Origin of the sequence: Bacteroides sp. Phil13 (genome assembly GCF_001940965.1) — a bacterium.
Lineage (GTDB): Bacteria > Bacteroidota > Bacteroidia > Bacteroidales > Bacteroidaceae > Bacteroides > Bacteroides intestinalis.
In genome coordinates, this window is the sequence record NZ_MSHA01000056.1 from 1 (window position 1) to 57,671 (window position 57,671).

At 42.3% G+C, this 57,671-nt stretch carries 52 protein-coding genes (1 of these 52 running past the window's edge); 17 read left to right on the plus strand and 35 right to left on the minus strand.

Annotation, left to right across the window (positions count from 1 at the left end; translation table 11 throughout):
• The coding region (locus tag BWI44_RS10765) for a peroxiredoxin family protein (RefSeq protein WP_286813342.1) at positions 1-409 on the minus strand (409 nt) is incomplete at its 3' end.
• On the minus strand, positions 391-942 hold the full coding sequence (locus BWI44_RS10770) for a hypothetical protein (RefSeq protein ID WP_229036172.1): 552 nt from the start codon (positions 940-942) through the stop codon (positions 391-393). The genes BWI44_RS10765 and BWI44_RS10770, both read right to left, overlap by 19 nt.
• 142 nt (positions 943-1,084) lie before the next feature.
• Between BWI44_RS10770 and BWI44_RS10775 the strand changes: the two genes are divergently transcribed.
• Positions 1,085-2,332 carry a carcinine hydrolase/isopenicillin-N N-acyltransferase family protein gene (locus BWI44_RS10775; RefSeq protein ID WP_007666792.1) on the plus strand — a complete coding sequence of 416 codons (1,248 nt, stop codon included), beginning with the start codon at positions 1,085-1,087 and terminating at the stop codon, positions 2,330-2,332.
• Positions 2,333-2,335: 3 nt separating this feature from the next.
• Here BWI44_RS10775 and miaA read toward each other — a convergent pair whose 3' ends face one another.
• The 12 genes from miaA to BWI44_RS10835 all read right to left on the minus strand — a co-directional run bounded on the left by miaA (position 2,336) and on the right by BWI44_RS10835 (position 14,018).
• Positions 2,336-3,232 (minus strand): tRNA (adenosine(37)-N6)-dimethylallyltransferase MiaA, encoded by an 897-nt coding sequence (miaA, locus tag BWI44_RS10780; RefSeq protein ID WP_007666786.1) that lies wholly within the window; start codon positions 3,230-3,232, stop codon positions 2,336-2,338.
• Between the two features lie 166 nt (positions 3,233-3,398).
• Positions 3,399-3,956 (minus strand): IS1096 element passenger TnpR family protein, encoded by a 558-nt coding sequence (locus BWI44_RS10785; protein ID WP_115502625.1) that lies wholly within the window; start codon positions 3,954-3,956, stop codon positions 3,399-3,401.
• Between the two features lie 23 nt (positions 3,957-3,979).
• Positions 3,980-4,747, minus strand: coding sequence for an acyl-ACP--UDP-N-acetylglucosamine O-acyltransferase (lpxA, locus tag BWI44_RS10790; protein ID WP_007212551.1), 768 nt, complete (start codon positions 4,745-4,747; stop codon positions 3,980-3,982).
• Positions 4,748-4,755: 8 nt separating this feature from the next.
• Positions 4,756-6,141, minus strand: a complete 1,386-nt coding sequence (locus tag BWI44_RS10795) for a bifunctional UDP-3-O-[3-hydroxymyristoyl] N-acetylglucosamine deacetylase/3-hydroxyacyl-ACP dehydratase (RefSeq protein ID WP_007666781.1) — start codon at positions 6,139-6,141, stop codon at positions 4,756-4,758.
• A gap of 3 nt (positions 6,142-6,144) precedes the next feature.
• Positions 6,145-7,185 (minus strand): UDP-3-O-(3-hydroxymyristoyl)glucosamine N-acyltransferase, encoded by a 1,041-nt coding sequence (gene lpxD / locus BWI44_RS10800; RefSeq protein ID WP_118424311.1) that lies wholly within the window; start codon positions 7,183-7,185, stop codon positions 6,145-6,147.
• Positions 7,186-7,270: 85 nt separating this feature from the next.
• Positions 7,271-8,497, minus strand: a complete 1,227-nt coding sequence (locus BWI44_RS10805) for an HD domain-containing protein (RefSeq protein WP_195209207.1) — start codon at positions 8,495-8,497, stop codon at positions 7,271-7,273.
• 32 nt (positions 8,498-8,529) lie between these two features.
• Positions 8,530-9,360 (minus strand): orotidine-5'-phosphate decarboxylase, encoded by an 831-nt coding sequence (gene pyrF / locus BWI44_RS10810; RefSeq protein WP_118295419.1) that lies wholly within the window; start codon positions 9,358-9,360, stop codon positions 8,530-8,532.
• 35 nt (positions 9,361-9,395) lie between these two features.
• Positions 9,396-11,165 (minus strand): DUF4153 domain-containing protein, encoded by a 1,770-nt coding sequence (locus tag BWI44_RS10815; protein WP_286813360.1) that lies wholly within the window; start codon positions 11,163-11,165, stop codon positions 9,396-9,398.
• Between the two features lie 45 nt (positions 11,166-11,210).
• The gene (gene prfA, locus BWI44_RS10820; RefSeq protein ID WP_118308026.1) at positions 11,211-12,323 is read right to left on the minus strand and encodes a peptide chain release factor 1; all 1,113 of its coding nucleotides are present in this window, start codon (positions 12,321-12,323) and stop codon (positions 11,211-11,213) included.
• A gap of 5 nt (positions 12,324-12,328) precedes the next feature.
• Positions 12,329-12,532 (minus strand): hypothetical protein, encoded by a 204-nt coding sequence (locus tag BWI44_RS10825; RefSeq protein WP_195209209.1) that lies wholly within the window; start codon positions 12,530-12,532, stop codon positions 12,329-12,331.
• A 4-nt stretch (positions 12,533-12,536) separates the two neighbouring features.
• Positions 12,537-13,706, minus strand: a complete 1,170-nt coding sequence (locus BWI44_RS10830; protein WP_118308025.1) for an AIR synthase-related protein — start codon at positions 13,704-13,706, stop codon at positions 12,537-12,539.
• Between the two features lie 87 nt (positions 13,707-13,793).
• The gene (locus tag BWI44_RS10835; protein ID WP_195209210.1) at positions 13,794-14,018 is read right to left on the minus strand and encodes a hypothetical protein; all 225 of its coding nucleotides are present in this window, start codon (positions 14,016-14,018) and stop codon (positions 13,794-13,796) included.
• 664 nt (positions 14,019-14,682) lie between these two features.
• On the opposite strand from BWI44_RS10835, the gene BWI44_RS10840 reads away from it, so the two are divergent.
• Both BWI44_RS10840 and BWI44_RS10845 read left to right on the plus strand, forming a co-directional pair.
• Positions 14,683-15,171, plus strand: coding sequence for an RNA polymerase sigma factor (locus tag BWI44_RS10840; protein WP_195209211.1), 489 nt, complete (start codon positions 14,683-14,685; stop codon positions 15,169-15,171).
• 13 nt (positions 15,172-15,184) lie between these two features.
• Complete coding sequence (locus tag BWI44_RS10845) at positions 15,185-15,745, plus strand: hypothetical protein (protein ID WP_195209212.1); 561 nt, start codon at positions 15,185-15,187, stop codon at positions 15,743-15,745.
• A 122-nt stretch (positions 15,746-15,867) separates the two neighbouring features.
• Here BWI44_RS10845 and BWI44_RS10850 read toward each other — a convergent pair whose 3' ends face one another.
• The 15 genes from BWI44_RS10850 to BWI44_RS10920 form a co-directional block, all read right to left on the minus strand.
• On the minus strand, positions 15,868-16,449 hold the full coding sequence (locus BWI44_RS10850; RefSeq protein ID WP_007212564.1) for a LemA family protein: 582 nt from the start codon (positions 16,447-16,449) through the stop codon (positions 15,868-15,870).
• A 134-nt stretch (positions 16,450-16,583) separates the two neighbouring features.
• The gene (locus BWI44_RS10855) at positions 16,584-17,489 is read right to left on the minus strand and encodes a TPM domain-containing protein (protein ID WP_195209213.1); all 906 of its coding nucleotides are present in this window, start codon (positions 17,487-17,489) and stop codon (positions 16,584-16,586) included.
• A gap of 38 nt (positions 17,490-17,527) precedes the next feature.
• Positions 17,528-18,478, minus strand: a complete 951-nt coding sequence (locus tag BWI44_RS10860) for an alpha/beta hydrolase (protein WP_195209214.1) — start codon at positions 18,476-18,478, stop codon at positions 17,528-17,530.
• A 17-nt stretch (positions 18,479-18,495) separates the two neighbouring features.
• Positions 18,496-19,242, minus strand: coding sequence for a shikimate dehydrogenase family protein (locus BWI44_RS10865; RefSeq protein WP_115502613.1), 747 nt, complete (start codon positions 19,240-19,242; stop codon positions 18,496-18,498).
• 106 nt (positions 19,243-19,348) lie between these two features.
• Positions 19,349-20,086 (minus strand): bifunctional demethylmenaquinone methyltransferase/2-methoxy-6-polyprenyl-1,4-benzoquinol methylase UbiE, encoded by a 738-nt coding sequence (gene ubiE, locus BWI44_RS10870; protein WP_044532585.1) that lies wholly within the window; start codon positions 20,084-20,086, stop codon positions 19,349-19,351.
• 70 nt (positions 20,087-20,156) lie between these two features.
• Positions 20,157-21,101: a phosphoribosylaminoimidazolesuccinocarboxamide synthase gene (locus BWI44_RS10875; protein WP_195209215.1), complete on the minus strand. Its 945-nt coding sequence runs from the start codon at positions 21,099-21,101 to the stop codon at positions 20,157-20,159.
• 96 nt (positions 21,102-21,197) lie between these two features.
• Positions 21,198-22,175, minus strand: coding sequence for a PhoH family protein (locus tag BWI44_RS10880; protein ID WP_026367772.1), 978 nt, complete (start codon positions 22,173-22,175; stop codon positions 21,198-21,200).
• A 69-nt stretch (positions 22,176-22,244) separates the two neighbouring features.
• Positions 22,245-22,874: a M23 family metallopeptidase gene (locus tag BWI44_RS10885; RefSeq protein ID WP_370807825.1), complete on the minus strand. Its 630-nt coding sequence runs from the start codon at positions 22,872-22,874 to the stop codon at positions 22,245-22,247.
• Positions 22,875-22,888: 14 nt separating this feature from the next.
• On the minus strand, positions 22,889-23,554 hold the full coding sequence (locus BWI44_RS10890) for a B3/B4 domain-containing protein (protein ID WP_007212572.1): 666 nt from the start codon (positions 23,552-23,554) through the stop codon (positions 22,889-22,891).
• Positions 23,524-24,168 (minus strand): lipoprotein signal peptidase, encoded by a 645-nt coding sequence (locus tag BWI44_RS10895; protein ID WP_117693888.1) that lies wholly within the window; start codon positions 24,166-24,168, stop codon positions 23,524-23,526. The genes BWI44_RS10890 and BWI44_RS10895 overlap by 31 nt, the downstream gene beginning before the upstream one ends.
• 10 nt (positions 24,169-24,178) lie before the next feature.
• Positions 24,179-25,000, minus strand: coding sequence for a peptidoglycan editing factor PgeF (gene pgeF, locus BWI44_RS10900; protein ID WP_117693886.1), 822 nt, complete (start codon positions 24,998-25,000; stop codon positions 24,179-24,181).
• Positions 24,997-26,169 carry a GTPase ObgE gene (gene obgE, locus BWI44_RS10905; RefSeq protein ID WP_007666710.1) on the minus strand — a complete coding sequence of 391 codons (1,173 nt, stop codon included), beginning with the start codon at positions 26,167-26,169 and terminating at the stop codon, positions 24,997-24,999. The genes pgeF and obgE overlap by 4 nt, the downstream gene beginning before the upstream one ends.
• A 314-nt stretch (positions 26,170-26,483) precedes the next feature.
• Entirely contained in the window at positions 26,484-27,056 is a 573-nt protein-coding gene (locus BWI44_RS10910; protein WP_029427120.1) for an adenylate kinase, read from the minus strand.
• Positions 27,057-27,109: 53 nt separating this feature from the next.
• Complete coding sequence (gene hpt / locus BWI44_RS10915) at positions 27,110-27,646, minus strand: hypoxanthine phosphoribosyltransferase (RefSeq protein ID WP_022209252.1); 537 nt, start codon at positions 27,644-27,646, stop codon at positions 27,110-27,112.
• A gap of 39 nt (positions 27,647-27,685) precedes the next feature.
• Positions 27,686-29,224 carry a peptide MFS transporter gene (locus BWI44_RS10920; RefSeq protein ID WP_138293285.1) on the minus strand — a complete coding sequence of 513 codons (1,539 nt, stop codon included), beginning with the start codon at positions 29,222-29,224 and terminating at the stop codon, positions 27,686-27,688.
• A gap of 271 nt (positions 29,225-29,495) precedes the next feature.
• On the opposite strand from BWI44_RS10920, the gene BWI44_RS10925 reads away from it, so the two are divergent.
• Positions 29,496-30,617 (plus strand): retron St85 family RNA-directed DNA polymerase, encoded by a 1,122-nt coding sequence (locus BWI44_RS10925; protein ID WP_195209216.1) that lies wholly within the window; start codon positions 29,496-29,498, stop codon positions 30,615-30,617.
• Here BWI44_RS10925 and BWI44_RS10930 read toward each other — a convergent pair.
• Entirely contained in the window at positions 30,611-31,438 is an 828-nt protein-coding gene (locus BWI44_RS10930) for a SecDF P1 head subdomain-containing protein (RefSeq protein ID WP_195209217.1), read from the minus strand. The genes BWI44_RS10925 and BWI44_RS10930 overlap by 7 nt on opposite strands.
• Positions 31,439-31,714: 276 nt before the next feature.
• Positions 31,715-32,269 carry a peptide deformylase gene (gene def / locus BWI44_RS10935; RefSeq protein ID WP_195209218.1) on the minus strand — a complete coding sequence of 185 codons (555 nt, stop codon included), beginning with the start codon at positions 32,267-32,269 and terminating at the stop codon, positions 31,715-31,717.
• Positions 32,270-32,557: 288 nt separating this feature from the next.
• Here def and BWI44_RS10940 point away from each other — a divergent pair, with 288 nt between their 5' ends.
• The 6 genes from BWI44_RS10940 (at position 32,558) to BWI44_RS10965 (ending at position 43,343) form a co-directional block, all read left to right on the plus strand.
• Entirely contained in the window at positions 32,558-35,494 is a 2,937-nt protein-coding gene (locus BWI44_RS10940; RefSeq protein WP_007666692.1) for a TonB-dependent receptor, read from the plus strand.
• A 27-nt stretch (positions 35,495-35,521) separates the two neighbouring features.
• A complete protein-coding gene (locus tag BWI44_RS10945; RefSeq protein WP_286813399.1) occupies positions 35,522-36,793 on the plus strand; it encodes a DUF4957 domain-containing protein in 1,272 nt (423 codons plus the stop codon).
• Positions 36,794-36,805: 12 nt separating this feature from the next.
• Entirely contained in the window at positions 36,806-38,680 is a 1,875-nt protein-coding gene (locus BWI44_RS10950; protein ID WP_195209220.1) for a heparinase II/III domain-containing protein, read from the plus strand.
• 12 nt (positions 38,681-38,692) lie between these two features.
• A complete protein-coding gene (locus BWI44_RS10955; protein WP_195209221.1) occupies positions 38,693-39,892 on the plus strand; it encodes a glycoside hydrolase family 88 protein in 1,200 nt (399 codons plus the stop codon).
• A 90-nt stretch (positions 39,893-39,982) separates the two neighbouring features.
• Positions 39,983-41,776, plus strand: a complete 1,794-nt coding sequence (locus BWI44_RS10960; protein WP_195209222.1) for a glycoside hydrolase family 2 protein — start codon at positions 39,983-39,985, stop codon at positions 41,774-41,776.
• A gap of 10 nt (positions 41,777-41,786) precedes the next feature.
• Complete coding sequence (locus BWI44_RS10965; protein ID WP_138293292.1) at positions 41,787-43,343, plus strand: sulfatase family protein; 1,557 nt, start codon at positions 41,787-41,789, stop codon at positions 43,341-43,343.
• 127 nt (positions 43,344-43,470) lie between these two features.
• Here the strand turns inward: BWI44_RS10965 and BWI44_RS10970 are convergent, their stop codons facing one another.
• Positions 43,471-47,412: a helix-turn-helix domain-containing protein gene (locus BWI44_RS10970; RefSeq protein WP_195209223.1), complete on the minus strand. Its 3,942-nt coding sequence runs from the start codon at positions 47,410-47,412 to the stop codon at positions 43,471-43,473.
• 542 nt (positions 47,413-47,954) lie between these two features.
• On the opposite strand from BWI44_RS10970, the gene BWI44_RS10975 reads away from it, so the two are divergent.
• Genes BWI44_RS10975 through BWI44_RS10985 form a run of 3 tightly spaced genes read left to right on the plus strand, consistent with a single transcriptional unit; the run spans position 47,955 to position 50,545 of the window.
• Entirely contained in the window at positions 47,955-48,437 is a 483-nt protein-coding gene (locus BWI44_RS10975) for an HU family DNA-binding protein (protein ID WP_117707317.1), read from the plus strand.
• A gap of 21 nt (positions 48,438-48,458) precedes the next feature.
• Positions 48,459-49,970, plus strand: coding sequence for an NAD(P)H-hydrate dehydratase (locus tag BWI44_RS10980; protein WP_195209224.1), 1,512 nt, complete (start codon positions 48,459-48,461; stop codon positions 49,968-49,970).
• An 11-nt stretch (positions 49,971-49,981) separates the two neighbouring features.
• Complete coding sequence (locus BWI44_RS10985) at positions 49,982-50,545, plus strand: YdeI/OmpD-associated family protein (protein ID WP_044155394.1); 564 nt, start codon at positions 49,982-49,984, stop codon at positions 50,543-50,545.
• A gap of 4 nt (positions 50,546-50,549) precedes the next feature.
• Here the strand turns inward: BWI44_RS10985 and BWI44_RS10990 are convergent, their stop codons facing one another.
• The gene (locus BWI44_RS10990) at positions 50,550-51,236 is read right to left on the minus strand and encodes a DUF5715 family protein (protein WP_007666661.1); all 687 of its coding nucleotides are present in this window, start codon (positions 51,234-51,236) and stop codon (positions 50,550-50,552) included.
• A gap of 207 nt (positions 51,237-51,443) precedes the next feature.
• On the opposite strand from BWI44_RS10990, the gene truA reads away from it, so the two are divergent.
• Positions 51,444-52,205 (plus strand): tRNA pseudouridine(38-40) synthase TruA, encoded by a 762-nt coding sequence (gene truA / locus BWI44_RS10995; RefSeq protein ID WP_007666657.1) that lies wholly within the window; start codon positions 51,444-51,446, stop codon positions 52,203-52,205.
• 28 nt (positions 52,206-52,233) lie between these two features.
• Positions 52,234-53,130: a DMT family transporter gene (locus BWI44_RS11000; RefSeq protein WP_007666654.1), complete on the plus strand. Its 897-nt coding sequence runs from the start codon at positions 52,234-52,236 to the stop codon at positions 53,128-53,130.
• Positions 53,131-53,198: 68 nt separating this feature from the next.
• On the opposite strand, the gene BWI44_RS11005 is transcribed toward BWI44_RS11000, so the two are convergent.
• Together BWI44_RS11005 and BWI44_RS11010 are read right to left on the minus strand one after the other, a co-directional pair.
• Positions 53,199-54,317 carry a helix-turn-helix domain-containing protein gene (locus tag BWI44_RS11005; protein WP_195209225.1) on the minus strand — a complete coding sequence of 373 codons (1,119 nt, stop codon included), beginning with the start codon at positions 54,315-54,317 and terminating at the stop codon, positions 53,199-53,201.
• Between the two features lie 13 nt (positions 54,318-54,330).
• Complete coding sequence (locus BWI44_RS11010) at positions 54,331-55,503, minus strand: helix-turn-helix domain-containing protein (protein ID WP_195209226.1); 1,173 nt, start codon at positions 55,501-55,503, stop codon at positions 54,331-54,333.
• Between the two features lie 408 nt (positions 55,504-55,911).
• Between BWI44_RS11010 and BWI44_RS11015 the strand changes: the two genes are divergently transcribed.
• Both BWI44_RS11015 and BWI44_RS11020 read left to right on the plus strand, forming a co-directional pair.
• Positions 55,912-56,511, plus strand: coding sequence for a DUF3575 domain-containing protein (locus BWI44_RS11015; protein WP_007666647.1), 600 nt, complete (start codon positions 55,912-55,914; stop codon positions 56,509-56,511).
• A gap of 11 nt (positions 56,512-56,522) precedes the next feature.
• Positions 56,523-57,671: the 5' portion of a DUF3868 domain-containing protein gene (locus tag BWI44_RS11020; RefSeq protein WP_181982212.1), read on the plus strand. 288 nt of this gene lie beyond the right edge of the window; the window shows 1,149 of its 1,437 coding nt (coding positions 1-1,149); it begins with the start codon at positions 56,523-56,525; the stop codon falls past the right edge of the window.

Here is a 57,671-nt window from a genome sequence, read left to right on the forward strand (position 1 = left end):
CACAAAATATTTTATAGTGCCCAAAACCTTTATCGTGGTATTCCTCGTAGAGTTTCAATAAGCGCGGATGTACCCAGGTAGTTCCAGGACATCCATATCCCCAATGATAAATAAGTAAATATTTACCACGGTAGTCCGACAAAGAAATACGGGCACTATCAGAAGTGATTACGGTAAACTCGCTTGGGGTGTTTCCCGGTTCTATATTTTTCATGACCTTGAGCAACTGTTCCAGTTTTCTCCCGATAGTCGATGATTTAATTTCGGGAGTAAAACGAGTGAATCTTTCTGCAGCTTCCGAATAAGAGACTCTGTTTACGGCTTGCAGATATTCCCAAGCGGCATATTCACTGTCATCTGCCGTATTGCGGAATTCTTTCAGAGCTTCACTTAGTTCGCTGGAACGCATTGACTGTATGCTTGGTTATAATACATCATAGAGTCGGGATTGGCCTGTGGGGTGCCTCGCAGGTTTGCAAAATAGTATAGTTTGCGATATATTTTGTTTTGTTCCACTGTTATACTATCTTCCAGGGTTAGGATGCGTTGTAAACGCGGATCATCATACATTCCGCCCTCTTTGTGCATGGCAGGAAAGAACTCTACATTCCCCTTTACTTTCAGATGATCGCCCGGACGGGCATAGAATACAAAGCCACGATTGCAATATCTTAAAGGTTCCGTTTGAGAAGGATGGTAGGTTATGATGTAAAGCTTTGTCTCATCCGTCTGTTTGCAGAAAGAAAATTTTCCTTCTTTTGTTGCTATGAAAGTATCACGGTCGCCTTCTTTCCAGTCCGGTAGTAGATGGTGGGTAAGAATAAGTGTGTCTCCGATTTGTATTCCCTGCGTTGTAGCATCTATTCGGAAATTAGGTGCCGTAGTGCAAGAACTGACTGTGAGAATGAATATAAATATTGCCAGTGGAATAAGTGGTTTCATAGTACTGTACTTTTTAGTTGCGTTCAAAAGTAATTAATCCTATTGAGATATTCAACCGGAACTAAATAATTCTGATCTTTTTGAATACTTCTTTAGTAGAAAATCTTATTTTTGTATCAGCTTCCCAAATACCTGATGACTTATGTTGAAACAAATATCCTTATTAATCCTGTGTGCGGTAGCAATCGTTTTGTTCGCTACTCCTGTGCATGCTTGTACTTCTGCTGTTGTATCGGGTAAAGTGACACTCGATGGGCGCCCTCTGCTTTGGAAAAACCGTGATACGGACTTTATGCGAAATCATGTTGACTATGTGAAAGGCGAGAGGTATGACTTTATTGCTGTAGTGAATAGTGCCAATGCATATCTGAAAGAGGCATGGATGGGAACTAACTCTGCAGGATTCGCTTTGATGAATACACAATCGTATAACTTGGTGGATGTAAAAGGTGATGAAGAACGGGGAGCAGCCAATGGGCGTGTTATTTATCGTGCACTTGAAGTTTGTGCTACGGTAGAGGACTTCTGTCATTTTCTGGATACCATTTCCAAGCCCAGTGATATCGAAGCTAATTTTGGTGTAATCGATGCACAAGGTGGTGCAGCTATGTTTGAAGTAGATTATTATAAATATGTGATGTATGATGCCAATAACCCGAAGGATGCTCCTTATGGTTATATTGCCCGTACTAACTTCTCTTTTGCAGGTAAGGTGAACGAGGGGGCCGGCTATGTGCGCTATATGGAAGCAGACCAGGTGCTGATGAAAGCTTCGGCTACAGGTAACATTACCCCACAGTTTATTTTCAATGATTTATCCCGTTCGTTCCGTAACCGTATGCTGGATATTGATTTGCGTAGCGGGGGGTATAATCGTCCTCAGGCATCGGGCTGGTTTATAGATCAGGACTTCATTCCGCGTAGCAGTACATCGTGTTCGGTGGTGGTACAGGGGGTAAAACCGGGTGTGAAGGCCGAACTGACTACCATGTGGACCCTGTTAGGGTATCCTCCTACCGGTATAGCTGTCCCGCTGTGGGTGAAAGATGCCGGTAAACTTCTTCCCGGAATGGTACGTTTTAACAGAGAACATGAGGCAGCTCTGCTCAGTGATTGGTCACTTCGCTTGGCAGACAGAGTTTTCAGCTATAAGCAGGGAATGGGCACCGGACGTTATCTGAATTGGGAGAGGTTGTATAGTCCTGGGAAAGGTGACGGTTATATGACAGTGATTACTGAAGTGGAAGATGAAGTATTCCGTACGACGAAGCCATTGCTGGAAGAGTGGTACAAAAAAGGAAGCCTCGATACCCAAGCAATACCGAAGCTGTATGACGAACTGGAGTCATCCATTAGAATGATTTATCAGAGTTTACTGGAATCAGAATAGAACTTACATTACCGAACGGAGGTACGCTAGTATCTCCGTTTCTTGTTCCGGATGGAACCAACGGATTTCTTCATCTTTCCTGAACCATGTCATTTGCTTGCGCGAATAGATGCGGGAGTTCTGTTGGATTTTCTCTATGGCAAAAGGCAAGGTCCATTCTCCGTCCAGATATTTGAACATTTCTTTATAACCTACCGTATTCAATGAATTAAGTGCCCGGTAAGGATATACCTTTCTGGCTTCTTCTTCCAGGCCATCCTCTATCATAATCTCTACCCGTCGGTTTATGCGTTCGTAAAGTTCTTCCCGATCGCGCGTCAATCCTATTTTGATGATGCGGAAGGGGCGCTCTTTTTTCTGTTGGGTGCGGAATGAAGTGTAAGTTTTTCCAGTCATATAGCATATCTCCAGTGCATGGATTACACGTTTAGGATTCTTCAGATCCACTATTCTGTAGTATTCCGGGTCGAGTAACTTTAGCTCTGCGCACAATCTTTCCAGACCTTCCGTTTCATACTTATGCAGCATCACTTGGCGTGTTTCAGCATCTACGGTCGGAATATCATCAATGCCTTTGCAAACGGCATCTACATACATCATAGAACCGCCAGTAAGCAATACTATATCCTGTTCGGTAAATAAGATTTCCAGAAGCTTCAGTACCTCCGTTTCATATTGGGCGGCACTGTAATAATCGGTGAGTTGCAAGGTTCCTACGAGGTAATGTTTCACGCGTTGCAGTTGCTCGGGGGTAGGGGCTGCCGTTCCTATTTTCAAGTCGGCATAGAGTTGCCGGGAGTCTGCGGAAACGATGCAAGTTTGGTAATGCTCGGCCAGCCGCAGGCTGAGTTCGGTCTTTCCGACTCCGGTCGGTCCAATAAGCACTATCAGGGTTTTCATACAGATATTATGTAAAATGGTTTCAAAGATAAAATGGAGATTATCTTTTAGACACAAATTACGCGGATAACACGGATTCTAAACTAAAAAAATCTGTGTAATCCGCGTAATCTGCGTCTAAAAATATACTATAAAGAGTATGGTTCCTCTTTTGGTATATTCAAATTTAGAATTTTTCTTCCTCGAACGGTGTGCCACCTTCGCCTCCGCCTATGTCAAAACCTTCCTGGTCGAAATCTTCCAAATCAAAGTCCTGGTCTCCATAGAAGTTTTCATCCAGATCGAGTGATCCGCTGTTGGCTGCCATTTCTTCGAAGTCAATAGTCTGTTTCGGGGCATCGCCTTCCTTTTTGGTACACTTGGCACCTTTCATTTCCTTTCCGGTAATGATCTCGGAAAGTTCGATGAAGAAACAGCGTTCTGTCATGTAGTCGAACACATAGAGTAACTTCTGCTTTTCATCTTCTATCAGTTCGCTGATAGTGGTGTCTTTCATTACCCAACTGTCCATTTCCGGATTGTCATCCATCTCTTCCAGTGTGATTTCCTTTTCTTTTTCCCAATCATCATCACAGATGAAGAAAGAAGTCATCTGGTCGTTAGTATAGCCTACTGACTTCACTATAGCCTCATGGAAGTCGTAGAATGTAGCTTCCGGGTCAATTTGTATTTCTCTTACGAAGTCGTCCACTTCATCGGAGATAAGTGTAAATCTGTATATCATATTCTAATTACTTTATCGTTTTATCACCTAATAATACCACGTTCGGAGTCACGGATGAAGCTGACAATGTATTCTATTTCCGGGCTCGTCGGAATTTCTTCTTCTATTTTCTTTAATGCATCTGAAGTGTTCAAGCCACTTTGGTAAATGATACGGTATGCATTGTGTATGTTCTCAATGGTTTCATTGGAGAACCCGCGACGACGCAACCCGATAATGTTGATACCACTGTAAGCAATCGGTTCCCGACCTGCAATGATGTATGGCGGAATATCCTTACTGAAACGGCACCCGCCTTGTATCATGCCATATCCACCTACACGGCAGAATTGATGCATCAATACATTAGCGCTGATAATGGAGAAATCGTCTATAACTATCTCACCTGCCATTTTGGTAGAGTTACCTATGATACAGTAATTACCGACAAGAGCGTCATGAGCTACATGCACACCTTCCATCAACAGGTTGTTGTTACCGATAATGGTTCTGCCTTTGGCAGCCGTACCGCGATTGATGGTGACATTTTCACGAATGGTATTGTTGTCACCGATTTCAGCGGTACTCTCTTCTCCCTGAAATTTCAGATCCTGAGGGATAGCACCGATAACAGCTCCCGGAAAAATAGTATTTCCATTGCCGATACGTGAACCGTACAGAATGTTGGCATTTGCCATAATCTTGTTGTTATCGCCGATTACCACATTCTTGTCGATGAATACAAAAGGAGCAATCTCTACGTTTTCCCCGATTTTTGCCTCGGGATGAATATACGCTAAGGGACTTATCATGCTTTGAATTATTTGTTCTTAACTATTTGTGCCATAAACTCTGCCTCGCAAACCACTTTCTCGCCTACGAACGCATAACCTTTCATCGTGGAAATGCCACGGCGGATAGGTGCAAGTAGTTCCACACGGAAGATAAGGGTATCACCCGGCACTACCTTCTGACGGAACTTCACACCATCTATCTTCATGAAATAGGTAGAATAGCGTTCGGGTTCGTCTACGGAGTTCAATACAAGCAGGCCGCCTACCTGTGCCATAGCTTCAACCTGTAATACACCCGGCATTACCGGTTCCTGTGGGAAGTGTCCTTGGAAGAAAGGCTCGTTGGCGGTGATATTCTTCACGCCTACAATATAATTGGCACCTATTTCAATCACCTTGTCCACTAATTGGAATGGGTAACGGTGCGGCAACAGTTCGCGGATACGGTTTACATCCATGATGGGTTCTCGGTTACAGTCGTAAGTCGGAGCCTGTATATCGTGCAGGCGGATTTCCTTACGCATCTGGCGGGCGAACTTGTTATTAATGGTATGTCCCGGACGGGTAGCGATGATACGTCCCTTGATGGGTTTGCCTATCAAAGCCAAGTCACCGATTACGTCGAGCAGTTTGTGACGGGCACATTCATTGGCCCATACCAGTGGTTTGTGGTTGATGTAACCCAATTGTTTGGCATCCATGTGGGGAACCCCCATTACGTCGGCCAGTTTATCGAAGTCTTCCTGAGACATTTCACGTTCGTAGATTACGATAGCATTGTCCAGATCCCCCCCTTTGATAAGGCCGGCTTGCAATAATGGCTCTATTTCGCGTACAAATACGAATGTGCGGCTGGCAGCTACTTCGTCTTTGAACTTTGACATATCCTCCAGAGTTGCAAACTGGTTGGGAATGATGGTCGAGTCGTAAGATACCAGCACATTCAGACTGAAGTTCTCGTCGGGCAACACGATGATGGAAGAACCAGTCTTTTCATCGCGGAACTCGATCTTTGACTTGATAATATAGAAATCTTTAACGGCGTTTTGTTCTTCTGTACCGACGCGCTCTATCTCTTTTGCATAGTATTGGGCGCTACCGTCCAGAATGGGAAACTCGGGACCGTTGACTTGTATCAGGCAGTTATCGATGCCTAAGGCATAGAGGGCTGCCATGCCGTGCTCTACAGTACTAACCTTCACGCCATTCTTGGAAAGAACAGTGCCGCGAGTGGTTTCAGTCACGTTGTCCGCAACCGCATCAATGATAGGTTGTCCCTCCACGTCGGTGCGCTGGATTTTATATCCGTGGTTGTCCGGAGCCGGATTGAAAGTAACGGTCAGGTCAAGTCCCGTGTGAAGACCTTTACCACTGAGGGAAAAACTGTCTTTCAGAGTCTTTTGTTTCAACATTTGTTACTTATTTATTTGTTGTTTTAATTCATTCAGTTCTTTACGGAGCTGGCGGAGTTCTGTTAGCATATCCGGCAGGTTCCGTTGGGCAACAGAGGCTCTAAAGTATTGTTTCGGGTCCATGGGAGGAGTACCGATTAACTGGCTGCCATCCTTAATATTACTGGGAACACCGGACTGTGCTCCGAGGTTCACTTTATTTCCGATATGGATATGTCCTGCAATGCCTACCTGACCGCCGAACATACACCATTCGCCTATTTTGGTAGATCCTGCAATGCCCACTTGCGCTGCCATAACGGTGTTTGCACCGATTTCGTCATTGTGGGCTACCTGTATCAGGTTGTCCAGTTTCACACCTTTGTGTACGATGGTTGCACCCATTGTAGCACGGTCCACGCAAGTGTTTGCGCCTATCTCTACATTGTCTTCCAGTATTACGATACCGATTTGAGGTATTTTTTCGTAACCTTCGGGAGTTGGAGCGAAACCAAAACCATCCGCACCGATCACACTGCCGGAATGCAGGATGCAATGATTGCCTATCCGACAGTCATGATAAATGGTTGTATTGGCATATAAGATACAATCGCTGCCTACTTTGGCACCACTGCCTACAGTGGCATGCGGATGTATCATTGTATTGTCTCCTACTTCTGCATACTCACCAATGCAAGCAAAGGGCGCAATGTAAACATCCTTTCCGATTTTAGCAGTTTCTGCAACGAAAGCTAACGGGTCAATACCAACACGTTTAGGCTTACTTTGTTCGTAAAGGTTGAGCAATTTAGCCAAACTTTCGTAGGCATTATCCACCTTAATTAAAGTGGCTTTTATTTCTTGTTCAGGAACGAAGTCTTTGTTTACCAGTACAATACTGGATTTTGTTTCGTAGATGTAAGATGTATATTTGGGGTTGGACAGAAACGATATAGCACCGGGGATGCCTTCTTCTATCTTGGCAAAAGTATGTACAGTTGCATTCTCGTCTCCAACGATTTCTCCTTGGATAAATGTTGCAATTTGTTTAGCAGAGAACTCCATTGTCTTATTCTTGTTAGATGGTTTCAAATCACAAATAACGGACTTTTTTTTTATATTTCCTTGTCCTTGGGTGAATATTTTATACTTACCTATGCAAACGTTGGTAGCAAAGATAGTATTTTTTTACCTTTTTAGAAAGTAGGGAAATGTTGAGCATGTCCGATGCTTCAGCAATATTCTTGATACTTCCGTCTTTATAAAGGATATCAATGCTATCGTCTGCCGGGTCGTACATATTCTTCTCGATGCTGGGGGTAGAGACGAAATAGCTCGCTTCAGAGAGGGGTATGTCCAGTTGCTGACTGATTTGCAAAGTTAACTCTTTTTTCCTTTCTTCACATATTGGTTCGGTAGAAATTTCCACTTTAAAGATATTACGGTTGATCATACCGAAGCTCAGTGTGGATAAAACCTTGTCACTGTGGGTGCTCCAGACCTTTAATGCGGTCCATATATCATTGTCGTCCAGTTGGATAAAATTCTCTAGGCACTCCGGATTGTTATAGAAAGTTTCCTTGTTGATGTCATTGTAAAGGAAAAAACGCAATGCCGGTGAAGCAAATAATTCTACACCTTTGCTTGCTAATTCTTTAGCACGGAGCAGGGCGCTAATGAGCATTTTCTCGTATGCCACGGATGTTTTGTGCAGATATACCTGCCAGTACATCAAGCGGCGGGCTGTGAGGAAGTTCTCAATGGAATAGATACCTTTGGATTCTACTACGAGATGGTCTTCTTTCACATCGAGCATCTTGATGATGCGTGCCGAACCGATGTTACCTTCCGTTACGCCGGTGTAGAAACTGTCGCGGCGAAGGTAGTCCATGCGGTCCATGTCGAGTTGTCCGCTGACTAGCTGGTGCAGGAACTTTTTGGGGTATTCGTCCTTGAATATCTGGATGGCAAGTGTGAGTTGCCCGTTCATTTCTTTGTTGATACGTTCCATCAGCATGAGAGAGATATCTTCGTGGGATATGCCCTGTACGATGGTATTTTCCAGTACATGAGAAAAAGGACCGTGTCCGATATCATGCATCAGAATGGCCGCCTGCACGGCTTCGGCTTCACTGTCGAAAATGAAGTTCCCTTTGCTGGTGAGGTGCTGGATAGCTTCGCTCGTCAAATGGAAAGCCCCCAACGAATGTTGAAAGCGCGTGTGCTGTGCACCGGGATAAACCACAGACGACAAACCCAGTTGCTTAATGCGGGTTAAACGCTGCAAGAGAGGATGCCGCACGATGTCGTACAGCAACCCCTTCGGAATATTGATGAACCCGAATACCGGGTCGTTAATGATCTTTCGTTCGAACACGTTGTTAGTGATTAAGGGTAGGTGATAAGTGATTAGGCGTTAATCACTCCTTTCAACTGTTCCGCCATTTGCTGTTGCACTTCCTTTGCGGCATTACGTGCAGCTTCTGCAAATTTCTCAGTCTTATCCACATAAATGATGCCACGGCTGGAGTTCACAATCAGTCCACAAGTGGAGTTCATGCCATACTTACAGACTTCTTCCAGTGAGCCACCCTGTGCACCTACACCCGGCACAAGCAGGAAATGGTTAGGAACAATCTTGCGGATATCTTCGAAAGCACGGCCTTGTGTAGCACCTACCACATACATCATCTGTCCATCGTTAGCCCATTCCTGAGACTTGCGCAGTACTCTTTCGAAAAGGCGTTCACCGTTGGGGTCTTCTGTTAACTGGAAGTCGTGTGAGCCTTTGTTGCTTGTTAGTGCTAGGAGGATTACCCATTTGCCTTCGTAAGTCAGGAACGGGGTAACACTGTCCTCACCCATGTAAGGGGCTACGGTTACAGAGTCGATGTCCAGTTCTTCAAAGAAAGTGCGGGCATACATGGCAGAGGTATTTCCAATGTCACCACGCTTTGCATCGGCAATGATGAATTGGTCGGGATAGTTCTCCTTGATATACTTCACGGTCTTCTCAAAGGCGATCCAGCCTTTCACACCCATACTTTCGTAGAAAGCGAGATTGGGTTTGTAGGCGATGCAAAGGTCGGCTGTTGCATCGATGATGGCTTTATTGAAGGCGAAGATCGGGTCTTCTTCTTTCAACAAGTGTTCCGGGATTTTCTTGATGTCTGTATCCAGACCTACGCAAAGGAATGATTTCTTACGCTTGATATTTTCAAAAAGTTGTTGTTTGTTCATATTGGATATATTTAGTCTGTTTATGATTCGTTTTACTATTTCTTGAATAGATAGCCGTTTATATTCAGTAAAAGAGCCTCGTCTCCTTCTTCTTGATAATCTAAAGAGAAACCTGTCAGTATGAAGAGGCACTTATCAGAGTTACATTTGAATTGTGCAGGAGGCATTTCACCATATTTATAACGTTGAAGTGCTTCAATGTTTTTAAGGTCAATGTATGCCGTATCGTTCATTTCATCTGTCCGCGTACCGAGAGAGGCGAGCAATACTCCTGTTTCTATATACTTATGTGGAATTTTGAGTTGCCTGCTTGATTCCGGTATGATTACGAAATGGCTGTATCCCTTAGGAATCTCGATGCTTGTCTGTGAGGATGCCTGACCATTGTATGATACAGCCCGGTTACCGTCTGCAGCTTTATCGTTATCGGCCGCTTTATTACTGTTCTGACCGAAACGGTTTTGGGCATAATAGAATGATGCGTCTTTGTCTACAAGGTCGGCTATGCTTTTCCGTCCGAACCAGTAGTGCAGATAACGGAGTCGGTCGTTCACTTGCAATGCGGTCTTTGCCGGAAGTGAATCCAGCCAGTTGTCGTACTGGTTGCGTGAGAGGGGCAAGTCTGTTTTACCGCTTCGTGCCAGTTCCTTCTCTACGCTATGGCGCATGACGTTCCGGGTGATGCTTGCATAGTTCACCGGCAATACGGAAGTCAGCAGGAAGATGATGGAAAATGAGATAGGAATCCAACTGATGCGGCGTGCCTGGGTGAAGACCAATCCGAAGCAAACGATATAACACCAGATATTAAGTGTAATCAGATAAAGTCGGTTGATTGTGACACCATAATCGTTGAAGCGGCGGATGATACCGACTGTCATTAATATCAGTAATGGGAGTACCAGGGCAGGCAGCCAGCGTGCAATCCATTCATTTATGCGCTTTGATTCACTGACCCGTGCCGGATACAGTCCGAATTCAATGGCGATACATCCCGCCATGAGTGCCACTACGAGCCAAGATACCCAGCCTGTAGGTAGTTCCCAATTGATAAGGATGCGGGTGGCATAGATATAGAGTACAAGCAGATACCCTGCCATGAGCGGGAGAAAAAGGAAATGTATCGTTCCGTTCAGGAACTCTGATGGTTGCGGTTCTTGGTTGTGTTTTAATTCGTCTTTGGGCAACATGCCGAGAAAGAGTAGCATCGGGAGCAATACACTACATATAGTAAGGATATACAGGTAGCATTTCCAACTCACATCCACATCGAAGAGCTGGTGGAGTGAAAAGACGAGCAGGCTTATTCCACCACTCATAATCAGTCCCACCACGTTTGCCGTGACAAAAGCCCCTACAGTGTAGGAAGCAAAGTTCCAGCTCGGAATGTCATTCTTTTCTTTGGTGAATGAGAGGAAGAAGACTGAAAGCCACAAGGCGAGGATAGCCGCTCCGTGAGCTATGCTTATTTCTGTGAGCGACCGCTCCGGAGAGAGGCTGTAGAGATACACTGCGTCGGCAATAAGCAACACATGCATCATAATATGCACACTGATCCCTTTTACCCGGTTCTTTATTTCTTCGCTCCACAGATGGAGAGTGAGTGAGAGCAGGGTGCCGACAGAAAAGTAATAACCCAGAACCAGCGTAAGTTTTCTTTCATCCTCCATTTCGGTAGATACCAGATAAGCCAGATAGGCGGTAAGTGCAAAGACAAAACATACTGTAGTTGGCAAACGTTTCAGGCAATTCTGAAATGCTTCCGTCAGAGTATGAAATGCTTTATTTAAAAACTGTCCTTTCATTTGTTCTGCCGTTGAAGTTTCCGGGGCTACGTCTTTCCTTTGGGGTTACAGTTCACTTTCTTTCAGCCGTTCTGCATTTTCCGCTACAATCAAGTGGTCTATACAATCTTGAATATCGCCATCCATGAAGGCGGCAAGGTTATAAATGGTATAGTTGATACGATGATCGGTGATACGTCCTTGCGGATAATTGTAGGTACGGATTTTAGCGGAACGGTCTCCGGTAGATACCATTGTCTTTCGTTTGGAAGCAATATCGTCCAGATATTTCTGATGTTCCTTGTCGTAAATGAAGGTACGCAGACGTGAGAGGGCGCGTTCCTTATTCTTCGGTTGGTCGCGCGTTTCGGTACATTCTATCAGGATTTCCTCAGAAACACCCGTGTTTGGGTTCTTCCAGACATAGCGTAGACGTACACCGGATTCCACCTTATTTACGTTCTGTCCACCGGCACCGCCACTTCGGAAAGTATCCCATTTGATTTCGCCTTCATTAATTACTACATCGAACTCTTCTGCTTCGGGTAGCACGGCTACAGATGCGGCGGAAGTATGTACACGCCCCTGAGTTTCAGTAGCCGGAACACGCTGTACGCGGTGTACACCCGATTCATATTTCAGCGTTCCGTATACATTATCGCCCGTAACGCTGCAAATAATTTCCTTGAATCCGCCTGCTGCGCCTTCGTTGACGCTGGATATTTCCATCTTCCAACCTTTCGTTTCGCAGAATTTGGTATACATGCGGAAGAGGTCTCCGGCAAAGATTGCGGCTTCGTCGCCACCTGTACCCCCGCGGATTTCGAGAATGGCGTTCTTACTGTCCTGTGGGTCGGCAGGCACGAGGAGGAGCTTGATATGTTCTTCCAGTTCCGGCTGGCGTGCCTGACAGGCATCCAATTCTTCGCGAGCCATTTCCCGCATTTCCGGATCAGCTTCGTTAGTGATGATCTCTTTGGCTTCCTCGATGCCGTTCAGCACCTGGATATATTCTTTGCGGGCATCCATCAGGTCACCCAGTTCTTTGTATTCTTTGGTGAGTTTTACATAACGCTTCTGGTCGGCAATCACTGCCGGGTCTGTAATCAGCGTCGATACTTCTTCGAAGCGGGCAACAAGCCCTTCGAGTTTCTCTAATATGGTATTGTTGTCTGCCATTTATTTTATTTGCAAAGTTTTTGTACCCATCCATATCTCCGGGTGGCGACGCCATAAGTTATGGCACACCAACCCAACAATGCAAGTATACGCATGAACAGCCTGAAAGAAAATGATTTTACTGATAACTGTTCCCACGTATCATACCCCATATCTGCAGTGATAAAAAGGCAGAAGAGGCAGCATAAGATATAAATCAGTTTCTTCATTGAATTAGTATTTGAATTCTCCGAATTCGCTCTTGATAATCAGTTCTTTCTGATTGCTTTCTTCAATATGTCCCACAATCTGAGCATCGATACCGAAACTCTTGCTGATGGCGATTACCTTTTCGGCATGTTCGGGTGACAAGTATACTTCCAGTCTGTGTCCCATATTGAATACCTTGTACATCTCTGCCCAGTCCGTATTGCTCTGCTCTTTAATTGTTTTGAACAAAGGAGGAACGGGGAACAGATTATCTTTAATCACGCGGCAATTATCACCAATGAAATGCAGTACTTTCGTTTGTGCGCCACCAGAGCAGTGTACCATACCGTGAATTTCAGGGCGAAGTGCATCCAGTAATTTCTTCACTACCGGAGCATACGTGCGGGTAGGGGAGAGTACCAGCTTGCCTGCATCCAGCGGACTACCTTCTACGGTATCCGTCAGTTTCAGACCACCGGAGTAGACTAGTTCTTCAGGTACTGCCTTGTCATAACTTTCTGGATATTTCTCTGCCAGATATTTGGAGAATACATCATGACGGGCACTGGTCAGTCCGTTGCTACCCATGCCACCGTTATATTCTTTTTCGTAAGTAGCCTGTCCGTAAGAAGCCAAGCCTACAATTACATCACCCGGACGGATATTGGCATTATCAATCACATCGCTACGCTTCATGCGGCAAGTTACAGTACTATCTACGATGATGGTACGTACCAGGTCGCCTACATCGGCAGTTTCACCACCTGTGGCATATACGCCTACACCCATCTCGCGGAGCTCGGCGAGCAATTCGTCCGTACCGTTGATGATGGCGGATATTACTTCGCCCGGAATCAGCAATTTGTTTCGTCCGATGGTAGAGGAAACCAGGATGTTATCTACTGCACCTACGCAAAGCAGGTCGTCGATATTCATAATCAGTGCATCCTGTGCAATACCTTTCCAAACAGAAAGATCACCTGTTTCTTTCCAGTACATATAAGCCAATGAGGACTTTGTGCCTGCACCGTCGGCGTGCATGATGTTGCAATATTCCGGGTCACCGCCCAAAATGTCGGGGATAATTTTACAGAAAGCTTGCGGGAAAATACCTTTGTCAATGTTCTTGATGGCATTGTGCACATCTTCTTTAGACGCGCTGACACCACGCATCATGTATCTTTGGTTACTCATGAGTTGATATGTTTTTTCAATTGAATGTGCAAAAGTAGCGATTATTTTGCTTATAGCCTTGAGTTTGCATAAGAAATTAACCGAACCCTACTTCTTTACTTTCAATCGCTCCCAAATTGTTTTTTTTCGGGACATTCCCATTAAGACAGTTCCCATCAGGCAACAAGCGCAGCGCAGTTCTTGTTTGGACAGTGCATTCAGATTATTCGTAATACAGGATAAGGGGTAGTTCTCTTTGAAAAAGGAAAATGCATCGGCTGAGTTTTCTAAGTCGGTTTTCATCTGGCAGGAGCAGGTAAGAAGTTCATCCATCGTGTTATAAGTTTTAAAGGGTTAGTCGTGTGTTCCTACTTCTCTAATGTAAAAAAAGAGACGTGGGAACTATTGACATTATTATTCAACTCCAAGGCTCTGGTAAACCCGTCAAGAAAACAATAAGCAATAGCCCCACGTCAGAGTGTATATAACAAAGTTATACGCAACCCGGACGTGGAGACTTCCACTTATTATTCGCTCTTGCAAAAATTTACCAGACTTTAGAAGTTACGAATAATAAAATGATATCTCCAAATCGGAAAATATATTTCTTTTCTAACGAAAGAAATACGCAGCAAAGATACAAGTTTTTATTAAAAAGTATGCATAGAGTGGAATAGAAATGAACTATAAATCTTTATAGTTAACCTTACTGAATAGTGATCTCTAAGTGAAGCATTTGTTGCTATTATATTGAGAATATTTTGCCATCGTATTGGCAATCTTTTGCCAACACGATAGCACAACTTTGCCAACATGATGGCACAACTTTGCCAACACAGTGGCACGGCTTTGCTGGCATGGTGGCACAACTTTGCCAATGCGGTGGCAAAAAATGGCAAATTCTGGGCGTGAAAACAGCCTTGACTTTTCCTTTTTTTCTTCTCTCTTGCAACTAATATCCAAAACCGGCGTCTTATGTACAAAAGACTATCTTAAGATGGAACAGAATATGAAAGAAAAACAGTTCACTTCCCTCATTGAGGAATACAAGCGAGTGATCTATAAAATCTGCTACATGTACGCTACGGATGGGGATAATTTTAAAGATCTCTATCAGGATGTCGTGATAAACCTTTGGAAAGGCTTTGAGGGTTATGAAGGAAAGGGTAAACCTTCTTCGTGGATTTACCGCGTGGGATTGAACACCTGTATCTCCTTCTACCGCCAGCAGCAACGCCGGGGCGAACATACTTCCTTGGATTCCCTCTACGGGCTGGAAGCAGAAGATAGTGAGACGACCAAACGCTTGAAAGAGATGTATCGCCTCATTGCGGGACTGGACAAGTTTGAACGTGCCGTCATCTTGCTGTGGCTGGATGAAAATTCTTATGAGGAGATTGCGGAAATTGTCGGCGTGCCGCGCAACACCGTAGCTTCAAGATTGAAACGAATCAAGGATAAACTTACAAAACAAGCGAATAGCTAAAATAAAACAGATTATGGAACTGGAAGAATTGAAACAAAATTGGAATATAATGGAAGAAAGGCTCGGGCGTCTGGAAATGGAGCAGCGCCAGCAACTAAATAGTAAGGTGGTCAGCAAAGTAAAGCAGGTACAGGATCGTGTGTTGCGGCGATTTACGGTTTTAGTGCTTTGTCTGCCTCTTATGTCTTGGTTTTTGGTGCGCAATCAAGTATATGATTTCAGCGTACTGACGTGGATATTGTTGTTTTTGTTTGTAGTTGTGATACTCGCCCGGCAACTTACGTGGATGTTGCTGCTAAGGAAGATTGATTGCCTGAAGATGAGTGTGCGTGAAGTGTGTCTTGCGGAGAGTCGTTTCCGGATGTCTTTCAAAGTGGGGATAGCTGTGAGTGTGTTGTGTGGCGTACCGTTGCTGGCAAGCATGATATGGGATATGTCCCAAATGGGGGATCGTTATATATTGATAGGTGCTTGGACTGGTCTTGTCATAGGGTTGCTGATAGGAATTCGTTTGTTCCTCAAAGCATGGAGCGGGATAAAGGAATTGAAGGAGGCAATAACGGATTTGCAGTAGTCATCCTAAAAAAAAGCAAGTCCCCTTTCCACCCATCGGAAACTTCGATCTATTCAAGTTTCCAGGGTAGAAGGGGGACTTGTTTTTTATAGAACCGTTTGTTACGGTAGGAATATACTTATTTAGAACTGTACCTGAGGTGCTGTTTCTGCTCCTTCGGAAGCTTCAAAGTAAGCGCGCTTTTCGAAACCGAACAGACTTGCAAGAATATTCTTCGGGAAGCGGCGGATGGCAGTATTGAAGTTCTTTGCTGCATTGTTGAAGTTGGTACGTGCCACGTTGATACGGTTTTCAGTACCTTCCAATTGAGCTTGCAGTTCCAGGAAATTCTGGTTTGCTTTCAAATCGGGGTAATTCTCAGTAATGGCAAGCAACTTACCCAATGCAGAAGTTACCGCACCTTGAGCTTTCTGATATTCGGCCAATTTTTCCGGAGTCAGATCATTAGCATCTACTTTAATTTGAGTAGCCTGGCTACGAGCTTCTACCACACCCTCCAGAGTTTCTTTTTCATGAGAAGCGTATCCTTTTACTGTACTGACCAGATTCGGAATCAAGTCGGCACGGCGCTGATATTGTGTTTCAACGTTTGACCATTGTCCGCTTACGTTTTCATCCATAGTTACTAGTCCGTTATAACCAGTAACACCCCAAATGACGAGGAGAGCTAAAACAACAAGAATGATAATAGTTGATTTCTTCATACTTTTCTTTTATTAAATGATTATTATTAATTAGCTGCAAGTTACGAGCTACAAGCTACGAGTTGCTGCGCTGTGATACCGAAAGGCACTTGTAGCTTGTAACCCGTATCTTGTCACTCTGAGAGTTTCAACTCTCAGAATCGGGAACCGGCACCTCCGCCACCTCCCATACCTCCACCGAAGCTGCCTCCGCTGAAGCCACCGCCTCCGCCGCCGAAGCCTCCGCCACCACCGAAGATAACCGGACCTCCTCCGCCACCTCCGCGATAGTTTTCATCATACGACTGTTTGCGGCGTACTATCTTGTGTCCGCAGTTGCGGCAAGTGTAGGTAACATCTTCCGTTTTTACTCCGTTGATTCGGGAAACCACTTTACTGCTGGTGCGTTGCAATTTGTGCTGTCCGCAGTTGGGGCATTTGCTTGCGGCACGTGCCGCCATCCAACCGATTCCTCCGGCAACAACAAAGAATCCGATAACTGCTGCCAGAATGCCGAAGAAAGAAATGTCTTCTTCATCATCTGTATCATTCACCATGCTGCCGTCCAGTCTACCGCATACGGCACGCACACCGGCAACCATACCCGCATCCCAGTTACCATCTTTCAGATAAGGAATCATGTCGCGCGTCTGGATACGTTTACAGATGGCATCGGGTAGGTCTCCTTCCAGTCCATAACCTGTATAGAACTGGATGCAGCGCTGATCGGTTACTAAAAGAATGACCAGGCCGTTATTCTTTCCTTTCTTTCCCACGCCCCATTCATTGAGCAAGCGGTGCGCAAAGTCAAAGCAATCATCATTGCCGATAGACGGAACTACGGCAACTACTGTCTCAATGCCCGTCTGTTGCTCCAATGCATACAGCATACGGTCGATGCTGTCGCAGGCAGCCTGAGAGAGGATGCCGTCCGGATTGCAGACATAGCGCATTTTGTTCTGAAGATGTACTTTGGGGATATTGTCTGTAGTATAGACCTTCTGTGCCTGCATGGATAGCAGCAGGCATAGGAATAAACTTATGGAGATTAATCTTTTCATACTAATGTATTTGTGGGACGAATATAGGAAAAATCACATCAATAGATGTATTTTCCTACAAAATTCTTCACACGTTCGGTGTATTCCTCCGGATGATCCTTGTAGGACATGGCGTGTGTGGCACCGGGGGCAAGCCACAATTCTTTAGGTTCCGATTTTGCCTCGTAGAGAGGATATACCATCCAGGTGGGTACGTATGTATCTGCATCGCCATGAATGAAGAACATCGGCAGTTTGCATTTCTTGACCTGATTCAGCGAAGAAGCTTCCTTGAAGTTCCAACCGTATTTCGCGTTGCACAGCCAGCTGGTGGTGTACATCAACGGGAACGGAGGCAGTCCAAACTGTCCCTTCAATTCGTAGGAGAATTCGTCCCATACGCTGGTATAACCGCAATCTTCCACAAAACATTTCACAAAAGGTTGTTGAGGCTCACCGGATACCATCATAGTGGTGGCGGCACCCATAGAGATGCCATGTACTACCATCTGGGTATTTCCGCCGTAAATATCGTTGGCAATGTCCATCCAGCGCAAAACGTCCAGCCGGTCTTTCCAACCCATTTGAATGGCAGGGCCTCCGCTTAATCCCTGATTCTGCAGGTCGGGCAACAGAATGTTATACTTTAAATCTTTGTTGTAAAGGTAACCTATCATCAGCATGCGGATGCAATCGTCCGTATAACCATGCACGATGACGGCTGTTTTGTGAGTAGGTTCGGGAGCGGCTGCGTAAATGGCATGCAGTTGCACCCCGTCAGGGTTGATAATAAAGGTATCCCGTAAAGCACCGACAGTTTGCAAACTATCTATCCAAGGCTTGATTTGCGGATACTCGCTGAGCATATACTCGTAGGAGCCGGGAATATCTTTCCCTTTGTTGTGCTCTGGTCTCAGCGAGTAGCCGAGCATGTAGAAACTCGCACCCGTGAGGGCAATAACGATAACTGCTAACAGTCCGAGTAGACTGTACTTGATACCTTTCTTCATCTTTCCTTCCTTTCACTCTATTTGTTCCATATTTCCCATGCGGCAAATGCTTGCAATAACAGCATTTCCAGTCCGTTTTTAGTAACGGCGCCGTGAGCCTCTCCCTTTTTCATGAAAAGGGTTTCATTGGGATTATATAACAAATCGTAGAGTAAATGGTTGGGAGTTAATTGATCATAAGGAATATCCGGACAGAAATCCACCTTAGGGTACATGCCTACGGGTGTACAGTTTACGATAATAGTATATTCCTGCATAATCTCCGGTGTCAGTTCGTCATAAGTGAGGTGAGACGATTCCTTTTTCGTACGCGATACGAATACGCTTTCGATGCCCAGATTGGCCAGTCCGCGATAGACGGCTTTGGATGCACCGCCTGTACCCAGAATCAGCGCCTTCTTGTGATGGGGTTGCAGTAAAGGTTCAATGGACTGTGTAAATCCTATGATATCCGAGTTATAGCCGACAAGTTTTACTTTTCCCTTCGGCTGGCGGATGATTTTGATGACGTTCACTGCGCCGATCTTTGCGGTATCTTTGTCCAGTTCGTCAAGAAAGGGGATGACCTGTTCTTTGTACGGAATGGTCACATTAAGTCCGCAGAGGTTGGGATTTTCCTCTATGACTTCCATAAAGTCATTGATGTTGGGTATCTCAAAGTTTACATATTCGGCGTCGATATTCTCCGATTTGAACTTTTCATTGAAATATCCGATGGAAAACGAATGTCTCAGCGGATAGCCTATTAAACCGTATTTCTGCATAATTCTCTTAGTGTGCTATGTCAATAATATAGTAATGGTAAAATGGTGGGATGGTAGGATGATAACATTGAATCTTAACATGTTATCATCTTACCATCCTATCATTCTATTTAGTCGCAGTATAAAGAGTGCATATACCGAATGTCAGTCTGCGGAAATTAACCTGACTGAAACCTGCTTTGCGGATAACTTCCTGCATTACTTCGCCTTGCGGGAAAGCACGGATGCTTTGGGGCAGGTAGGTGTAAGCACTATTGTCTTTTGACAAGCATTTGCCGAGCAGGGGGATGACTACTTTGGAGTAGATGGTGAAAAGTTGTTTCATCGGCAAACGGTCCGGTGTGGAGAGTTCCAGAATGACGAGATGTCCTCCGGTTTTCAGCACGCGGCACATTTCCGACAACCCTTTGTCCAACCCTTCGAAGTTGCGGATACCGAACGCTACGGTTACAGCATCGAACGTGTCATCGGCAAATGAGAGAGAGGTGCAGTCCTCCCGGGCAAAGGATATTTTGTCCGAGAGGTGCGCCTGTTTTACTTTATTACGTCCCACGTCCATCATTCCCTCTGAGATGTCGGTGCCTATCAGTTCGTCAGGCTGCAACTCGCGGCAGGCAAGAATGGCAAAGTCACCTGTACCGGTGGCTACGTCCATGATGCGCTTCGGTTGGAAAGGCTTTAACCAATGGATCGCTTTCCGGCGCCAACTGCGGTCGATGCCTAATGAAAGGGTATGGTTCAGCTTATCATAAGCAGGAGCAATGTTGTCGAACATTTCTTCTACCTGTTCACTCTTCTTTCCGTCCTCACCGTAAGGTTTGATATGTTCCTGGGGATAATCCATGTTGATAGTGTTTAGTGGTTAGTGATAAGTGATTAATAAATCTACTAATCACTTATTACTAAACCGTTTATCACTTATTTAAGTATTCTGTTATGTTTTTCTCGATACGTGAAGCAATGTTGCTGGTATCTTCTTTCACGAATTGCTCTCCGGTGATATGCTCGTACAGTTCAATGTAACGCTCACTGATGGATGCTACGATTTCGTCTGTCATTTCCGGAACTTGTTGTCCTTCCTTGCCCTGGAAACCATTGCCCATCAACCATTCGCGAACGAATTCTTTAGAAAGTTGTTTCTGTGCTTCGCCTTTTTCAAAGCGTTCCTGATAACCTTCAGAGTAGAAGTAGCGGCTGGAGTCCGGTGTATGAATTTCATCCATCAGGTAAATAGTACCGTTGTGCTTACCGAATTCATACTTCGTATCTACTAGAATCAGACCACGTTCTGCCGCGATTTCGGTTCCTCTGTTGAAGAGTGCCATGGTATATTTCTCTAATACGGCATATTCTTCGGGAGTAGCCAGACCTTTAGCAAGGATTTCCTCTTTTGAAATGTCTGCGTCGTGTTCACCGATTTCAGCTTTCGTAGTTGGGGTGATGATGGGTTCGGGGAATTTTTGGTTTTCCTTCATTCCTTCGGGCAACTTTACACCACAGATTTCGCGTACACCGCTTTTGTAAGTACGCCATGCGCTACCGCAAAGATAGCCGCGTACAATCATTTCGATGGGGAAACCTTCGCACATCACACCTACCGTTACCATCGGGTCGGGTGTAGCTGTCTTCCAGTTGGGACAGATATCAGTAGTCGCATCCAGGAACTTGGCTGCAATCTGATTCAGCATTTGTCCTTTGAAAGGAATGCCTTTCGGCAAAACAACGTCGAATGCAGAGATACGGTCAGTTGCTACCATGACCAGTTTTTCACCATTGATGTTATAAACATCACGTACTTTTCCGTGGTATACACTTTTCTGTCCCGGAAAATTAAAATCTGTTTTTGTTAATGCTTGCATCATTATAATATTTATGATTTGGATATTTTCTATGGTTTTCGCCACAGAGTGACACAGAGTCTCACAGAGCAGAAAAAAACTCTGTGAGACTCTGTGTTACCCCGTGGTGAGTTTCCTTTTTTCCCGTTCGGCCTTGGTTTCCTTATCAAATTTCTCGTAGGCATCTACAATGCGGGTTACCAACTGGTGACGCACAATATCTTTCTTGTTCAGTTCCACGAAGCTGATGCCTTTCACACCTTTCAGGATGCGGAGTGCCTGTACCAGTCCCGAAGTCTGGGAAGAGGGCAGGTCGATCTGTGTCATATCTCCCGTTACGATCATCTTGGTGTTCATACCCATGCGGGTGAGGAACATCTTGATCTGCTGGGTAGTGGTGTTCTGCGCTTCATCCAGAATTACGACTGCATCATTCAACGTCCTTCCGCGCATAAAGGCGAGGGGAGCAATCTGAATGACGTTCAGTTCCATGTATTCTTTCAGCTTGGCAGCCGGAATCATATCCTGCAAGGCATCATACAACGGTTGCAGATACGGGTCTATCTTATCCTTCATGTCACCGGGCAGGAATCCAAGCTTCTCACCGGCTTCCACGGCGGGGCGACTGAGGATGATTTTCTTGATCTCTTTATTTTTGAGGGCACGTACGGCAAGGGCAATGGCAGTATACGTCTTTCCCGAACCGGCAGGACCTATGGCAAATACCATGTCGTTCTTGGCGAAACCTTCTACCAGTTTAAGCTGATTTTCACTGCGGGGGATGATCGGTTTGCCTGTCACGCTGAATACGATGACGTTACCCGACTTTTCTGCTTGCGGTGCATTTCCTTTGATGATATCGATGATCACCTCTTCTTTCAATGAGTTGTATTCGGCGCAGTATTTTTCCAGTTTGGTAATGTTTTCTTCGAATGCGCACATCTCTTCTTCATCTCCCAACACTTTGATGACATTGCCGCGTGCAACAATGCGCAGTTTGGGGTACAAAGCTTTTATCAACTGCATATTGGCGTTATTCACACCGTAAAAGATAACCGGGTCGATATCCTCAAGAACAATCAGTTTTTCTATCATTGAATTGTTTATAAGTTCATGTCGTTTTATAGGTAAAACAGTTGCAAATTTAGTGAAACGTTTGGATACTTAGCTGGTTCCGGCTGTTTTTTTTGTTGCAGGCTTCACGATGACGTCTTTTCCATTCTTGGTGCAGTGAATACACTCTTTGCGGAGTGTCCTTTCTTTGAAATCGAAAATGAGATTGGGGTTGAAATGCTGTCCGTTGATGCGGGTTTCAAAATGAAGGTGTTCGGTGCTGGCCCGTCCGGTACGTCCGGTCAGTGCAATGGGTTGTCCGGCCTTAACGGCGTCACCGCTCTGAACAAGATTCTTAAAATTATGGCTGTATATCGTTTCCAATCCCGAAGAATGGCGCACAACGATTACGTTGCCGTAAGCACTGTAAGGCTTCGACATACGTACAATGCCATCGAAAGCACTGCGTATCGTGTCTTTGGCGCAAGTTTTGATATCAATACCCGAGTGACGGCCACCACCACGTCCGTAAGGAGAAATCACTTTTCCTCCGGGAAGCGGAAAGCAATAAGCGGTGTCAGGTATTTGCTCCAGATGCAATTCTAACAATTTTTCGTTATCGAAAAGCCCCGGTGTAGTAACCCGGATATGATTGATTTCCATTTGCGAGAAGCTAGGTTTCTTTTCAGGCGGAGTATAAGCCAGTGCGAATGACAGCAGCAGAAAGAATATGTTCATGATTAAAGGCCTTCTCGTTATTCAAAATAGATAATTTCTCCTCCATTCGAGGAAGTGTATTTTTTCAGTAATTCCTGTATCATCTCGGCAGCTTCCCGCAGACCTTCCTGTCCGCTGTAACCATTGACGATGGCAAGGATATGCTGGGTGCCTAAATCCATTTTAGTACGTTCGTTGTCGCTGGTAGGAGTACCGATACCGCCTACGGCATCGCGATAGACCGGAAGTCCTTCGATGTTCAGCACACCCCGTCCGATACCTTCGAATGGTTCTTCGGCGCGTCCAACTCCCAGTTTGAGGTCAGTGCCCTGTATCTTGTCCGCATCGAAACCACCGATGGAATAACCAGTGCGTAGGGATACCAGATTAATCAGGTCAACCAGTGTATCTATTTGGTAAAGGGCAATTCCGCGCATCAGACGGCGGCGCAAGGCTTCGGCAGAAGGACGGTAACGGCTTGGGTCTTTGCCGCAGCGTTTATAAGCTTCGCGGGTAGCTGCAATGGCGGGTTGCAGTTTGATGTCCTCCGGCTGGGTAGTGGAAGTCAGTTCCCGGGTGAAAGTATTGATCTCTTCCCAAAGCCCTTCGCAAAAGGCTGTATTGGTAACTTCTGCATAGACGGCTGCACCTTTGAAGATGGGGCAGGCATTCTTTATTTCTTCTGATACGGTGATCTGGTACATAAACTAAAACTACTATTTAAACTTTTCATGTAAAACAAAAATAAGATAATCACTCCGCAACTGATGGCAGCATCCGCTAAATTGAATACCGGACTGAAGAATACGAAATTGTCCCCTCCTATAAATGGCATCCAGCTTGGCCAGTTAAACTCAAAAAGAGGAAAGTAGAACATATCGACCACTTTTCCATGCAGCCAACTGGTATATCCTTCTCCTATAGGTACGAAAGTAGAAATCTCGGCGGGTGTACTCTTACTGAAAATAACACCATAGAATATGCTGTCGATGATATTCCCGATAGCTCCTGCCAGTATCAATGAAACACATGCAATATAACCACGCTTATAGTTAGCTTTAATAAGTATGACGATATACCATACAATTGCAATGGCGAATATGGTACGGGCAATAGTCTGAATAGCTTTAGGCACTATCTGCATACCGAAAGCCATACCGGGATTTTCTATAAAGCGGAGGTAAAACCAATCCGTGATATGAATGCTTTCATTATAAAGCATATTCGTTTTAACTTCGATCTTTATGACTTGGTCAAGAATCAAAATTCCCAATACAATGAGAATCGATAGCTGCCCTTTGGACAAAATATTCTTCATATTAAAAAAGTTATGGTTTTGTGTCTACTATCATAATTCCCGATAGTATACGTCCTGATTTAATCCCCAGCCGTCTTGCCGAGAAAAATTCTTCATGCCTCATATAGGTGCAAATACCTGATGTTTCTATTTGCTCGCCGGGTACACCGAAGTCGAGCAACTGCATCCGGTTTGCAGCCCACAGGTCGATATGATACTTATGTGTTTCCGGTTTCCATTCTGATATATAATCCATTGCAAAACCGTTCATGCGGAAAGCTTCGTACACTTCTTCGCCTACTTCAAAAGAAGGTAAGGATATGCCGGGACCGATACAAGCGATAACATCTTTTCCATCGGTTCCATAGAGCGCCCGCATCCTGTCGAGAGTGTGTCCGGCTATGTAATTCACTGTTCCTCGCCAACCCGCATGGGCGGCGGCTACCACTTGGTTCTTGCGATCATATAGCAGGATAGGAATACAGTCTGCCGTAGAAATGCAAATGCAACAACCTGGTTCTTTGGTGATTAGTGCATCCACTCTTTGCAGCATGGTCGTGCGCTCGTCAGATGTGGCATTGAGATACTTCTCATCAATCACTTCCACCTTTGTACCATGTGTCTGAAACGGAATGACTAATTCTTTAGGCCGTTGAGGCATGGAGTTGCAGAGTAGTTTCTGATTGCGCCGGACAGATTCCGCATCATCCTCCGTGTAAGGTGTACAGTTGAAAGAGGCATAATCTCCTTTGCTGAAACCTCCCCGGCGGGTAGTTGCGAAACAAAAAATGTTGGAGTACGGTGTCATAACCCCGTATCCCAACATTCGTTTATCTTCTGTCAGAGCAATCATTGCTTGTCATCCTCCCAGTCCTCTTCCTCATACTCAAAGTCTTCCAGGTCTTCCACGTCCTCATCGTCTTCCACATATTCATAGCTGAGGTCTTCATCCTCACCCATGTCTTTCAACTCTTGCTGGAGTTTGTTTACATCCTTCGGACGGTGAACGATAGCTTCTATTTTATTGCTATCCTTATTCAATTCTTCCCAAAGAATGTCTTTAAGTACGGAAAGTCCCATACCAGTAATGGAAGAAATGAATACATGCGGAACGTTTGCAGGGAGTGTAGGCTCTATTTCGTCCATCAATTCCTGATCGAGCATATCGCTCTTGGTGATGGCAAGTACCCGTTGTTTGTCCAGCATTTCAGGATTGAAAGTGCTCAACTCATTCAACAGGATTTCATATTCTTTCCGGATATCGTCGCTATCGGCAGGCACCATGAAGAGCAACAGAGAGTTACGCTCGATGTGCCGCAGAAAACGTAATCCCAACCCTTTTCCGGCACTGGCTCCTTCAATGATACCGGGAATGTCCGCCATGACAAACGACTTGCTGTCACGGTAAGAAACAATACCTAGGTTGGGTTCCAATGTGGTGAAAGGATAGTTGGCTATTTTGGGCTTAGCGGCAGATACGGAAGCAAGCAAGGTTGATTTTCCGGCATTCGGGAAGCCTACCAGACCTACGTCTGCCAGAAGTTTCAGCTCCATGATTACTGTCATTTCCTGCATTGGTTCACCTGGTTGCGCAAAGCGAGGTGCCTGACGGGTGGCTGTCTTAAAGTGCCAGTTACCCAGTCCACCGCGTCCGCCTTTCAGCAGAACTACTTCTTGTCCATGCTCGGTAACGTCACAGATATATTCACCTGTTTCGGCATTGTATACCACTGTGCCACAAGGAACTTCAATAATCTTATCTTCTCCATCCTTACCAAAACTGCGGTTCTTGGAACCGGATTCTCCATGTCCGGCCAGTGCATGGCGGTCGTAACGCAAATGCAACAGCGTCCAGTAGTTACGGTTACCGCGCAGGATGATGTGACCTCCTCGTCCTCCGTCACCTCCGTCGGGACCGCCATTGGGTATGTATTTCTCACGCCTCATGTGCGTAGAGCCTCGTCCGCCCTTTCCGGAGCGGCAATATATCTTTACGTAGTCAACAAAGTTCGATTCAGCCATTTCTTTCCTTACGATTGATTTTTAAATACTTATTTTCTTTTTCGATGCAAAAGTAACGATTCTCTAGGACTACCTCAAACTTTTTTATTCCTTTTTGCTTGCTAACTCTAGTTTCGGCTAAACTCTGTCAGGCTGAAAGTCTTTGGTTATATGATAGGGAAAGTTGAACGTAAGATTCTTTATGGAAGAATCAACTATCTCACTGCGTGTCTGTTTCACTTTCTATACAACTCAGGCTATGCAAAAGAACAACAAAGCGCGGTAATATCATTTTCATGAGTATTACCTCGCTTTTAAATTATGATTGTGCTACTTTACTTTGCAGCGTCAATTGCAGCGCAAACATCAGCAAAGATTTCTTCCAATGCACCTTGTCCTTTGATGTGTTGGTATTGTCCTTCCTGCTTGTACCAGTCAATCAGCGGAGAAGTCTGTGAATGATAAACATGAAGGCGTTTCTTGATAGTCTCTTCGTTGTCATCGGCACGACCGGAATCCTTACCACGTTTGATGAGGCGGACCATCAGTTCGTCTTCAGGTACATCCAAGTCAAGCATAACGCTTACTCCCTGATTTCTTTCAGCAAGCATTTTCTTCAGAGCTTCTGCCTGTGCAATCGTACGGGGGAAACCGTCGAAGATTACACCTTTGCTGTCTTCAAAGCTGTCAAATACACTTGCAAGGATATCAATCATCAGTTCGTCAGGAATCAACTGGCCTTGATCGATATAACTTTTAGCTGTTTTGCCCAGTTCTGTGCCGTTTTTGATTTCTGCACGCAACACGTCACCGGTTGAGATGTGATTAATACCGTACTTTTCTACGATTTTCTCACTTTGTGTTCCCTTTCCTGAACCGGGAGCACCGAAAATTACAATGTTCAACATTTGTGATTTACAATTTAACTGTTACTTATATATACCTAATTCAAATTCCTTTTTTAATCCACTACTGTGTAAATATCCGCATAATTGCGTCCGAAACCGTCATAATCCAATCCGTAACCTACAATGAAGTCATTGGGGATTTCCATAGCTACGTATTCGATATTCAAATCCACTTTCAGCTTATCGGGTTTCACCAGTAACGAAGCGATGTGGATTTCTTTTGGGTTACGTGTACCCAGCGTGTCCAACAGACGTTGCATAGTCAGACCAGTATCTACAATATCTTCCACAATCACTACCGTGCGATCTGTCAGATCTTCGGTAATACCGATCACTTCCTTGATAACTCCGGTAGAGGACACCCCCTGATAAGAAGCCAGTTTCACGAAAGAAATCTCGCAGGGAATAGTAATGTTTTTCATTAGATCAGCAGTAAACATAAACGAGCCGTTCAGGACGCTGAGAAACAGAGGATTTTTACCAGCCAGATCGCGATTGATTTCATTTGCAACGCGGGTTACTTCTTTCAGAATGTCCTGTTCCTTGATGGAAACAGTGAACTTTTTGTCTTTTATTTGTATGGTGTCCATAAGGGATAGATTTTTAAAATTGGCACAAAAATACGATTTTTATTCCACTCCATGCATCATCTTCTGTAATTTCTTTGAAAGCAGGAAGAGGATAAGAGAGGCTACACCGGACATGATAACGAATACCATAAAGAAGTCGAACATGGTTTCAATGCGGAATCCGAGCAGGGTTTTCACCTTACCGTCTTCGGGATAAAGACCTCCTAAAGTACCTGCGAATTTATTGGCTGTAGAGGTGGAAAGATACCAGATTCCCATCATGAGAGAGGCAAAACGGACAGGGGTGAGTTTGTTTACCATGGATAAGCCGATAGGAGAGAGGGCTATTTCTCCCATAGTATGGATGAAATAAAGTCCGGTTAGCCAGATAAGGCTGACTTTTACACCTGGCTGTACATCTTTCACACCGAAACAAATGACTAAATATCCCAGTGAGAGCAGCAGCAAACCGATAGCTTGTTTGGTGGGGGAAGCCGGCTCCATGCCTCGTTTGTTCAGCGCACCCCATACACTGGGCATAATGGCTGCCAGTATAACTACGAAGAAGGGATTGAAAGATTGTATCCAAGAGGCAGGCATTTCCCAACCGAAGATTGTACGGTCGGTTTGCTCGGCAGCAAAAAGGGTGAGTGAAGCACCTGCTTGTTCGTAGGCTGCCCAGAAGAATATAACGAAGAAAGCGATAATGTAAATAACGAAGATACGGTCACGCTCTATCTTTGTCAGAGAACCATCCAGCAGAATGCTGACGGGGAAGATGATACAGGCTGTGAATATCCCTATACTGACCCAATCGTTGCCGAAACACCAGTAGAAGAATAGGGCAAGGGCAATGGTCAGTGCTCCGAGAAGCAAATTGTTGCGCATCTTCTTATCTTTATCTATGGCTGTTTGCTGAACTGTTTTATGTTCTTTCGGTTGCTCCCGTTTGGCGTCTGGAATAATACCGAGTGGCTTTCCGTCAGGACCGATCAGATACTTGCTCTTTTGCGTTTCAAACAGAATTACTGTGAATACTGTAACGATTGCTGCAATCAGGAATCCCCATTTGAAATCATTAGGATCACCTGTCTCACCGAAGTAACCGCAAACCAGCGGGGCAAAGAAAGAACCCACATTTACACCCATATAAAATATAGTATAAGCAGAGTCCAGGCGTCTGTCTCCCGGTTCATAAAGTTGTCCGACCAATGACGAAACTGTAGGCTTAAAGCATCCGTTGCCTAAAATCAAAAAAGTGAGTCCCCCATACATCAACCAATGGGAAAGCTCTTTAGTATCCAGCATCGACGCACTGAAGAACATCAGGAACTGGCCTACTGCCATCATCATAGCACCCCAGAAAACGGAACGCCGGATGCCCCAGTATTTATCAGCAATATATCCGCCGATGAGCGGAGTAAGATAAACCAGTCCGGTATAACTGCCATAAATAGAGGCGGCATGTTCCTTATCGAACAAGAGTGCCTGGGTTAGAAACAGAATGAAAATAGCACGCATACCGTAGTAGCTGAAACGTTCTGCCGTGCTGGTAGCAAAGACGAGGTAAAGACCTTTGGGGTGTTTGGATGTACTCATTATAGTATAGATATTTTCTTTATGGGAGGCAAAGTTATAGAATCTGATGAAAAAAACGTTTCTGTATTCAAATAAATTGTCTCTCCTTTGTGCTGTAAGTGGAAAAAATATATTTTTGCATACGAAGAGGATGAGAAAAAGATTTAGCAGAAAAGAGGTGCAGTCGCCTCGTAAGCTCAAGAGCTTTCTTAGAATGTAAATACTCTGGTATAAATACCACGATTTACATTAGTAAATACTCATCCTCTTCCTTTTTTATCAGCTATGTAAAATGAATGGAATTCTAATAGCGGTACTGATTGTCACTGGCTTGTTGATTTACAAAATTATCTCTTCGAGTCGTAAACAGGAAGGATACAAAAGGTGGAAAGCCGGAAACCGCAGTAATACGGAAGATATTACCGATACAGAAGCTACCCGTAAAGGATGGTTCAGCCGGTACTTTGGTGCTTCTGCTCCGATAACCATTCCGTGGTTCGACGAGGAGGCGGTGGCGAAGTGTGCCAATCTGTTGGGAGTGAAAGAAGAGGTTCTGAAGGAGATATTGAAAGATATTTCCGGGCATTACCGGGAATTCTGGATTGGTAAACGAAAAGGAGGCTATCGTATGATTTCAGCACCGGACAAAGAGTTGAAAGCCATTCAGGACACTATCAATCATCGTGTTCTGTCCTTTGTGAATATTCATCCCGCAGCTACCGGTTTTCGGTGCAAGATGTCCATTTCCGATAATGTCCGGCCACACCTGGGCAAGCCCTATGTACTGAAAACTGATATTCATGATTTCTTTGGCTCTGTACGCAGTCCGCGGATACGGAAAATGTTTGAGGACATGGGATATCCGCCCAAGATTGCAAGAGTGCTTGCGGCTTTATGTTGTGTACACAGATGTTTGCCTCAGGGAGCATCTACCAGTCCGGCACTGAGTAATATCATCTCTTATGAGATGGATAAAAAACTGGCGGCACTGGCTACTGAATATAATCTGGTTTATACCCGCTACGCGGATGATCTCACCTTTTCAGGAGATGTCTTTCCGGCGCAACAGATATTGCCTCTGATTAAACAGATCATTCGGGAGGAAAAGTTTGAAATCAATCATAAGAAAACCCGTTTCCTGAGTGGGCATAAGAGAAAGATTATCACAGGCGTTTCCATCAGTTCCGGTGTGAAGCTGACCATTCCTAAAGCAAAGAAAAGGGAGATACGCAAGAATGTCCATTTCATTCTTACGAAAGGGCTTGCGGAGCATCAACGCCGGATAGGTTCTCATGATCCTGCTTACCTGAAGCGTCTGATCGGGACTCTTTGCTATTGGCGGTCAATAGAACCGGATAATGTGTATGTGTCCGATTCTATCGCAGCCTTGAAGCGCTTAGAGAGAAGTTATTGATTGTTGCGTTTCTGAGTTGTCGGTTCTATATCGTAGTATCCCTCTTCTGTTTTTATAATCTTGGATTTTCCCTCTTTTACCCATTTGTTCCAATTGTCGAATAGTCCGGTGATATACTGGAACAGGTCTTCCGCAATATTGATTTCCGCACCCGATTTCAGGTTCAATACTAATTGGTCGTTTTCAACGGAAAGGAATTTCTTGGCTCTGTCTACTGCAATTAAATAAACCGTTTGATTGTATGCACGGTCTTCGTTCAATCCCGTGTGGTAGTTGTAGGGACCGATTGCATCGTCAGACATTGGGCGCTTGGTTTCCAAAAAAGTGGTGTCGGTGATGGAAGCCCGTAACTTGCGGGCCTCTTCCCATGCTTTCTTATGCTCCGCGGCAATCTCTTCGTTTTTGATGTCCTCTTGAATTTGCCTGTACATGGCTTTGAACTCAGGCCCTTCACCTGAAATCGCAAAATTACCGCTTTCGATGCGAGCGTTCACCAAAGGATTACATACTACCTTGTTGTTGCATACAAAACCGATATGCTTGCCTATCGACTGTTCGGTAGCGTCTGCCCATATCTTAATGGACTGGTCGTTCACTCTACCCACAATCTGATAGGCCATTTTACCTGTTCGCTCACTCATAAAAGAGTCAAGCCTTATAGAAACAAAATCTTTGGTTGTAACGATGGGCTCTACCGAAAGGCTGTCTTGTGCGCCGCTTGTGATGTAGTACCAGCCGTTGGGGCGGTATGGTTCAAAACTCCTTCCCAATGAAGTTAACGTTAAAGACGTAATTACTAATAAAACAGTGAACGTTTTCATGGTCTGACTTTTTATATGTAGTTATTCAATCTTTATTTTAGTCCGACAACTACCTCATGGATTGATGAATGAGTCGGAATATCCGGTATCAAACATAAGATGCTCATTGTCATCTTCTAAATAATAGCTTAGAGCTGGTTCACCTAAATAATAATCATCTATATAGTTGTTGTACCTCTTTTGCAAAGATAACAACTAATCAACGTAATAACTATATAGACAGGGCAAAATAAACTTGTTTATCAGGCATTTTTTTATTGTGATACAGAAATGCTGTTACTTTTTTCTGTTTCCCTTAATAATCCGCATTAACTTATTCTTTATGAGTTGTTTTCTCAACGGAGACAAGCGATCGATGTACAATTTTCCTTGTGTGTGCTCAAATTCATGCTGAATGATTCGTGCGGTATAGCCGTAGTAAGTCCTGTTTTGCTCTTTGAACTCATTATCCTGATACCTGATTGTCACCGACCAGGGGCGTGTAACTTCTTCGTAAAGGTCGGGAATACTCAGGCAACCTTCCCCTGCAGTCCATACTTTCTCGCTATAAGCTATTATTTTTGCATTGATGAATGTTTCCTCTATTCCGCAATCCTCTTCCACAAAGAAGTGTTCTCTTTCCTTAGCGGACATATAGGTATCTCTGCTGTTTACTATGAACAGCTTGATGGGAAGATTGATTTGTGGTGCGGCTAATCCGCATCCGTCCGCATCTCTCAGCGTCTGCCACATGGTTTCTATAACTTCCTGGATATTGGGATAATTCTGTTCTATGTCTTCACATTCTTTTCTTAATACGGAGTTGCCGTAGACGGTTATCGGTTTAATCATATTCTTTTTTGTGGCAAAGGTAGGTTATATCTACCATTGTTCATCATAAATTTAGACGTATTTTCTATGTGTATACATAAGTTCTTTGCTGCGAAATTATATATATGCAAAAGGTGTTTTGAAAGCTTTAAGATGTACTCTTGACCAGATATTCTACATTTTCTGACCAGTTTATAGTCGTTTTTGCCAATAAAAGTACAGAAATAGATATATATTGCTTTTATTTTCAACATCTCTCAATTAATTAACCATTAAATTTGCAATATAACCATTAAATTTTATACGCTTATGAAGACAAGATTGCTTATCTTATTATTATTCCTATATGTAGGAGGAAATCTAGTAGCTCAAAATGCTACAATTACGGGTGTTGTCACAGATAGTGAGACTAAGGACTTCTTAATTGGCGCAACTGTCATGCTAAAAGGTTCGAATAAGGGAACAATAACAGATGCCAATGGGCAGTATACCTTATTTATACCTAAAGGCAAGCAGACAATCCAATTCTCTTTCATTGGATATCAGACGCAAGATTTTGATGTAGATCTTAAATCTAATGAAGTGAAGACACTGAACCTCGTTATGCGTCCGGATAATCATATGTTGAAAGAAGTCGTGATCAGCGCTCAAGCCAAAGGGCAGACAGCAGCGATTAAAAGTCAGTTAAATGCAACTGGTATTATGAATGCTGTATCTGAAGAAAAGTTGCATGAACTTCCGGATGTAAATGTTGCTGATGCTATTGGCCGTCTTCCTGGTTTAATGATCCAGCGTGATGGAGGAGAGGGCCAAAAAATCATCATACGTGGTTTGGATCCTAAGTATAACTCGGTAGCTATTAACGGTATGAATGCGCCATCAACAAGTAGCACCGATCGGAGTACTGACTTGAATATGATTTCACCGGACATGATTGCTGGGGCTGAAGTATTGAAAGCCAGTACGGCCGACAAGGATGCCGATGGATTGGGAGGAACAGTAAACCTAATAATGAAAGATGCCCCGAGAGACTTCAAACTTAATGTAACCGGAGAAACAGGTTACCATTCACAAATTAATGGAATGGGGCGGTATAAAGGTGGTATCATGGCGAGCAATCGATTTTTTAGTGAAAGATTAGGTGTCATATTTACCGCAAGCGCTGACCAGACAGACCGGAGCAATGATACATTTAATGCAGCTTATAAAGTAAATGGTAATACGCCTACTCCTGGGTTTGATTACACGAAACCATGGATTACAGGGGTTAGTCTGGAATCAAATTTAGAAAAGCGTCAACGTTTTAACGTAAACCTGAATATGGATTTCGACTTGGGAAAAGGGTCTAAACTCAAAATGTCTAATCTCTTTAGTAGAATGAACAGAGATCGTGATATTCGTCAAAAACGTTATGATTTAGAAGGAACCCGATTGAGATTTCAACAAACTGACCGTAATTCACATAATACCAATATTACCAATATGTTGCAAGGCGAGTTCAATGTTTTGGGAGCAACCTTGAATCTCGGAGTGGGACGTAGTAGTTCGCGCACAAGAACCCCATACGATCACCAAATGCAATTCCGGCTGAATGCCCCCTTTACAGCTGATATCGATGCATTATCTTATCAACCTCCCTATTTGATAGCTAATTCTAAATTCGTCAAAGAAGATGATCTTACACAGTACTATCTGTATGAAGCTATTTTTAATACAGAGTTTGCCAAAGAAACAGAATACAGTGCATGGCTAGATTTAAAGAAACCTTTTAGTTTCGGCGAAAAGGTCAATGGATACATTAAAATCGGTGGAAAGTTCCGTCAAAAAGAGAGAAGCCTTGAAACTGCTCGTAGGTATAGACGTATGGATTTGTCTGAAGGAGCTGATCCGGTATTCGAGAATATGCCTGATTTAACTCCATCATCTTTCAAAAATTCCTATATAGGTATCACTGATTTCTTAGATTCTGATTATAAGCCTCACGATTTTTTAAACAATAAGTATAAGGACTTATGCATTAATTTTGCACTAGATCATAATGCCATGAGAAACTTTTATAATATAAACCAAGATATATATGGCAAGATCCTTACTACAAAAATTCTGAAAGACTATGATGGGAATGAGAATCTTTGGGCAGGATATATTATGGGTGAAATAAATTTTGGCAAGTACGTTACATTTATACCAGGCGTACGCTATGATTTTTCTCACCTGAAGTACAATGCATACAGTGGCTCTAATGTTCCTGACAATGAAGAAAAAGAACATGAGTTTGAATATGAAAAGAGTAGTGATTCCGACAAATATGGATATTGGCTACCACAAATCCATTTGCGTGTAAAGCCAACAAACTGGATGGACATCAGGCTGGCATACACTGAAACACTGTCAAGACCTGATTATAATCTGCTTGCTCCACGAACAATCATAAAACCGAATGTGAATGAAGTAACATGGAGTCGTACTAATTTGAAGCCTGCTTTATCTCGAAATTATGATGTTATATTGACGTTCTATCAACCGGATTATGGACTGTTTACTATTAGTGGATTTTATAAGGATATTAAAAACTTTACTTATACTCGCTCTGCCTATATGTTGAATGGTACAGTGACGGATCCTGCTAATTTTGACTTACCTATGAGTTTGTCAGGTGGTAGCATTACCTATCCTTTAAATAGTCCATATAATGCAACGTTGAAGGGGTTGGAATTTGATTTGCAACTGCAGTTCCGCAAAATGAGGAACTTCATGAAAGGTGTGGTATTCAGTGCTAATCTTACTCTTATGGACTCTAAAATGAACTACTTTGAAACATTGAAGTCAAGAATTAAAAATCCGGATTTTACTCCCGGAGGTACTGAGAAGCCATTCCTTCCGACCAACTCTGACATTATATATACAGACCGGTTGTTAAAGCAACCTTCCCTACTATTCAACGTTTCTTTGGGATATGATTACAAGAAATTCTCAGGCAGAATATCTTGCAACTATCAAGACGGAGTATTGATTGCAGAACAGCACCGCCAAGATGCAGCTGATGTGGAATCTACGCGTCCATTCGTGAAATGGGATATGCAGTTGAAATATAGTTTGACCAGACAATTCTCTCTGTATGCTACTTTGTCCAACTTTACACAATCTTCCGATCGTAAACGTCGTGATATAACGAACTATCCGTCCAGAGTTGAATACTATGGTTCGGCTGCATACATCGGCTTTAAATATGATATCTTTAAATAAACATTATTCCACTAAAACACTAAAGTTATGAAACTATATAAAATATATTCTAGAGCTATAGGATTACTTTTCGCATTGTCACTCTTGTGTGTGGGCTGCGAGAATGAAGATATACTCAATATTAATGATTTGGAAATCTCTCCAAGTAATCCTGAGAGTGTAGTTATTGTAGAACCGGACGATGGTATTACGTCGGTCAACGCTTTAACCAAAGCTATTAATGAAAATGGAGATGCAACATATATATTGCGTCGTGATGGAGTTTACTATATGGAAGGCAAGAATGTCTTCAAACATAATGTTGTAATTAAGGCCGAAAATGGTTCTGGCAAAATGCCTATCATACAACCTATTTGTGACGCGCAAGGAGCCTTAAATGCTGATATGATCCGTTTGGAAGGTAGCGCCACTTTTGAGAATATCTATATCGTAGGTAAAGATGCGGCAACTGGTAATCTCATGCAGCGTTTATTTCGTATTGACGAATCAAATGTGAGGCTGAAATTTGACAATTGTTTTATTGACCATTGCAGGAACTTCTGTATTCGTACTGACAATGTCAATAATAAAATTTATCTGAATAACTCTACCATTCGTAATTTAGCTCTCACAAGTGATCCAGCCAATGGCAGATTGATAGATTCACGTGGAAACGAGCAAGATAGTATTGTCATCAATAATTGCTATGTTTATAATAACACTGCCCATATTGTACGATTTGATAATGTAGTCACAAACTATTTTGGAATTAAGCACAGTACATTCTATAATGTTGGGCACCATATACAAATAAACTATGCTATCAAAGTTGAAATTGAGAACAATATTTCTGCTAATGTAGGGTGGAAATCAAGTGCCGCGAGTGATGTGTTTTGGCAAATTTCAATACCAAAGAAAGATGAACGTGCTCAGGATATTAGTATGAGTGTTTGCAATAACAACTTATTTTTCTCTGAGGAATTTGAAAGACTGTTTGCCAAATACCCGCAGAATTTGAAGCGTACTACACTCTCTGACGATGGCTATCAACTGATAGAGGAAGGCAAACTGACTTTTAAAGATAATTTCTCGGAAGTACTGACTTTTGATTATCCGCCTGTTTTGCCAATGGAATATATTGACAAGTTTTTTGAGAATATGGGAAGTAATATGTCCAAATGGGCAGATCTTCCATTTTATGTTGACGAAGACGGAGTAGAAGGTATTGAAGTAGGAAAGACATTCACATTTCATTATTCAACCTCTTCCAAATCAGCAACAGCTTCCACAACCCAAGGACCTATTGGAGCATCGTTTTAAAACTAAAAGAAAATGAAGAATATACTATTTATATTTTTAGCAGTGTTATACTCTGCTTGCATATCGGCTCAAGAAGGAGATAGTAAGAAGGTTAAAGACAGGGTCCATCCCTATCTGATAATGACAACAGAAGATGAATCTGTCATCCGTTCTGCTATACAAACAGATGGAGTGTGGAAGGAATATCATGCCATCATGATAGAAGAGGCCGATAATATTCTTGGCAAGCCTAATTGCCAAAGAGTTATTCTTGGCAGAAGATTGCTTGAAGTGTCGCGTGAATGTTTGCGCAGGACGTTACTTTTAGGATATGCCTACAGAATGACTGGTGAAGTGAAATATGCCAAACGGGCAGAAAGTGAATTAGATAATGCCGCAGACTTTGTTGATTGGAATCCATCTCACTTTCTGGATGTAGCTGAAATGACTACAGCTATGGCTATCGGATATGACTGGCTTTACAATTTTATCAGTGATCAGACTAAGCTTAAAATAGAGAAAGCTATAGAAACCAAAGGTTTGAATCCATCATTAGACAGCCAATATAATAGCTGGCTCTATCGAAATAATAATTGGAATCAGGTATGTAATGGGGGAATAACACTTGGTGCCTTGGCTATTTATGATAAAATTCCAACCCTTGCTGATGAGTTGATTAACCGAGCTGTTCAGTCTGTTAAACTACCTATGTCCGTGTATGCACCTGATGGTGCGTATGCCGAAGGCTATTCCTATTGGGGATATGGGACGACTTACAATCTCCTCTTAATTGATGCTTTGGAAAATGTTATGGGAACTGATTATAATCTTTCTCAGGAACCAGGTTTCTTGAATACTGGAAAGTTTATCCAGAACATGTTACTTTCTGATGGCAAATCCTTCAACTATGGAGATTGTTCTTCATCTGGTCGCGTAAGTCCTGCTATGTTTTGGTTTGCTAATAGGACTGTCGATAAAGATATTCTTTGGAGTGAGAAATACCAGTTTAGCCTGTCTTCTAAAAAGAGTATTAGGTCCTATCGATATGCTGTACTGGCTCTGATATGGGGCGCTTCTACTTCTATGGATAATCTGCCTAAACCTACTCAAAGAATGTGGGTATCGAGTAAAACAACCACTCCTGTTGCCCTTATGCGGACTATTTGGGATTATCAACAGGGATTATCCATTGCGCTCAAAGGAGGGACAGCACAATCAGGACACACACATTTGGATGCCGGTTCTTTTATCTTTATCAGTAAGGATACTCGCTGGAGTACGGATTTAGGTCCTCAGGATTACAACTCATTAGAATCCAAAGGCATTGATTTGTGGAATAAGAGTCAGGAATCTGATCGTTGGAAAGTGTTTAGATACAATAACCTGGCTCATAATACACTTTCTTTTGACAATAAATATCAAAATGTGAATGGTTATGCAACGATTACAGACTTTTCGGATAATGAAAACTACATGTATGCTATTGCAGACCTTACCAAGATATACGAAGGTCAAGCAAAGGAAGTAAAAAGAGGAGTAGCTATCGTTGATTCTCACTATGCCGTTGTTAGGGATGAAGTAAAGACATTGGGACAGCCCACTGTTATTCGCTGGAATATGGTGACGGAAGCTCAACCTGCTATTATAGGAGAACATACAATACAGCTATCCCAGAATGGAGAAAAACTGTTATTGGAGGTGGAATCTCCGGCAAAGGTCAGAATGAAAACTTGGAGTGCGACATCACCCAACAGTTGGGATGCCAAAAATCCGGGTGTGACATTCGTTGGGTTTGAAGCTGAACTGCGGCCCAATACAACAGAAGTATTGCAAGTTAAACTCATACCGGAAGGGAATTTCGATTCCAACAAAGAAATAATGCCGTTAACGGATTGGAAAAATAACTAATAAAAATTTTATATGAAGAAAAAGACATTGATTTTGGCAGTCCTAGTAATAGGACTACTCTTACCATCATGCAGTAATAATAGTAATGATATGATGAGTTCTGTGATAGAAAAAGGATTAAAACGTAGCATTGAACAGTCTGAATTGATGGCTGCCAGTCTGATGGATCAGCCTGACAGGCTTCCAAAAACTACAGAGAAAGATGGAACTCTTGTTACGTCAGATACGCATTGGTGGTGTAGTGGTTTTTTTTCAGGAACTTTATGGATGCTTTATGAAGCTACTGGGAATGAAACGCTGAAAAAATATGCAGAAAACTATACGATGCGTATTGAAAAGGAGCAATATGCTTTAGATACGCATGATTTAGGCTTTATGATGAACTGTAGTTTTGGAAATGGTTACAGAATAACAGGAAATGAAAATTATAAAAAAATCCTGTTACAAAGTGCCCGGTCATTAGCAACACGCTATAACGAAAATATAGGAGTTATTCGTTCGTGGGATAATAAGCCTAAATGGATGTATCCTGTAATTATTGACAATTTAATGAATTTGGAACTATTAGAAAATGCATATAAATTATCACAGGACTCATTGTTTGATAAAATTGCAAACAGCCATGCTACGATAACTATAACAAATCATTTTCGCCCGGATTATAGTTCATGCCATGTTGTAGATTATGATACCATAACTAATAAAGCGCTCAAAATGGATACCCATCAAGGATATTCAAGTACTTCGGCATGGGCACGTGGACAAGCGTGGGGATTGTATGGCTATACAATGATGTATAGAGAAACCCAGAACGAAAAATATCTTCAGCAAGCCATTAACATTGCGAAGTTTATCTTGCACCACCCAAACCTTCCGGAAGACAAGATACCTTATTGGGATTTTGATGCACCTAATATTCCGGACGAACCGCGGGATGCTTCTGCTGGAGCTATCATAGCATCCGCTCTGTTAGAATTGGGGCAATACGTCAATGATGATAAGCTTTCTAAAGAATATCAGTCTGTAGCCGCTCAACAACTGAGAACACTCTCGTCAGACGAGTACCTGGCGGCTCCCCAGACAAATGGTGGGTTTATTCTTAAGCATTCAGTGGGAAATAAACCCCGAAACAGTGAAGTTGATGTTCCACTTACGTATGCCGATTATTATTATGTAGAAGCGTTACTCAGATATAAGAAACTGTTGCAATAGGTATTTCGGCCAATTATATAAGAATGCGGGTTAGGACGGTTAAGACAATCTAACCTGCATTTTATTTATAAACAACACTTAACAACTACCATGAAAAAGAAATTGGTTTATTTGTTTTTACTATTATGGGGCTGCTGCAATCAAGTACAGATTGCACGCGCCCAATTTGCTATGACAAACGTATATGGACGGAAATATGTACTATTAAATGGGAAATGGGATGTAATCATAGATCCTTATCTGCATGGGCATAAAGACTCTATCTATAAGGATAAACCTTTAAAAAGTAAGTCCGATTTCAAAGAATATGCTTTTGAAGGAGGAGTACGGCTTAATGTACCGGGTGACTGGAATTCTCAATATCCGGAATTAAAATATTATGAAGGTACAGTATGGTACGCAAGGCATTTCAGTATAAAAAGGAGTTCTGACGAAAATGTATTTCTATATTTCGGGGCAGTAAATTACCAATGCACTGTATATCTGAATGGAACCAAAGTGGGGGAGCATGAAGGAGGATTTACTCCATTTCAGATAAATATAACAGACTATATTGTTTCTGGAGACAATTTTCTTGTATTGGAGGTTAATAACTATAGAAATAAAGATGCGATACCTGCTTTACTCTATGACTGGTGGAACTATGGTGGCATAACTCGGAATGTTATGATTGTGAAAACTCCCCAACTATATATTGATCATTATTTTATACAGTTAGACAAATATAAGCCGGATCTGGTTCATGTCAAAGTACAACTTTCTGAAAAGCGTGTAAATGAAAATATCCGAATTACTATTCCCGCTTTAAATGTACTTCGACAGTTGAGCACAGATAGTACAGGCATGGCGCAGACTTCCATAAAAGTTAAGCGGTTACAACGGTGGTCACCGCAAACGCCTCAGCTATATCTGGTTCAACTGGCTACTCGCAGCGATACTATTAAAGAAGAACTCGGATTTAGAAATCTTTATGTCAAAGGGAAACAAATTTATCTGAATGGTAGTCCTGTTTTTATGAAGGGTATCAGTTTTCATGAAGAAATAGCTCAGAGACAAGGTAGAGCTTTCTCTCAACAAGACGCAGTAGCTCTGTTATCCGAAGCAAAGGCATTGGGAGCTAATTTGATACGACTGGCACATTATCCTCAAAATGAGTACATCGTAAGATTGGCTGAAAAAATGGGTTTCATGCTGTGGGAAGAAATACCACTTTGGCAAAATATAGATTTCACTAGTAAAGCAACTCTGCAGAAAGCATTGACTATGCATTCTGAAATGATAATGAGAGATAGAAACAGATGTGCTTTGACATTTTTGGGAATTGCTAATGAAACCAGTCCCTCCAAGTCGCGTAACAGTTTTCTAAAAGAAATTATAAATAATTGTCAAAAGATGGATACCACCCGTTTGCTTACTGCTGCTTTTGATAAGGTGAAGTGGAATGGTGATACCCAAACATTTGAGTTGGAGGATACACTTACAGAATATCTGGACGTTGTATCTATCAATAAATACATGGGGTGGTATCATCCGTGGCCAATTAAGCCGTCTGAGATTAGCTGGAATATCTGTCCAGATAAACCGCTTTTTATTTCCGAATTTGGTGGAGAAGCATTATACGGCCAGTCTGGAGATGCTACAGTTGCGAGTTCTTGGAGTGAAGAATATCAGGAACGGCTATATAAGGACAATTTAGCAATGTTTATCTCTATTCCTAATTTGACAGGTATAGCCCCTTGGATTTTGTTTGATTTTCGTTCTCCTTATCGTTTTCACCCGCTCAATCAAAATGGTTGGAATCGAAAAGGGTTAATTTCAGATCAAGGATATCGCAAAAAAGCATGGTATGTAATAAATGAATTCTATAAAAACATTAACTTTTAAATATCTGACAATGAATATTCATATACTTTCTTTGCTAAGTGTTGCAACTATTGCACAAGTATCAATTGCGACGGCACAGACTGCGCCTAGGGTCAATATTTTGTTTTGTGTAGCTGATGATGCAGGTCATATGAGTGCTTATGGGGTTCCATGGATAAATACACCTGCATTTGATACTGTAGCTCGCAATGGACTTTTATTTAATAATATGTATACATGTAATGCCAAATCCGCACCCTCACGTGCTGCTATGATTACAGGTAGAAATTCATGGCAGTTGGAAGAAGCCTGTAATCATTGGCCGAACTTTCCTGAGAAATTTAAATCCTATCCGGAAGCTTTAGCTGATAATGGATATTATGTAGGCTGTACGGGAAAGGGTTGGGGACCTGGATATGCTGTCAATTCAAGAGGTGAGAACCGAAATCTCACCGGGCAGGTATGGAACAAACGTAAACTTACGCCTCCAACTACGGGGATTTCTGATTGTGATTATGCAGCCAATTTTAACGATTTTCTAAAGAGTTGGGACAAGTCTAAGCCATTTTGTTTTTGGTATGGAGCACTTGAACCGCACCGTGGCTATGAATATGAATCTTCTAAGCGCTTTGGGAAGAATATCAATGATATTGATTCTGTACCGTCCTATTGGCCAGACAATGAGGTTGTGAGAAGAGATATGCTGGATTATGCAGTGGAAGTAGAGCATTTTGATAAACATTTAGGTCTGATACTTCAGTCTTTAGAGGAAATAGGCGAACTTGACAATACTGTTATAATTGTTACTTCTGATCATAATATGCCTTTTCCACGTTGTAAAGGACAGGAGTATTATAACTCCAATCATATCCCAATGGCAGTCATGTGGAAGAACGGGATAAGACATCCGGGAAGACAGATCAATGAATACATCAGTGTCATAGATTTGGCACCTACTATTTTGAAGGTAGCAGGTATAAGTGAAATGCAATCAGGGATGCAAGCTATCACTGGAAGAGACTTTGTTGACTTGCTGAAAGATGAAAACACAGGGATAGACCGTAATTACGTAATGATTGGTAAAGAACGGCATGATGTAGGTCGCCCCAATGATCAGGGATATCCTATCCGTGGGTTGATCAGAGGAGACTTCCTTTACCTTAAAAACTTTAAACCTGAACGCTGGCCTGCAGGTGATCCTGAAACAGGTTATATGAATGTGGACGGTAGCCCTACTAAAACTGAGATCCTGAAAGCCCGTCATAATCCCAAAACAAAATATTTATGGCAACTGTCTTTTGGGAAACGGGAAATGGAGGAATTATATAATATAAAAAAGGATCCTAATTGCATGGTCAATTTGATTCAAAAGAAGGAATATGCTTGCATAAAAGATAGAATGGAAGAAGAAATGACCAGACGATTATTGGATCAAAAAGATCCGCGAATGTATAATAAGGGGGATATCTTTGATAAATATCCGGACACCAGCGAAGCCCATGACTTTTGGCACAGGATAAGGAACGGAGAGCGAGTTCCGGCAGATTGGATTAATCTTTCTGATTTTGAAAAAGACTTTCCACAATAAGAGTTTTTCTTGTAAAAAAAGAAAATAAAAGAGTATCTATATGATATTTCATCCGCAGATGACACAGATTTATAATAGTAAATAATTGCTATATCTGAAGAATATCTGCGGATGTCAAACTCTGTTTCTATACCTTTTTCTGAATAGAATATTGTTTCGGAGTCATACCAAACTCTTTCTTAAAGCTTTGTCCGAAATAGCGTTGATCTGAATATCCCACCATATAACATATTTCTGAGACAGGATGGGAAGTTTGTTTTAACAGCTCTGCGGCCCGTCGCATGCGCCTTTTTCTGATTAAATCACTTGGTGACAAATTCGTGATTTCCATAGCTCTTCGATATAAAGTAGAACGGCTTATGTTTAATAAACTAGCCAATTTATCAATATTAAACTCAACATCTGCTATGTTATCTTCTATAACGTTGATGATATTAGCAACGAATTTGTCGTCATCTGATGTGATAAGTACTTCTTTAGGATCTATAATCAACTCTTTCCGAATGTTCTCTTTGATTGCCGTACGTACATCAAGCAGCTGTCTTATTCTTGCATCCAGGCTAGCTACATTGAATGGTTTTGCAATAAACACATCAGCTCCTGCTTCATATGCCTTCTGCTCCGTTATTTCAGAAGAAAGTGAGGAAATGAAAATGACGGGTATTGCTGATAATATCTGGTATTCCTTCATTTTGCGACATAACTCAAATTTATAGTCGTCTTCTTTCACCACATCAAAAATAACTAGAGAAGGTATTTTGTCGAGTATGTGCTTTATGTCGGTAGCAGCTGTGTTTAGTGATATGTTAAACTTATTTTGAAAAACAGACTTTATGAAGAGATCTATGTCCTTGTCTCCCTCATACAGATAAATCACTGGCAAAGTTTTATCCGAATCAATATTCAATTCATCCACAGTTCTATCTTTTTGAACAGTTACAGGTAATAACAGCGATACAGATTGTGCTTTATCCAATGTTTTCATTTCTCTTGCACTATAATGAGAGTCGCCTAATAGCAAGTCGAAAATATATTCCCTCATCCGGTTTCCTTCGATATTACGTATGGATAGTTCGCTATGATGCACTTTTAGATAATCGTATGCAATTAAAAAGCGAGTGTTTAACTCTTGTACATTAGACTCACCTTCTCCACTTCGGGATGCAATAATACTTACGTTCAGCCTGTAATCATGGGAGTCAAGCATATATTTCACCTCAACCCTACCATTATCTATTATATAGGAAATAGCATCTTCCATAATATTATATAGAGCTACTTCTATCTTAGTTATGTCTATGATAGTTGTAACAGAAGTCACGTTTCCTTCTATTGAATAAGTTACATGTTTTGTGGCAAACTCATCTAGAAATAAATTACAAATTCCTTGGATAACAGGAATAATATCTACTTTTGATAACTGTACATCATATTCTCCCAAGGATACTTTTTTGAACTCCATCAATTTCGATACTTGTTCCGACAATTTGAATACATTGCCTGACATCGTATGTAGCATACGCTTAACATCTGTATTTGTCAACTGGTCATAATTTTTTAGTAAATATTGCAGAGGCGCATAAATCAGAGTTAAGGGTACCTTAAAACCATATGACAAACGAGTGTAATAGTCTAATTTCCACTTAGATAAAGCATCCTTGTGCCGCAATTTAGAACCTAAATTAAAGTTTCGGACAACTAATAGTAAAATGCCTGCAACTATGCTTACATATAAGGAGTAGGCCCACCAAGTTCTCCATGGTGCCTTTTCTACCACAATCTCAATAGTCCGTATATTGTCCATCCAGATACCCGAAGCATTAGTTGATTTTACTTTAAAAGTGTATGTGCCGGGAGTTAAATTGGAATAAGAAGCGTTATTTCTTGATGCGTCTGTAATAATCCAGTCTTTATCAAAGTCCTCTAACATATAGGCATACTCTATTTTTAGCGGATCTTTATAATAGAGAGAGCTGAAAGACAAGGAAAATTGAGTATCTTTATACGATAGCACTAACTTGCCCGAATTATTGATCTCGTGCAAGCGATTTTTCTTCTCATCGGAAAAATTCTCTTTATTCAGAAGTTTTATGCCGGATATATAGACATTATGCGGATAAGTGTCTGGTGTCAATTGAGTAGGATTAAAAAAGTTGAGTCCATTTACTCCTCCTATGAATATTTCTCCATTGCGGTTGACGCATGTTCCCAAAATATACCATGTCTTTACAATATCTTGATTTACATTCAATTCATAATAGACAATCAAATCTTCTAGATTAATCTTATAAATACCGTGTAAACTAACCGCCCATATATTCTCCATATTATCCTGTATAATAGCCCCAATATAGGAACTCTTTCTTGAATATGGGAATTCTAATCTGGTAAACTTATCTTGCTCAATGTTGTATCTATATAATCCGTTTGCTGTTCCGGCCCATATTCTTTTTTGATGGTCTATATATATTGCCGTTATCCACGATCCACCAAACATATTTCTAGGGTATAATTTTGTACTTATAACTTTCAAATCATCGTCCAGTTGTAGGCGATATAACCCATCATTGTCTGATGAAAGCCAAATGTTTCCATTGCTGTCCCTACAAATGGCTCTGTGTTTGCCTTTCACCTTTTCCGGATAGTCTAATCTGGTGAATTTGCCGGTTGAAGCATTGATACTACCAACCCCACCTTCGGAGAATGCCAACCAGATATTATTGTAATAGTCCTTAAATATGGAACGTACATATCGCATTCCATATTGCTCTAATGCAACATTCAGTGATTGATCGTCATAAAAAAGGCATCTTCCCGAATCGAAAAATTTGATTGCGTTTTTTGTGCTGATCAAGAAGGTTTGATCTTTGAATTTGGTGATGCACTGTATTTTGTTGCCAGCCATTATGTCATTTGTATTTCTCCGGTCAACATATTGCGTAATAGTATAGTCATTTTTATTGTTCCACTTTATCTTATTAATTCCATTGGATGTGGCCAACCATAAATAATCATTGCCACAGTATATGGAAGAAATAATATTGCTGGATGGAACATTCTTTCCATTTTTACTATGCTTGATGGCATGAAAGTTGGAGGACTCATCATTGTATAAATATACTCCCTCTAATGTACATATCCAAATTCTGGATTTCTTGTCTTTATAAATTTTATTAATAGTGTTTTTCAGTTCGCTATCTCCTGATTTATCTATTAATAATTTATTTTTCAAGACTGCCTTTCCGCTATGGTCATATTCGTATATGGAAATACCATATCCCCTGGTTCCCACCCACACTTGATTTGCGTATTCGAAGAAAGAGATAACTTCATGATTATAGGCAATATGCTTAAATCCCGATATTCCCACAGAATCCAAAGTATCTATGTTACTATATAATATTTCTTCGCCACGGCATATCCATAGTTTATTGCGGCTATCAATAAATAATTGAACAATTTTGTCTCCACTATATAAAGTGTTGCTCTTCGTTTTACCGTCATTTTCAATATGAATGATCACCAAACCGGATTCTGTACCCAATAAGGCTTCTTGATTGCCATAAATCACCATAGAGGTAATATGATTATTCAGTGATTCCTTATATATGGTTATTTTGTGGATGAAATTCCAGTTATAGTCAAAGAGGAAAACCTCTCTGTCTGTAGCTACAACTTGATAATCGCTGTTACACTGATAAGCTATAATATTTTTGGATTTCAACAATGGAGAACAAAGGTCACATTGGTTATTTATATAGTTGTAGGCATAAAGTCCTTCATTGGTTCCTATATACAATGTTGTTTTTCTGTGGCTTAAGAAATTAACATAACGGTCGCTTATCATTGAATGAATTAATGGCTGAAGAGAATAACCATCAAAAAGAAAAACGCCATTATCCAAACCTAACCACATAAAGCCTAACGTATCTTGTTCAATAGAAGTAATTGTATTATAGAAAAAGTTTCCTTTAAAATCAAAAGACTTTATGTTTTGTGCCATTCCATAAAATGGGTAGGACAGCAAAATACACAATAGTACTAAGATAACTTTACTAATATGTTTCATAGTATACTCAGCTAAAACTTTACATATAAGATAGTCGCCTTTATCACATCTATATCTCTTCAGGTTTCTACTAATATGCTATTTCCTATTAAGAAAACAAATCTACTAATTTATATTGTTTAATGTGCTATTTAGAATCTTAAAATGTAAAAAATGCATTTGGAGCTTGAAATAATTTAGGTTGTGATGTCTATTGAGTTATCTATGTATGGCGGGTGGTTTCCTAAAATTAATTAAGATTATCTGTCTCTATCAGTCTTGATGGTAAATTTTAGCCAGCTTGTTTCGGGACATGCAATATTTGCATGGAAAATACTATTGATTCTTTTTAATTCTTTCTTGTTTATCTCTATTAAATAGTCTACCTTTGTTATAGTAATCCTGTTACCAACACCCGGGTGTCGGGAATGCTTACATGGGGATGTTGGTAGTGTCAACATGAGGGTGTCGGATATTCTAACACCCGGGTGTTGGTAACACTGTTCTTTAATGAAGCGAGGACTATCTTATAAAGAGGTGATAACTATTAGTAAAACAAAGATATGGCAATACCTTATATTGTCCGTCGCAAGGCGGATGTATCGAGTGGAGAAAGAAAAGAATTGTGGTATGCCGTTGGCAAGAAATTGCAGAAGAAAGGCGGTAAAACGGAGCGGGACGTGGCACATCAGGTGGCGCAACGGACTGGTTTTCATCGGGGAGTGGTAGAAGCTGTTCTGGCCGCGACAGGTGAAATCATCGAAGAGGAGTTGAGTGACGGGCATTCTGTAACGTTGCGCGGCATCGGCTCATTTCAGACGGCGGTCACGAGCAAAGGGTTTGAACATCCGGAAGATGTGTTGCCGCATTCCGTGAACCTGTCGCGTGTGTATTTCAAGGCAGACCGTATGTTGACGTTGGCGGTGAAGCGTGCGGGATGCCATCGGATTCCGTTTAAGTATTATTTCCCGAAGGAACTGCTGACGAAGAAAATGGAACAGGCTGACAAGGAGGCGGAAAAAGAAGAAAATGGATTTAATGAATAATATTAGTTTGAAGATTTAGATATGAAAATATTTCCTACCCAAAGCATCAAAGAGTTGGATGCTTACACCATAGAGAACGAACCGATTGCTTCCATCGACCTGATGGAACGTGCCTCGCAGGCATTGGCAAAAGCTATTGCCGGACGTTGGGATGCAAAAACACCTTTTACGGTATTTGCCGGGCCGGGCAATAACGGGGGAGATGCATTGGCCGTTTCCCGTTTGCTGGCAAAGAAAGGCTATAAAGTCTCGGTTTATTTGTTTAATACCAAGGGAGAGCTTTCTCCCGATTGCGAGACGAATAAAGAACGACTTGCGGATGTGGAGAATGTAGATTTCCACGAAGTGACCTCACAATTTGTGCCACCTGTGTTGACGGACGATCATGTGGTGATTGACGGACTGTTCGGTAGCGGACTGAACAAGCCCTTGAGCGGTGGTTTTGCTGCCGTGGTGAAGTATATCAATGCTTCGTCGGCGCGGGTGGTGGCCATTGATGTTCCTTCGGGCTTGATGGGAGAAGAGAATACATTCAATATCCGGGCGAATATTGTCCGTGCGGATGTGACGCTAACTCTGCAATTGCCGAAGTTGGCTTTTCTTTTTGCGGAAAATCAGGAGTTCGTGGGTGAATGGGAATTGCTGGACATCGGTCTGAGTGAAGATGCAATAGAGGAAACGGATACGGATTATTTCTTGCTGGAAGGGGAAGATATGCAGTATTTGTTGAAGACACGCAATAAGTTTGCCCATAAGGGGGACTTCGGACGGGCTTTGCTTATTGCGGGTTCGCAAGGAATGGCGGGAGCTTCCATACTTGCCGCAAGGGCTTGCCTGCGTTCCGGAGTAGGATTGCTGACGGTACATGTGCCTTATTGCAACAACATGATTGTGCAGACTTCTGTTCCGGAAGCAATGACGGAAATGGATCCCAGCGATACTTGTTTTGCCTGTCCTACGGATACGGATGATTATCAGGCGGTAGGCATCGGACCGGGACTGGGAAAGTCGGAAGAAACCGAGGCGGCGGTATTGGAACAGATAGATGCTTGTCAGACACCTATGGTGGTGGATGCTGATGCACTGAATGTGTTGGCGGGACACCGCAATTATATCGGTCGTTTGCCGAAAGGCAGCATACTTACGCCTCATCCCAAAGAGCTGGAACGTTTGGTAGGAAAATGTCAGGATTCTTATGAACGGCTGACGAAGGCACGTGAACTGGCACGGACGGCAGGGGTATATATTGTGTTGAAAGGTGCGTATTCTGCTATTATCACTCCGCAAGGGAAGTGCTATTTTAATACAACAGGCAATCCCGGTATGGCAACAGGAGGCAGTGGTGATGTGCTGACAGGCGTTGTGCTTGCGTTATTAGCCCAGGGATATGTGCCACAGGATGCAGCTTGCCTGGCTACGTATGTTCATGGTCTTGCCGGAGACATCGCTTGCAAGAAGCAGGGAATGATGGGAATGACGGCAGGGGACATTGTAAATTACTTGCCACTGGCGTGGAGGATGATGGAGGAATGAGGGGAGGTATTATGTCAACAGAGATAAGATATTTTGAAAACAGAGAAGATTGGCGAAAGTGGTTGACTGACAACTTTGAGACTGCCAGTGATATTTGGTTTGTATTTCCCGGTAAATCTTCGGGCGAAAAAGGTATTACTTACAACGATGCTGTTGAAGAAGCCCTTTGCTTCGAGTGGATTGACAGTACAATAAAGGCGCTTGACAAAGAACATAAAATTCAGCATTTCACGCCCAGAAACCCTAAAAGTACATACTCGCAAGCCAATAAAGAAAGGCTTAAGTGGCTGCTGGATAATAAAATGATACACCCTAAATTTGAAGATAAAATACGAAATGTTTTGTCTGTTCCTTTTGTTTTCCCCGATGATATAATTGACAGATTGAAAGAGGATAAGATCACATGGAAAAATTATCAACTTTTCTCTGATGCATATAAGCGTATCCGAATTGCATACATTGAAGCTGCAAGGAAACGGCCGGAAGAATTTGAAAAGCGATTAAACAACTTTATCAATAAAACGAAAGACAATAGAATAATAACGGGGTTTGGTGGAATTGGGAAATATTATTAATCTTTTATCCCTTTCCTCTCGTAGTAATGTGGAAACATCCTTGTTTCAATTCGTATTTGATATAGCATTTCTCAGCTTTCCGCAGGTCTCGCAACACTTCCGAGAGAACGAGTTTCAGGGTATCTGCACTGACATCCTGCAAGGGGCGTCCGTCTTCATCTTCTATTTTCTGGAAACGTTTCCAGCTTACATCGAATGTTGTACCATAGAAGTGTGCAGAGTTTGCGGAGGCATTTCCGTTGCGGCGGCGCAGGCGTTTCACATCATCCTGGGTGCGAAGTACGGAAGTCACGATGACTTTATTCGGATTCAGTCCTTTTGCCGTAAGCGAATCTAGGAAATTGCTGCCGATGGTATCGAGCAATTGTGCTGCACTCGGAATCAGATAAGGGATGGAGTGTGTGAGGGAATCCACCTTATATAAATCATTTGTTTCTATATGATGCAATTTCTCTTTCATGTTTTCTGCATCCTTGCGCGAAGCGATGGGGGCGATACCTATGGCTTGTGCAATATTTAAATGTGCTTCATTCAAGTCTCCGAAAGTCCGTCTGTAGCTGATTACCCCTTTGATGTTTCTCGGTTCATTCAACTTGAGGGACATATCTTTCTTTTTGCATCCGGCAAGGGAAGTGCTGGTGATGATTATTGCTAAAAATAAGAGTGGAAGTTTACTGTATACTTGTTGCATATTGTTTGGAATTGTTTTTATGTGGGCACAAAAGTATAAAAAAGAAAAGAGAGTTCTTCTCTATTTGCTTGTCATTTTTCCGCTTTATAATATCTTTGCTTGAAAGCGAAGATAGGCTGCACCTCAGCATTAAAAATAAGCAAGCTTATTTTGTACAGCTTTGGGTTTGCACTATCTTTGCAGCCGAAAAAATGAAAGCAAAAGAGTATGCAACGGTATTTTATCTATTTAGCTTACGACGGAACCGCTTACCACGGCTGGCAAATACAACCCAACGGAGACAGTGTACAAGAGTGTCTGATGCGCGCACTTGCCACATTGATGCGCCGTGAAGTAGAGGTTATCGGTGCCGGACGTACCGATGCCGGTGTGCATGCTTCCCTGATGGTAGCCCACTTTGATAGTGATGAACCATTGGATACTGTCTTTTTTACCGACAAGTTGAATCGCCTTCTGCCACCGGACATCTCTATCTACCGTATCCGTGCAGTGAAGCCCGATGCGCATGCCCGTTTTGATGCAACAGCCCGCATGTATAAATACTACGTGACTACGGTAAAGTCTCCCTTTAATCGTCAATATCGTTGCCGTCTTTTCCAAGCGCCGGACTTTGAGCGAATGAACGAAGCTGCCCGTATTTTGTTTGATTATACGGACTTCACCAGTTTCAGCAAGCTGCATACGGACGTAAAAACGAACAATTGCCGCATTATGCATGCCGCTTGGACGCAGGTAGATGATGTAACCTGGGTATTTACCATTCAGGCGGACCGTTTCCTGCGCAATATGGTTCGTGCAGTTGTCGGTACTCTGCTTGAAGTAGGCCGTGGCAAGCTCACCGTTGAAGGCTTCCGGCGTGTCATCGAACAGAAAGACCGTTGCAAGGCTGGTACTTCCGTTCCGGGTAATGCCTTGTTTTTGGTAGATGTCACATATCCCGAGGAATTATTCATCGCAGATAATAACTGAATAACTAACAATTAATTAACTAAGAACCATGTGGTTATTACTCGCCTTTCTCTCAGCTGCCTTGCTGGGGTTTTATGATGCATTTAAGAAGAAATCATTGCGTGACAATGCTGTGCTTCCCGTTCTGTTTCTGAACACAGTGTTTTCCAGTATGGTATTTCTTCCTTTCATATTGATTTCCGCTTTTACTCCGGTCCTTAACGGAACAATGTTTGATGTGCCTGTAGTAGGTTGGGAAGTACATAAGTTTATAATTATCAAGTCCTTTATCGTTCTTTCATCTTGGATATTCGGCTATTTCGGTATGAAACATTTGCCGTTGACTATTGTAGGACCGATTAATGCCACCCGCCCTGTAATGGTACTCGTGGGGGCCATGCTGATATTCGGTGAACGTCTGAACCTGTATCAATGGATCGGAGTCATGCTTGCCATACTTTCTTTCTTTATGCTGAGCCGTTCCGGCAAGAAAGAGGGCATCGACTTCAAGCATAACAAATGGATTTATTTCATTGTGCTTGCCGCCATCACCGGTGCTATCAGCGGACTGTATGACAAGTATCTGATGAAGCAATTCAATCCTATGGTTGTACAATCGTGGTACAATGTTTATCAGGTATTTATCATGTGCCCCATCATCCTTTTGCTATGGTATCCCAAACGAAAAGAAAGTACTCCTTTCCGTTGGGACTGGACTATCATCCTGATATCCGTCTTCCTTAGTGCGGCTGACTTTGCCTACTTCTATGCCCTGAGCTATGAAGACTCCATGATTTCCATCGTTTCTATGGTACGCCGCGGCAGTGTGGTTGTCTCCTTCCTTTTCGGAGCTCTCTTCTTCCGTGAAAAGAATTTAAAGAGTAAGGCTGTCGATCTCATATTAGTATTGATTGGAATGTTCTTCCTGTATTTAGGAAGTAAATAAGTTGAATACAGATGATTAGTTTCTATATCCCTGTATTCGTGTATCTTACTGGTTGTTTAAATTTTCTTTTAATCAATGGAAACGGGATCGTTCTTTGCCATTTTTTTTGCTCGGAAATAACTGCGATAATTACTGAATCCAGCATGAATGACAATTTCCGTCGAGGATATTTTTTGCTTTCTTTGTATAGCCTCTGACTGTAGTCTTTCTACTTCCTTTAGTCGGTAATTGTTGATAAAACGATTGAAATTCATACCATATTCCCGGTTGATGAAAGCAGATATATAAGTCCTGTTTGAAAAAAGATCCTTGGCCATATCGGTTATTTTGAATTCCGGATTTAGATAAGGTTTTTCATTCTCTAAATACTTTTCAACCCGCTGGCGTTCCAGTTGCGCATAATTTCCGGACGTGGTCATTTCCTTTTCTTTGGCGGTAATAGGTTCGATGATCACATAATTCTCCGAAAGAATGTTCAGGCACAACACAATCTGAGTAAAGACTGCTGGTAATGTTGTGAATGTCCAGATAACCCCCAATTTATTGAATAGTTCGATGCCCAATATTAATCCGGCTATCGGTAAGGTTTGCAACAGGACCCTGAAGATGATGATAAAGGACAACCAATCCAGCGACATTCGGTAGATATCAGCGGAATAATTGGTAACTTGACGTTTGTACGATTTTATGCGGAGCAGGCTCAACCCGGAATATAAAATACTCAGCAAAATACAGATGATATACGTGCTGTCAATAATTGCGCTTATCAGGCTTACCCCGTTGTCATAAATGGCATTCCATCGTTGCTGGAACGGTACTGTAAAGGCAATCACGTGGATAGTTACGGTCAAACATGCTGGAAGGATGAAATGGTATGTGGGGAAATGCTTTCGATCGCCTACTCCTGTAATAATATAGGTGATCATGTACAGGAATATGGGAATAAAACTAAACGAGGAAAAGCAAACAGGCAAGTATGCTATGAAAGCGTCACGGGCGATGGAATACATTACCAGTCCACTCCAGTACAGTATTATTAGACAGTATACAGTGATTATGCTGTAATGTATTTTTCGGTTGACCGTATTGGAAGAGCGGGTTATGTCGAGCGAAATCATAATCAAGCTGACCGCAGCACTTACTGCAGGTATTGAAAAAACTATAGCACGTCCGATATCTTGATTCATCCTTTTGGTTTATTTATGGTTCTTTGTGAGTCTGTTCTTTATATATATTTTCCAGTTGAATCGCACGCTGGAAATGTCTGGAATCTTTAAATCCCGCCATGGCCATTACCTGATACGGATTTTTACCTTTGTTTGAAGGATGCACTATCAGTGCCTGATACTCTTTGATCCGGCACAGGTTTAGATAACGCCTGAAATTCATACCATACGTTTGATTGATAAAGTTGGACATGACGGTACGGTTTACACCCATTATCTCGGCCATGTCAGTCAGTTTGAAATCGGGATTGAGGTATGGCTTTTGTTGAGACAAATAGTTTTCGAACACCTTCTTGTTCAATAGTCCGTGCGTATTATTCGGCGCAGGCTGCTGTTGGGTGGTCGGGTTGTTGTTCTCGGTTTTCTTTTCGTAGGCTGGAAACAAATCAGATATTTTGTAAGAGAGATATTGCCTGCGGATGATTTGGTATGTAAGCAATATCTCTTGAGCCATAATGCATAATGCGTTCAGCCGGATAAGCCATTGGCTTGGACCAACCAACGAAGACAAAAAAGCGATTAGCAATATAGCGATGGAAAGTATGAAAAACACGATGAGCCAACGCGATGATTTTATACTGAGATATTTTCGATCTGTATCGGTTTTTTGAAGTACTGTTCGCTTGTAATGCCGCAATAACAATAGTCCGGTTGGAACAATATAGACTACCGCTGTGATAAACCGCACTAAAAAGTCGGATATGAAAAGCGCCGTATATTCTTCGAACAACGATAAGCCGGTAAAAAACTCTCCCTTGGGAGGCGATATCCAGGTTGCCACTATCAGGATAATTACCAATGTAGGGACTGGCCAAAGGTAATTCAGTATGGGAAAGTTTCTTTTATCCTCAAAATAAGTCAGATTATAAACAATGTTGTAGAACAATATGGGAGTATAGATATACGACAAGGCAAAAGGTATATCGACCGGAAGGAATATCGGCTCATCAGAGACAGTATGCCATAAAGCAGATGACCACCATATGGCTATCAGGATACAATAAATGCTCACGATCCACCTTAATTTCCTTTCGGCTAGATTGCGATAATTCCATGTCAATAATAAGGTAAAGACCGAGCATATGGCCGAACAAAATATTGGTAAAATATAGGTCATCAAGTTGCTGTATGTGACAAATGCTCCCATATTAATCGAATTCAAATTATTCTTTTCAAGTGTGTATTTCCACTGGCTTTTTCCGGTACACTAAAATTGTTTGGGTAGACAGTGATATACACATCGACATTGTAATATACAAAGATAGCCTAATTTACTGCATTTATAGGTATTGCAACTGTTAATAATGGCTCCGTACACTTAAAAAATGACTCTGGATTTGATGATTTGACATGTCCGATACAAAATTGCAGTTTGCGTATAATGTCCATTACGATTTTGCCAATATGATTTATACGTTTTGGCATGATGCGATAACAAATACATTGTTCCTTTGTGCGGAAAGAAAGCGAGGTACCGTGGCTGCTCTCTTGAAAGTACCTATATAAGGAAAGACTGTAAAATTTGGAATGTAATAATTAACTATAGCCATAAAATATGAACAATAGAATTATGAAACGGATATTTGTTTTGCTGGTAGTTACCATTACCGGCATGACGCAGAGTGTCAAGTCTCAGAACGTGGCTGTCAAAAGTAATGTTCTGGCGGATGCTTTCTTGAATCCGAATTTGGGAATAGAAATAGGACTCGCCTCTAAATGGACTTTAGATGTTACGGGACAGTTCAATGCATGGATGCTTTCGCACAATCGCCACTGGAAACATTGGGCTATTCAACCTGAAGTCAGATACTGGTTCTGCGATCGCTTCTCGGGGCACTTTGTAGGTACTCACATTCATGGAGGACAGTATAACATCGGAGGTTTTGACGGAAAAATCAATTTCCTTGGTACGGATGCTCGTAAACTAAAGGATACCCGTTACCAGGGATGGTTTGTTGGCGCGGGTATCGCTTATGGCTATGCGTGGATATTGGGGAGGCATTGGAATCTTGAGGCGGAAATTGGTTTTGGTTATTCCTATACACGCTATGACCGCTTCCAGTGTTTAGGATGCGGTAAGAGGATAGAAACGGACAAACCACACCATTATGTGGGACCGACGAAAGCGGCAATCAACCTTGTTTATGTATTTTAATCGTGTACAAGATGAAAAAGATATTATATATCCTAGTAGCCCTTTGGGGCATGGTTGTGGTAGCGGAAGCACAGATCGCAATCGATATGCGGAAACAGGACATCGTGGATGGTGTTTCCGTGGAAAATCTTAAAATGGAACGTAATGGAGGGTACATTGCCATAGACATGCTTTGGGATTTGTCAGGGCTTGATGTGGATGAAAATCGTGCTGTACTTCTTACGCCATGGTTAGTTAATGATAACGACTCGCTTGCCCTGCAATCGGTAGGGGTTTACGGCAGACAGCGTTATTACTTCTATGTACGTAATGGAGAGAGCATGTTATCAGGTAAAGATGAAAAGAGTTATAAAGTCTCGAAGAAGCCTGATACCATTGAATACCACAATTTAGTACCGTATGCAGAATGGATGAACGGCTCCGTGTTGTTGCTACATCGTAGCGACTATGGATGTTGCAATACTTTATTGGCAGAACAGGTCGGTATGCTTGGACGATACACAGAGGCGTTTTTCCCTGAACTGGTATATGTACGTCCGCAAGGGCAGATTGAAAAAAGGGATTCGCTCGAAGGCTCAGCATTCATCGACTTTCCGGTGGATCAAACGATGATTTATCCGGACTATCGACGCAACACCGCCGAACTTGGGAAAATACAGTCATCAATTGACTCCGTGCGAAACGATACGGACATAACTATCACTTCAGTATGGCTGAAAGGTTATGCTTCGCCTGAAGGTTCTTATGCGCATAACAAAGAGTTGGCTATCGGGCGTACTGCCGCATTGAAGAGATACATACAGCAACTTTACCGGTTTGAAGGCGATGTAATAACGACCGATTACGAACCGGAGGATTGGGCAGGATTGCGTTACTACGTGGAACGGTCGAACCTTGCACATCGTGCGGAAATAGTCACTTTGATAGACGGTAATTTGGAGCCGGATGCCAAAGAGTGGAAAATAAAACGTGATTATCCGATGGAATACAGTTTCCTGTTACAGAACTGTTATCCTGCGTTACGCCACACTGACTATCGCATAGCCTATACTATCCGCAGTTACAGCGATGTGGAGGAGATAAAACGAATCATGTGTGAGCGACCGCAAAAACTGGATCTGAATGAGTTCTATCTCGCTGCACAAGAGTATGAACCCGGT

What these genes read in the sequence shown, in the direction of transcription:
- BWI44_RS10770 (WP_229036172.1), bottom strand. Translation starts at nt 942, where the DNA reads ATGAAACCACTTATTCCACTGGCAATATTTATATTCATTCTCACAGTC.
- BWI44_RS10775 (WP_007666792.1), top strand. Translation starts at nt 1,085, where the DNA reads ATGTTGAAACAAATATCCTTATTAATCCTGTGTGCGGTAGCAATCGTT.
- miaA (WP_007666786.1), bottom strand. Translation starts at nt 3,232, where the DNA reads ATGAAAACCCTGATAGTGCTTATTGGACCGACCGGAGTCGGAAAGACC.
- BWI44_RS10785 (WP_115502625.1), bottom strand. Translation starts at nt 3,956, where the DNA reads ATGATATACAGATTTACACTTATCTCCGATGAAGTGGACGACTTCGTA.
- lpxA (WP_007212551.1), bottom strand. Translation starts at nt 4,747, where the DNA reads ATGATAAGTCCCTTAGCGTATATTCATCCCGAGGCAAAAATCGGGGAA.
- BWI44_RS10795 (WP_007666781.1), bottom strand. Translation starts at nt 6,141, where the DNA reads ATGTTGAAACAAAAGACTCTGAAAGACAGTTTTTCCCTCAGTGGTAAA.
- lpxD (WP_118424311.1), bottom strand. Translation starts at nt 7,185, where the DNA reads ATGGAGTTCTCTGCTAAACAAATTGCAACATTTATCCAAGGAGAAATC.
- pyrF (WP_118295419.1), bottom strand. Translation starts at nt 9,360, where the DNA reads ATGAACAAACAACAACTTTTTGAAAATATCAAGCGTAAGAAATCATTC.
- BWI44_RS10815 (WP_286813360.1), bottom strand. Translation starts at nt 11,165, where the DNA reads ATGAAAGGACAGTTTTTAAATAAAGCATTTCATACTCTGACGGAAGCA.
- prfA (WP_118308026.1), bottom strand. Translation starts at nt 12,323, where the DNA reads ATGGCAGACAACAATACCATATTAGAGAAACTCGAAGGGCTTGTTGCC.
- BWI44_RS10825 (WP_195209209.1), bottom strand. Translation starts at nt 12,532, where the DNA reads ATGAAGAAACTGATTTATATCTTATGCTGCCTCTTCTGCCTTTTTATC.
- BWI44_RS10830 (WP_118308025.1), bottom strand. Translation starts at nt 13,706, where the DNA reads ATGAGTAACCAAAGATACATGATGCGTGGTGTCAGCGCGTCTAAAGAA.
- BWI44_RS10835 (WP_195209210.1), bottom strand. Translation starts at nt 14,018, where the DNA reads ATGGATGAACTTCTTACCTGCTCCTGCCAGATGAAAACCGACTTAGAA.
- BWI44_RS10840 (WP_195209211.1), top strand. Translation starts at nt 14,683, where the DNA reads ATGGAACAGAATATGAAAGAAAAACAGTTCACTTCCCTCATTGAGGAA.
- BWI44_RS10845 (WP_195209212.1), top strand. Translation starts at nt 15,185, where the DNA reads ATGGAACTGGAAGAATTGAAACAAAATTGGAATATAATGGAAGAAAGG.
- BWI44_RS10850 (WP_007212564.1), bottom strand. Translation starts at nt 16,449, where the DNA reads ATGAAGAAATCAACTATTATCATTCTTGTTGTTTTAGCTCTCCTCGTC.
- BWI44_RS10855 (WP_195209213.1), bottom strand. Translation starts at nt 17,489, where the DNA reads ATGAAAAGATTAATCTCCATAAGTTTATTCCTATGCCTGCTGCTATCC.
- BWI44_RS10860 (WP_195209214.1), bottom strand. Translation starts at nt 18,478, where the DNA reads ATGAAGAAAGGTATCAAGTACAGTCTACTCGGACTGTTAGCAGTTATC.
- BWI44_RS10865 (WP_115502613.1), bottom strand. Translation starts at nt 19,242, where the DNA reads ATGCAGAAATACGGTTTAATAGGCTATCCGCTGAGACATTCGTTTTCC.
- ubiE (WP_044532585.1), bottom strand. Translation starts at nt 20,086, where the DNA reads ATGGATTATCCCCAGGAACATATCAAACCTTACGGTGAGGACGGAAAG.
- BWI44_RS10875 (WP_195209215.1), bottom strand. Translation starts at nt 21,101, where the DNA reads ATGCAAGCATTAACAAAAACAGATTTTAATTTTCCGGGACAGAAAAGT.
- BWI44_RS10880 (WP_026367772.1), bottom strand. Translation starts at nt 22,175, where the DNA reads ATGATAGAAAAACTGATTGTTCTTGAGGATATCGACCCGGTTATCTTT.
- BWI44_RS10890 (WP_007212572.1), bottom strand. Translation starts at nt 23,554, where the DNA reads ATGTACCAGATCACCGTATCAGAAGAAATAAAGAATGCCTGCCCCATC.
- BWI44_RS10895 (WP_117693888.1), bottom strand. Translation starts at nt 24,168, where the DNA reads ATGAAGAATATTTTGTCCAAAGGGCAGCTATCGATTCTCATTGTATTG.
- pgeF (WP_117693886.1), bottom strand. Translation starts at nt 25,000, where the DNA reads ATGATTGCTCTGACAGAAGATAAACGAATGTTGGGATACGGGGTTATG.
- obgE (WP_007666710.1), bottom strand. Translation starts at nt 26,169, where the DNA reads ATGGCTGAATCGAACTTTGTTGACTACGTAAAGATATATTGCCGCTCC.
- BWI44_RS10910 (WP_029427120.1), bottom strand. Translation starts at nt 27,056, where the DNA reads ATGTTGAACATTGTAATTTTCGGTGCTCCCGGTTCAGGAAAGGGAACA.
- hpt (WP_022209252.1), bottom strand. Translation starts at nt 27,646, where the DNA reads ATGGACACCATACAAATAAAAGACAAAAAGTTCACTGTTTCCATCAAG.
- BWI44_RS10920 (WP_138293285.1), bottom strand. Translation starts at nt 29,224, where the DNA reads ATGAGTACATCCAAACACCCCAAAGGTCTTTACCTCGTCTTTGCTACC.
- BWI44_RS10925 (WP_195209216.1), top strand. Translation starts at nt 29,496, where the DNA reads ATGAATGGAATTCTAATAGCGGTACTGATTGTCACTGGCTTGTTGATT.
- BWI44_RS10930 (WP_195209217.1), bottom strand. Translation starts at nt 31,438, where the DNA reads ATGAAAACGTTCACTGTTTTATTAGTAATTACGTCTTTAACGTTAACT.
- def (WP_195209218.1), bottom strand. Translation starts at nt 32,269, where the DNA reads ATGATTAAACCGATAACCGTCTACGGCAACTCCGTATTAAGAAAAGAA.
- BWI44_RS10940 (WP_007666692.1), top strand. Translation starts at nt 32,558, where the DNA reads ATGAAGACAAGATTGCTTATCTTATTATTATTCCTATATGTAGGAGGA.
- BWI44_RS10945 (WP_286813399.1), top strand. Translation starts at nt 35,522, where the DNA reads ATGAAACTATATAAAATATATTCTAGAGCTATAGGATTACTTTTCGCA.
- BWI44_RS10950 (WP_195209220.1), top strand. Translation starts at nt 36,806, where the DNA reads ATGAAGAATATACTATTTATATTTTTAGCAGTGTTATACTCTGCTTGC.
- BWI44_RS10955 (WP_195209221.1), top strand. Translation starts at nt 38,693, where the DNA reads ATGAAGAAAAAGACATTGATTTTGGCAGTCCTAGTAATAGGACTACTC.
- BWI44_RS10960 (WP_195209222.1), top strand. Translation starts at nt 39,983, where the DNA reads ATGAAAAAGAAATTGGTTTATTTGTTTTTACTATTATGGGGCTGCTGC.
- BWI44_RS10965 (WP_138293292.1), top strand. Translation starts at nt 41,787, where the DNA reads ATGAATATTCATATACTTTCTTTGCTAAGTGTTGCAACTATTGCACAA.
- BWI44_RS10970 (WP_195209223.1), bottom strand. Translation starts at nt 47,412, where the DNA reads ATGAAACATATTAGTAAAGTTATCTTAGTACTATTGTGTATTTTGCTG.
- BWI44_RS10975 (WP_117707317.1), top strand. Translation starts at nt 47,955, where the DNA reads ATGGCAATACCTTATATTGTCCGTCGCAAGGCGGATGTATCGAGTGGA.
- BWI44_RS10980 (WP_195209224.1), top strand. Translation starts at nt 48,459, where the DNA reads ATGAAAATATTTCCTACCCAAAGCATCAAAGAGTTGGATGCTTACACC.
- BWI44_RS10985 (WP_044155394.1), top strand. Translation starts at nt 49,982, where the DNA reads ATGTCAACAGAGATAAGATATTTTGAAAACAGAGAAGATTGGCGAAAG.
- BWI44_RS10990 (WP_007666661.1), bottom strand. Translation starts at nt 51,236, where the DNA reads ATGCAACAAGTATACAGTAAACTTCCACTCTTATTTTTAGCAATAATC.
- truA (WP_007666657.1), top strand. Translation starts at nt 51,444, where the DNA reads ATGCAACGGTATTTTATCTATTTAGCTTACGACGGAACCGCTTACCAC.
- BWI44_RS11000 (WP_007666654.1), top strand. Translation starts at nt 52,234, where the DNA reads ATGTGGTTATTACTCGCCTTTCTCTCAGCTGCCTTGCTGGGGTTTTAT.
- BWI44_RS11005 (WP_195209225.1), bottom strand. Translation starts at nt 54,317, where the DNA reads ATGAATCAAGATATCGGACGTGCTATAGTTTTTTCAATACCTGCAGTA.
- BWI44_RS11010 (WP_195209226.1), bottom strand. Translation starts at nt 55,503, where the DNA reads ATGGGAGCATTTGTCACATACAGCAACTTGATGACCTATATTTTACCA.
- BWI44_RS11015 (WP_007666647.1), top strand. Translation starts at nt 55,912, where the DNA reads ATGAACAATAGAATTATGAAACGGATATTTGTTTTGCTGGTAGTTACC.